This is a genomic window from uncultured Comamonas sp. (assembly GCF_964277875.1).
Lineage (GTDB): Bacteria > Pseudomonadota > Gammaproteobacteria > Burkholderiales > Burkholderiaceae_C > Comamonas > Comamonas sediminis.
The window spans coordinates 1-56,205 of the sequence record NZ_CAXYJV010000010.1 but is presented as its reverse complement, the minus strand read 5'-3'; the positions used below and the strand labels follow the sequence as shown (position 1 = coordinate 56,205).

Sequence of the window (56,205 nt, the reverse complement as noted above, 5' to 3'; positions counted from 1 at the left end):
CAACCTGCCTGGAGACTCCCGACATGACCACCGCTTTCAATGGCGCCGACGCCATGGTCCGCATGCTGCAGCTCAATGGCGTCAAGCACATCTTCGGCCTGTGCGGCGACACCAGCCTGCCCTTCTACGACGCCATGGCGCGGCTGGACCACGGCATGGATCACATCCTCACGCGGGACGAGCGCAGCGCCGGCTACATGGCCGACGCCTATGCGCGCGTCACCGGCAAGGTGGGCGTGTGCGAAGGCCCCAGCGGCGGCGGCGCCACCTACCTGCTGCCCGGCCTGGCCGAGGCCAATGAGTCCTCGGTGCCTGTGCTGGGCATCACCTCGGACGTTTCCGTGGGCGCGCGAGGCAAGTTCCCGCTGACCGAACTGGACCAGCAGGCGCTGTACAGGCCCCTGACCAAGTGGAATACCACCATCGACCGCGTGGACCAGATTCCGCACGCCGTGCGCAGCGCCTTTCGCGCCATGACCACGGGCCGGCCCGGCGCCACCCATATCTGCCTGCCCTATGACGTGCAAAAGCACACGCTGGATCCGGCCGATGTCTGGGCCCAGCCAGGGCATGACCACTATCCGGCCTACCGGTCCGTGCCCGATCCGGCGGCCGTGGCCGAGGCTGCCGACCGCCTGGTGGCGGCACGCTGCCCCGTGCTGATCTGCGGCGGCGGCGTGCTGATCGCAGGCGCCAGCGGCGCACTGGATGCGCTGGCCACCCTGCTCAACGCGCCCGTGTGCTCCAGCGTCAGCGGCCAGGGCAGCCTGGCGGGCAGCCATCCGCTCAATGCCAGCGTGGTGGGCACCAATGGCGGCGTGGAGGCCACGCGCGCCGTGGTGGCGCAGGCGGACCTGGTGATGTTCATCGGCGCCCGGGCCGGCTCCACCACCACCGAGCACTGGCAGATGCCCTCGCGCAAGGTGACCATCGTCCATCTGGACGTGGACGCCATGACCATAGGCACCAACTACCGCACCGACGTGGCCCTGGTGGGCGACGCCCTGCTGGGCCTGCAGGCGCTGCACGCGGCCGTGCAGCAGCGCATCGCCCGCCGCCCCGCCGATGCCGCAGACGGCGCCGCGCTGGCGGCCACCGCGCGCGCCACCAAGCAGGCCTTCTTCGCACCACTGGCGGCCTCGCTGGAGCGCCCCATCAAGCCCGAGCGCGTGGTGGACACGCTCAACCGCCTGCTGCCCCCGCGCGCCATCGTGGTGGCCGACCCCGGCACGCCCTGCCCCTACTTCACGGCCTATTTCGACGCGCCCCAGGCCGGCCGGCACTTCATCACCAACCGCGCGCACGGGGCGCTGGGCTTTGCCATGTCCGCCGGCTTTGGCGCCGCCATCGGCCAGCCCGATTCCGTGGTGGTCGCGGTCATGGGCGACGGCAGCTTCGGCTTCACCTGCGGCGAGCTGGAAACCATCGTGCGCCGCAACGTGCCGCTGAAGATGATCGTGTTCTCCAACAGCGTGTTCGGCTGGATCAAGGCCAGCCAGAAGTCCGGCTACGATGAACGCTACTTTTCAGTCGACTTCAACCGCACCCACCATGCCCGCGTGGCCGAGGCCTTCGGCGTCAAGGCATGGCAGGTGCATGACCCGGCAGATCTCGAAGCCGCGCTCAAGGCCGCGCTGATGCACGACGGCCCGGCGCTGGTGGATGTGATCTCGCAAGAGCTCCAGGACACGGCCGTGCCGGTGAGCCAGTGGATGGGTTGACGCCAGGCCCCACGCACAGATTCCCGATTTCCTGCCCGCAAATGCGCTTGAAAAGGAGCCTTCCCATGCCCCATCCACCCTCACGCCGCCAGCTGCTGCTGGCCACGGCCGCCGCATGCCTGCTGGGGCCGGCCGGCACGGCATCCGCGCAGGGCGCCGCCCCGCTCAAGCTGGTCATCACCTTCCCGCCGGGGGGCAGCACCGACATCGCCGCGCGCATACTGCAGCCGCGCCTGGGCGAGGTGGCCGGGCGCCCGGTGATCGTGGAGAACCGCCCCGGCGCCGCCAGCCAGATCGCCACCCAGTACGTGGCCAAGTCCGCCCCGGACGGCAACACCCTGCTGTTCAGCTTCGACACCCATGCCATCAATCCCATCGCCAAGTCCCGGCTGCCCTACGACACCTTCAAGGACTTCACGGGCGTGTCGCTGGCGCTGCGCTTCCCGCTGGTGATCGGCGCCTCGGCCTCGGTGCCCGCCAGGGACCTGGCCGGCTTCCTGGAACTGGCGCGCCGCAACCCGGGCAAATACAGCTACGCATCGACCGGCCTGGGGTCCATGAACCACTTGGTGATGGAGGACATCAAGCGCCGCTCGGGCACCTACGTGCTGCACGTGCCCTACGGCGGCGGCGGCCCGGCCGTGCAGGCCGTGCTCGGCAATGTGTCCGACCTCACCCTGCTCAGCTACGCGGCGCTGCGCGGCCAGATTTCGGCAGGCAAGATCAAGCCGCTGGCGGTGACCGGCCTCAAGCGCCTGCCCGAGCTGCCCGACGTGCCCACCGTGGCCGAGTCAGGCTTCCCGGGCTTCGAGGCCTACTCGTGGATCGGCGTGTTCGCACCTTCCGCCACGCCGGCAGCCACGGTGCACAAGCTCACCGAAGACTTCCAGGCCACGCTGAACACGCCCGACATCCGCAGCAAGCTCATGCAGTCGGGCTTTGAAGTCATGGCCACGGACGGACCCGCCCTCGACCGCTGGGTGCGCCAGGAATATGAGCGCTGGGGCCGCTTCGTGCGCGACAACAAGGTCCAGCTCGAAGACTGAGAATCCGGACGGCACCCCCTACACCACACAGGAGCATTCATGGCACTTCCGCTGGACCACATCGTCATCGCCGTGCAGGACCTCGAGGCCGCCGTGGCGGACTACCGCGCGCTGGGCTTCCAGGTCGCCATCGGCGGCCGCCATCCGGGCCGCACCTCGCACAACGCACTGGTCGTGTTTGCCGACGGCGCCTACCTGGAGATCATTGCCTGGACCGCCCCGGCGCCCGAAGAGCGCTGGTACCGCACGCTGCGCGACCATGGCGAAGGGCTGGTGGACTTCGCCCTGCTGCCCCAAAGCACCGCCCAGGCCCTGGCCGAGGCGCGCGGGCGGGGGCTGGATACCCTGATCGGCCCCGTGGACGGAGGCCGCGTGCGCCCCGATGGCGCGCAACTGCTGTGGCAGACGGCGCGCCACGCCACGCCCGACCTGCCCTTCCTGTGCGGCGACGTCACGCCGCGCGCGCTGCGCGTGCCCGAGGGCAGCGTGCGCGAGCATCCCAACGGCGCACTGGGCGTGGCCTCGCTGACCGTCGCCGTGCACGACCTGGACGCCAGCCTGGACCGCTACCGGGCGCTGCTGGGCCCGGGCCTGCCGCTGCAGAGGCTGGACGACCAGGGCGCGCGGCTGGCATTGCCGGGGTTCGACCTGCTGCTGCAAGGCGCGCAGGCACTGGCGGCCTCCGACGCACTGCGCCAGCGCCTTGCCACGCGCGGAGAGGGCCCTTGCGCACTCACCCTGCGCCAGCGGCCCGGCGCCCCGGCACAGCCTCTGGACCTGGCCGCCAGCCATGGCGTGGACATGCGCTGGCACGGTGGGAACACGCTCTAAACTCTTCGTTTTCCTTCTCCACCGCCACCAGCATGAACACCGTTTCCACAGCCTCCCCTGTCATCGCCTTCATCGGTGGCGGCAACATGGCCAGCGCCATCATCGGCGGACTGATCGGCCAGGGCCAATCCGCAGACCGCATCGTCGTCGTCGAACCCTTCGAGGCTGCGCGCGACGCGCTGCGCACGAACTTCGGCATCACGGCGCATGCCGATGCCGCGGCCGCCGCCAGCGCGCTGGACGGTGCCAGCATCGTGGTCTGGGCCGTCAAGCCCCAGACCTTCAAGGAAGCCGCCCAGGCCGTGGCGCCGCACACCGCCCAGGCCCTGCACCTGAGCGTGGCCGCCGGCATTCCCACGGACTCCATCGCCCAGTGGCTGGGCACGGGCCGCATCGTGCGCGCCATGCCCAATACGCCGGCCCTGGTGGGCAAGGGCATGACGGGCCTGTTCGCCCGCGCCCAGGTCGATGCCGCAGGCAAGAGCGCCATCGAGCAGGTCGTTGCCACCACGGGCCAGTTCGTCTGGGTCGACCAGGAAGCGCACCTGGACGCCGTGACCGCACTGTCGGGCTCGGGCCCGGCCTATGTCTTCCTGTTCCTCGAAGCCATGACACAGGCCGGCGTTGACATGGGCCTCACGGCCGAGCAGTCCTACCGCCTGGGCGTGGCCACCTTCCAGGGCGCATCGGAACTGGCCGCCCGCTCCACCGAAAGCGCCGACGTGCTGCGCCAGCGCGTGACCAGCAAGGGCGGCACCACCCACGCCGCCATCACCCACATGCAGGCGCAACAGGTGCCCGAGCATTTCGTGGCCGCCATGCGGGCAGCGGAAACACGGGCCAAGGAGCTGGCCGCCGAATTCGGCCGCTGAGCCCGGCGCAGCGCGCCCCAGGCTCCATGCAAAAGGGAGGCACCGGCCTCCCTTGTTTTTTCAGCGCTGAACCCTCAGCGCAGCGCAAACCCCAGTGCCACGCCCGCGAACAGGCTGGCACCGATCCAGTGGCTCTTGCTGAAGGCGACGAAGCAGCCCTCGCGCGTGCGGTGGCGGATCAGGGTGAAGTGCCAGATCACCTGGGCCGCGGCCACGGCCAGGCCCAGCCAGAAAGGCCAGGCCAGGCCATAGGGCGCCAGCGCCCAGATAGTGAGCAGGCCGCAGAGCACGAAAAAGCCCATGACGGCCACCACGTCGAAGCGGCCCAGGGTGATGGCCGAAGTCTTCATGCCGATCCTGAGGTCGTCGTCGCGGTCCACCATGGCGTATTCGGTGTCATAGGCCAGCACCAGAAACATGTTGGCGAGCCACAGAATCCAGGCCGTGGCCGGCACCTGGCCCTGCACGGCGGCGAAGGCGATGACGATGCCGAAGTTGAAGGCAATGCCCAGGAAAGCCTGGGGCATGGCGAAGAAGCGTTTGGTGAACGGGTAGAGGATGGTGAACAGCACGGCGGGCACGGACCAGGCCACGGCCTCCCAGCGCGTGGTCAGCACCAGGCCCAGCGAGACCAGGGCCAGGGCCGCGCCCAGCAGCGCGGCCTCCTTGACCGAGACCTGCCCCGAGGTGATGGGCCGCTGCGTGGTGCGCTTGACGTGGCGGTCGAAATCGCGGTCGGCGATGTCGTTGATGCAGCAGCCGGCGCTGCGCATCAGCACCGTGCCCAGCACGAAGACCACCAGCAGATGCCAGCCCGGAAACCCGCCCGCTGCCACCCACAGTGCGGCCAGCGTGGGCCAGACCAGGACCAGCCAGCCGGCCGGCCGGTTGAAGCGGACCAGGTCCAGATAGAGCGACAGTTTGCTGCGCCGGGGCGCAGGCATGGGCGTAGAGGAGGAGGTGGTGGGCATGGCGTCTGGGCGCCGATGGCGGCCGTGGGCCGGCCATCGCACGCATCACATTCGAAAATGCCCGCATTGTCGCCGCTGGGCGGGCGGGCTCGGCGGCGCGCCTCAGCAGCGCCTGCCGGCAACGCGGGTTTGCGCCCACTCCACGGCACAGATCACCAGCGCCATCCAGGCCAGGCCCAGCAGCCAGCCGGCCAGCACATCGCTGGCATAGTGCACGCGCAGCACCACGCGGCTGGCGCCCACGCCCAGGGCGACAGCCAGGGCCGCCAGGCCCACGGGCCAGCGCCAGGCCGGGCGCAGGTACGGCAGCAGCAGCCAGGCCAGCATCAGATAAAGCACGAAGGTGCCCGCGCTGTGGCCGCTGGGGAAACTGAAGCCACCCTCAGGCACCCAGCCACCCACGGGGCGCGGACGGCCCACGCTGGTCTTGATGGCGCGTATCCACAGGCCCACGCCAGCCGTGGCCACCACCCAGGCGGCCGCATGCAGCCAGTCGCGCCGCCACAGCAGCAGCGCCAGCACGGCGGCCGACAGCGACACCATCCAGGCCACATTGCCCAGTTGGGTGAAGGCGACCACGGGGCGCACCCAGGCATCGGTGGCATGGCCGGCCAGCCACAGGTGCAGGGCCTCGTCGAGCACCGGCCAGTCGGTGCAGGTGGCGCAGCCTACGGGCTGGGCCAGGCCCAGCATGTCGCGCACCATCACGGCCAGTGCCAGCAAGGCCAGCACGCCGGCGGCAGCCAGGCCCAGCCATGCGGCCCGCGGCATGGGCAGGCCTGCGTGGCGCAGCCGGGCCGTGGCAGGCAGGCGCAGATAGAAAAAAAGGCCGCCCAGGGCGGCCAGTACCAGGCACAGGCCGCCCGTGGCGGCGTGTGCGTCAATCCAGGTCCAGAGCATGCGTTGGCATCACTCCCGGGCCAGGGTGGGTACGCGGGAAGACTGGGGTTTGCGCAGCATCAATCTTCGAGCAGGGCGCGCAGCATCCAGGCGGTCTGCTCGTGCACGGTCAGGCGCTGGGTCAGCAGGTCGGCCGTGGGTTCGTCGCTGGCCTTGTCGGCCAGGGGGAACAGGCTGCGCGCCGTGCGGGCCACGGCCTCGTGGCCGGCGACCAGGATGCGCACCATCTCCAGGGCCTTGGGCGGGTCGTGGGGCACGTCGGCCAGGCTGGTGAGCTTGCCGAAGTCGGCATAGGAGCCCGGCGCGAAATGGCCCAGCGCACGGATGCGCTCGGCGATGGGGTCGACGGCGTTCCACAGCTCCGTGTACTGCCCCATGAACATGGTGTGCAGCGTGTTGAACATCGGGCCGGTGACGTTCCAGTGGAAATTGTGCGTGGTCAGATACAGCGTGTAGGTGTCGGCCAGCAGGGCCGACAGGCCCTTGGCGATGGCCGCGCGGTCCTTGTCGCTGATGCCGATATGGATGGCGGAGGAGCGCACGGACGCCGGTGCCACGTCGGCCAGTGCGGCCTTTGCAGGCTGCACTGCCTTGTCGGCCTGCACGGCCTCTGGCTTCTTTGCACCGGACTTGTCTTTGCTGGCATTTTTGGCCATGGGATCCCTTTCAGCTTCGTACAAACGGAAGATGCTCCCGGCAGGTCGCCCGGGAGCCAGTTGCAACGATAACGCAAGCGCAGCGGCCCCACAGGCCCGACTCGCGCGCCGGTGCGGTCATCAGGACAGGCGTTTGACGCCGGGCAAGGCGCAGGCGTAGACGGCGTTGCGCAGGGCGGCGATGGCCTCGTAGCGCGTGAAGCTGCGGCGCCAGGCCAGGACTACGCGGCGTGTCGGCGGGGCCGAGCCGTCGTCCTCGAGGATGGGCAGGTAGCGGATGTGCGGCTCGTCAGTCTTGCGGCGGCGCGCCGTGGTCTCCAGCGCATCGGCGGGCACGGACAGGCGCGGCACCAGGGTCACGCCCATGCCGGCGGCCACCATGTGCTTGATGGTCTCCAGCGACGAGCCTTCGAAGGTGCGGCGAATGCCTTCGGCATTGCTGGCATAGCGTGCGAACTCGGGACAGACCTGGAGCACATGGTCGCGGAAGCAGTGGCCCGAGCCCAGCAGCAGCATGGTCTCGTTCTTGAGATCGCTGGTGGAGACATGGTCCTTCTGGGCCAGCGCATGGGTGCTGGGAACGGCGGCCATGAAGGGCTCGTCGTACAGCGGCGCCAGCGCCAGGCCGGTGTCGGGGAAGGGCTCGGCGACGATGGCGCAGTCGATCTCGCCGGTGCGCAGCATCTCCAGCAGCTTGATGGTGTAGTTCTCCTGCAGCATCAGCGGCATCTGCGGCGTGCGCATGATGGAGTTGCGCACCAGGTCAGGCAGCAGGTAGGGGCCGATGGTGTAGATCACACCCAGGGTGAGCACGCCGGACAACGGGTCCTTGCCGCGCTTGGCGATTTCCTTGATCTCGGCGGCCTGCTCCAGCACGCTTTGCGCCTGACGGATGATCTCCTCGCCCAGCGACGTGACCGACACTTCGCCGGCACTGCGCTCGAAGAGCTTGACATCGAGCTCCTCCTCCAGCTTCTTGATCGCCACGGACAACGTGGGCTGGGACACATAACAGGCTTCGGCGGCGCGGCCAAAATGCTTTTCACGTGCCACGGCCACGATGTATTTGAGTTCGGTAAGTGTCATTGGCGAGCTGTGTCTGGGAGGGAGCCTCGGAAAATACGATGGTCTTACACCAAGAACCTGTGCCGGAACCTTTGTGCAATCAGGCCTTGCGGCCCGCTTGCCGGGGTGCTCCCCTCAAAAGTTCCTGCACAGGTTCTAGGATTTGTCCTAATTCGATTGTGCCAGTCCTCGTCCGCGCATGACCACTGCGCGCTCCCCGACCCGCCGGCTTTTTGTATTTATCCACCTAGTGCAACGGCCGGCGCATCCGGTCGCGTTGCTGCATGAGCTGGTCCATGCCTATCAATGCAGCCAGGCCTATGGCCACGATCACGGTAAAGACCGGAAGGTCCAGGGCGCTGATCACGGCAAAGCCTTGCGGCCTAGCATAACGCTGTGTCTCTGAAATGCATACGAAGTCCGCTGCGGCCATGCCGGTGTAGTGCATGGAACAGACCGCCGCGCCCATGACGGCGGCGGCCAGCGCACGCATGCCCGGCGAGCTGGTGCGAAACGACAGCCACAGCGCGGCGCTGGCCGCGGCCACGGCGATGCCCACGGACAGCAGCACGGTGGGAACGGACCAGACGATGAAGCCCGGAAAGCGCATGCCATACATGCCCAGGTAATGCATGAAGGCCACGCCCAGGCCCAGCAGGGTGCCCGCGCCCAGCACGCGCGCCCCGCTTTCGGGCCGCCGCGCGACAAAGGCCAGCGCCACCGAGGTGGCGGCAACGGCGGCGCACAGGGACAGCAGGGTTTCGACCATGGAGTAGCCCGAACCCATGCCCAGGTTCAGCGCCAGCATGCCCGTGAAATGCATGGACCACACGCCGATGCCGCCCAGCGCCGTGCCTGCCGCCAGCAGGTTCAGCCAGCTGATGCCCTCGCGTCCCCGGATGCGCTGCGCCGCAGTCAGGGCTACGAAGGAGCCCAATACGGCAATGCCATAGGACAGGACCACCAGGCCCATGCGCCAGGAGGTTTCGACGATCTCATTCGCTTGAACGGCTTCATTCATGTTGGCAGCTCCTCATTCGCAGAAAAATGGGACAACACAAGAGTGATCGCGGCCGTCCTCCCCGTGGGGGAGGCTTGGCAGGCCATCCCCTCCCGGATGGAGCTACCCTGTTTTTTGTGACTCAATGTACCAAAAGGTCACAAATATTCAATGCCGTAACGGGACGGTGCTGTCACCGCCAGGACGGCATGAAGCGCTCCATTTCGATGGCTACAACGCGTGTGGAAACCATATCTGGCGCGGGCTGCAGGCCTGCGGAAGATGACGTTGCCAGGCAGCGCCTGGACACGTAAAAATACGTAACACAGCCACCCAGCAAAAATGGAACGAACCGATCAGGCCTTGAGGAATTCGGCCTTGCCGCCCAGCCAGCGGCCCACATGGCGCTGGGCCAGTTGCGGGTGCTGCTCCAGCATGCGCGGCGCCAGTTCGCGGGCCCAGTCGAGCAGCATCAGGTCCTGCTCCAGGTCGGCGAAGCGCAGCATGGGCGCACCCGACTGGCGCGCGCCCAGGAATTCCCCGGGGCCGCGGATCTCCAGGTCGCGCCGCGCGATCTCGAAGCCGTCATTGGTCTCGGCCATGGCGCGCAGCCGGTCCTTGGCCGTCTCGCCCAGGCGCCCGCTGTCCCCCACCGAATACAGCAGCACGCAGGCCGAGGCCGCCGCACCCCGCCCCACGCGCCCGCGCAGCTGGTGCAGCTGCGACAGGCCGAAGCGCTCCGCATGCTCGATGACCATGAGCGAGGCGTTGGGCACGTCCACGCCCACTTCGATCACCGTGGTGGAGACCAGCACGCCCATGACCCCGGCGGAGAACAGCTCCATCACGGCCTTCTTCTCGGCCGTGGGCATGCGCGAGTGCAGCAGGCCGACCATGACGTCGGGCAGCATCTCGCTCAGGTAGGCATGGGTGGCCGTGGCGTTGGACAGGTCCAGCGCCTCGCTTTCCTCGATCAGCGGGCAGACCCAGTAGACCTGGCGTCCTTCCGCGACCTGGGCGCCTATGCGCTCGATGACCTCGTCCTTGCGGCTGTCGGCAATGAGCTTGGTGACGATGGGCGTGCGGCCCGGCGGCAGTTCGTCGATGGTGGACACATCCAGGTCGGCGTAGTAGCTCATGGCCAGGGTGCGCGGGATGGGCGTTGCGCTCATCATCAGCAGATGGGGCTCCATGCCCGAGGCCGCGAGCTTCTGGCGCAGCGCCAGCCGCTGGGCCACGCCGAAGCGGTGCTGCTCGTCAATGACGGCCAGCGCCAGGTTCTTGAACTGCACCTGGTCCTGGATGACGGCGTGCGTGCCCACGACCAGGGCCGCCTCGCCGCTGTGGACCAGCTCCAGCATGGCGGTGCGTTCCTTCTTCTTCTGCGCGCCGGCCAGCCAGGCCACGCGCTTGCCCAGCGGGGCCAGCAGCGGCTCCAGCCAGCCGACCAGCTTGCCGAAATGCTGCTCGGCCAGGATTTCGGTGGGCGCCATCAGCGCGCACTGCCAGCCGGCCTCGATGCAGGCCACGGCCGACAGCGCCGCCACCACGGTCTTGCCCGATCCCACATCGCCCTGCAGCAGCCGGTGCATGGGCATGCGGCGCTCCATGTCGGCAAGGATCTCGGCCACCACGCGCTGCTGGGCGCCGGTCAGGCCAAAGGGCAATTGGTCCAGGAACTGGCGCGCCAGGCCCTGGGCGCTGTCCATGGGCAGGGCGCGCAGCACGGGCGCCCTGAGCCGCGCGCGCTCGCGCTTGGCCTCGTATTGGGACAGTTGCTGGGCCAGCAGCTCCTCGGCCTTCAGGCGCTGCCAGGCCGGGTGCGAATGGTCTTCCAGCGTGGCCAGGGCCACATCGGGCGTGGGGTGGTGCAGGAACTGCAGCGCATCGCGCAGGCTGAACAGCGGCGGCAGCCCGCCGTTGCCATGGAACTGCGCCACGGGCGGATGCTCGCCCTGGGGCAGGGTATCGGAGAGATCGGCGCGCAGCATGGCCGTGACCGCCGCGCGGCGGATGTAGGCCTGGGGCAGGCCCGCCACCGTGGGATAGACGGGCGTGAGCGCCGTGGGCAGGTCGCCGCCCGCCGCGCGAAACGCCGGGTGCAGCATCTGCCGGCCCCAGAAGCCGCCCTTGACCTCGCCGCGGATGCGCAGCCGCGCGCCCACGGACAGGGTTTTCTGGTGCGAGGGGTAGAAGCTGAAGAAGGTCAGCACGCATTCGGCCGTGCCATCGTCCACCGTGACCTTGAGCATGCGGCGCGGGCGCAGTTGCACCTCGCTGTGGGTCACCGTGGCCTCGATCTGCACCGTATCGCCCTCGCGGGCATTGCGCAGCGCGGTGATGCGCGTCTCGTCCTCATAGCGCAGCGGCAGATGCAGGGCCAGATCGATGTCGCGCACCAGGCCCATCTTCTGCAGCGCCTTCTGCGCGGCGCTGGCTGCGGGCTTGGCGGGCGCTGCGGGCTTGTCTCCTGCCTTGTCCGCTGCCTTGCCGCCCTTGCCTGCGGCCTTTCCCTTGCCGGCACGCGCGGCCTTGCCGCCGGGGGCGTCGCGCCCCAGATCTGGGAAGGCAGAGGAGACGTTCAAGGGCATGGGCTATCCTGTTTCAGAGCATGCGCATGGACATGGGCGGGCATGCAGCATAGTGTATGAATATACAGGTGTAGGCAACACGCCACGTTCATGCCGGATGCCCTTGCCCAAAGCACCCTTGAGGCCCCGGGTCTCTGGGGAAGCCGCTACCATGCACGCTGACGTTACGTAGTGTTACCCCGCCACCGAATGCCATGTTGAAGCGTATCAATGTCCAGCATGTCACTCTGGGCATGTTCCTGCACGAGTTCTGCGGCTCCTGGATGGAGCATCCTTTTTGGCGAACCCGTTTCCTGCTCCGCTCCGAGGCCGACCTCCAGCGCCTGCGCTCCACCTCCATCCAGGAGGTCTGGATCGACGTGCGCAAGGGCCTGGACGTGGGTGTCCAGGTGCCTTGCCTGCGCTTTGACCCGCAGGACGAGCTTCGCCACCAGATCCCGGACAGCGCCCGCCCTGTCTCCGAGCAGAGCACGGCCCCCATTTCCACCGCCACCGAGCTGCGCCGCGCCGCCCAGACCTGCGTGCAGGCCAAGCAATTGCTCAGCCGCCTGTTCAGCGACGCGCGGCTGGGCCGGCCCGTGGACGCCACGGCCGCCGGGCAGCTGGTGGACGATGTGACGGCCTCCGTGGCGCGCAATCCCCACGCCCTGATCGGCCTGGCACGGCTGAAGACGGCCGACGACTACACCTACATGCACAGCCTGGCCGTGTGCGCGCTGATGGTGGCGCTGGCCAAGCGCATGGGCCTGGACGACCACAGCCTGCGCAAGGCCGGCATGGCCGGTCTCATGCACGACCTGGGCAAGACCGCGATCCCGGTCGCCGTGCTCAACAAGCCCGGGCCGCTGGACGATGCGGAATGGGCGCTGATGCGTGCTCACCCACGCCATGGCGAGCAGCTGCTGCGCCCGCTGGGCCTGGACGACGAGGTCATCGATGCCTGCCTGCACCACCACGAAAAGGTGGACGGCAGCGGCTACCCCGACGGACTGCAGCAGGGCGACATCGGCCTGCTGGCGCGCATGACGGCGATCTGCGATGTCTACGACGCCATCACCTCGGACCGGCCCTACAAGAAGGGCTGGCCGCCCTCGGAGGCGCTGCGGCGCATGGCCGAGTGGAGCCCCCGCCATTTCGACAAGCGGCTGTTCGAGCAGTTCGTGCAGACCGTGGGCATCTATCCGCTGGGCTCGCTGGTGCGCCTGCATTCGCAGCGCCTGGCGGTCGTGGTCGATGCCTCGCCGGGCAGCCTGCTGGCACCTCGCGTCAAGGTGTTCTATTCGCTGCGCCAGGCCTGCCGCATCACGCCCGAGATCGAGGACCTGTCCGAGAGCCAGGGCAACGACCGCATCATCGCGCGCGAAGACCCGGCGAACTGGGACTTCCCGGATCTGGAGACGCTGTGGCTGGAGTTCGAGCGCCAGCCCCAGACACAGGCCCAGATGGCCAAGTGACCGCCGCGAAATTCCGGGGATGACCCCAGGGTTTGCGACAATGGCGGACTTCCGTTCAACGAACTTGGAACGGGCCATGTCCGGCCCTCAAGCACTGCATGTCCTCCCTGTCCCGTGTGTTTTCGCTCAGCGATTTCGACTTCCAGCTTCCTGAGAACCTGATCGCCCAGCATCCTGCCGCCCAGCGCAGCGCCTCGCGCCTGCTCGACGGCCGCGACGATGCCACCCCGCCCACCGACCGCATCTTCCACGAGCTGCCCGACCTGCTGCAGCCCGGCGACCTGCTGGTGTTCAACGACACGCGCGTGCTCAAGGCGCGCATCTTCGGCGAGAAGGCCAGCGGCGGCCGGCTGGAGCTGCTGGTCGAGCGCGTGCTCGAAGGCAACGATGTCGTGGCCCACATGCGCGTCAGCAAGAAGCCCCTGCCCGGCTCGCGCATCCACCTGTGCGGCGGCAAGAACCGCGGCGGCTTCGACGCCGTGCTGCGCGGCCGCTGGCCCGACGAGAACGGCCCGCTGTTCCACCTGAGCTTCGAAGGCCCGCGCGGCGAGACGCCGCACGAGCTGATGGAGCGCTTCGGCCACCTGCCGCTGCCGCCCTATATCGAGCGCCACCAGGACACCGGCAACGACCCCGACGCCGCCGAAGACAGCGAGCGCTACCAGACCGTCTTCGCGGCCCGCCCCGGCGCCGTGGCCGCGCCCACGGCCGCCCTGCACTTTGACGACGCCGTGCTGGCCCGCCTGGCCGAGCGTGGCATCGAGCGCGCCAGCGTCACGCTGCACGTGGGCGCCGGCACCTTCCAGCCCGTGAAGACCGAGAACCTGGCCGACCACCAGATGCACAGCGAGTGGTACGAGATCCCGCTGGCCACGCTGGCTGCGCTGGAACGCTGCCGCCAGCGCGGTGGCCGCGTCGTCGCGGTGGGCACGACCACGGTGCGCACGCTGGAGTCCTGGGCCCAGACGGGCCAGTTCTCCGGCGACACGCGCATCTTCATCACGCCCGGCTTCGAGTACCAGGTGGTCGATCTGCTGATCACCAACTTCCACCTGCCCAAGAGCACGCTGATGATGCTGGTCAGCGCCTTCGCGGGCTACGAGCAGGTGATGGCGCTGTACCGCCATGCGATTGCGCAGGAGTACCGCTTCTTCAGCTACGGCGACTCCATGCTGTTGAAAAGAAGCACCCCCTGAGCGGCTTACGCCGCTTCCCCCCGTTGCACGGCGCCTCTCTACCCGCTTCGCGGGGGAGGGGGGCATACGGGCAGCCGGCGACACCCTCGCAGCGGGGCGGCGCGGCCGGCTTAGGCCCTTGCTTGGTGTCCCTCGCCTCAGGCCGCGCCAGGTTCAAGCGCCAAGCCCGAAACGCCGCATGTTCAACCAAAGTAATGGCAAAGCCTGCGGCCCTTGACCTCGTGCACGCTGACGGGGATGCCGTAGAGGGTGCTGAGGACCTCGTCCTGCACCACCTCGGCGGGCGTGCCCGCCACGGCCAGGCGGCCGTCCTTGAGCGCGATGATGTGGTCGGCGTAGCAGGAGGCGAAGTTGATGTCGTGCAGCACCATGACCACGGTCTTGCCGCGCTCGGTGACGGCGCGGCGCAGCAGGCCCATCATGCTGACGGCGTGGGCCATGTCCAGGTTGTTCAGCGGCTCGTCCAGCAGGATGAAGGGCGTGTCCTGGCACAGCACCATGGCGATGTAGGCGCGCTGGCGCTGGCCGCCTGACATTTCGTCGAGAAAGCGCTCGGCCAGCGGCGTGAGCTGCAGGTACTCCAGCGCCTCGTCCACATGGCGCAGGTCTTCGGGGCCCAGCCGGCCCTTGCTGTGCGGAAAGCGGCCAAAGCCCACCAGGTCGCGCACCGTCAGGCGCAGCGTGCTCTGGTTGTCCTGGCGCAGGATGGCCATGATGCGCGCCAGCGCCTCGGTGGGCGTGGTGGCCACGTCGAGGCCGGCCACCCGCACCTTGCCCGCCGTGATGGGCATGAGGCGGCTGACCAGGGACAGCAGCGTGGACTTGCCCGCACCGTTGGGCCCGATGATGGCCGTCAGCGCCCGCTCGGGCACATCGAAATTGAGTTCCTGCAGCACTGCCGTGCCGCCATGGCGCTTGAGCAGATCACGCACCTCGATCATTGGGTCCCCTTGCGCATGAGCAGCACGATGAAGACGATTCCACCCAGGAACTCCACCACGATGCTCAGCACGGTATTGAATTGAAAAAGCTGCTCCAGCAGCACCTGGCCGCCCATGAGCAGCACGCAGCCCCAGAGCACGGCCGCAGGCAGCACCCAGGCATGGCGGCGCGTGCCCATGGCGTGATAGGCCATGTTGCTGACCAGCAGGCCGAAGAAGATCACCGGGCCGACCAGGGCCGTGGACACGGCCACCATGCAGGCCACCACGGCGAGCAGCCGCAGCACGCGGCCCTCGTAGTCCAGGCCCAGGCTGACGGCGGCATCGCGCCCCAGCGAGATCACATCCAGCACGCGGCGCTGGCGCCAGATCCAGGCGCTGCCCAGGGCGATCAGCAGCAGCGACGGCAGCAGCAGCTGCAGGTTCACCGCGTTGAAATTGGCGAACATGCGGTCCTGCAGCGCCGTGAACTCATTGGGATCGAGCACGCGCATGGCCAGCCCGGCCAGGCTGCGAAAGAAGATGCCGCCCACCATGCCCACCAGCAGCATCAGGTGCAGGCTGCTGGCATGGCCCACGAACAGCCAGCGCATCAGCAGCACGCTGAAGCCCATCATCAGCACGATGTTGAGCGCATAGCGCCCGACCTCGCCCATGGCGGACACGCCCGCCGCGCCCAGCATCAGCACCATGGACGCCTGCACGAACAGGTACAGCGCATCCAGCCCCATGACGGAAGGCGTGAGGATGGTGTTGTGCGACACGGTCTGGAACACCACGGTGGACAGGCCGATGGCACAGGCCACCAGCGCCATGGTCAGCACCTTGGCGCCCCGGTGCTCCAGCACGAAGGCCCAGTCGGTCTTGACGCCCACGGTCATGAAGGCCAGCAGGCACAGCAGGGCCAGCGCGCCCAGCAGCGCCAGGCGCGCGCCATGGCCCCAGCTGCGCGCTGCAGGCTCATCGGAAGCAACGGATTGCGGCAGGCTGCTCATGCACGGTCCTTGCGGCGGCGCAGGATCAGCGCCAGGAACAGGGCACTGCCCAGCACGCCCAGCACGGTGCCCACGGGGATTTCATAGGGAGCGATCAGCAGCCGCCCGACCAGGTCGCACAGCACGGTCAGGCCCGCGCCGATCAGCGCCACCCACAGCACGCTGCGGCGCACGTTGTCGCCCAGGACCAGGCGCACCACGTTGGGCACGATCAAGCCCACAAAGGGCAGGCTGCCGGCCGTGACCACCACGGCCGAAGTAGCCACGGCCACCACCACCAGCCCCTGCCACACCAGGCGCCGGTAGTTCAGGCCCAGGTTGGTGGCAAAGCTCTCGCCCAGGCCCGCCACGGTGAAACGGTCGGCCGCCAGGCAGGCCAGGGCCGTGACGCCCAGCGACAGCCACAGCAACTCGTAGCGGCCTTGGACCACCAGCGAGAAATCGCCGTTGGACCAGGACTTGAGCGCCTGCATCATGTCGAACTGCAGCGCCAGAAAGCTGGCGGCTGCCTCCAGCACGCCGGCCAGCACCAGGCCGACCAGGGGCACCATCCACGACGAACGCAGCCGGATGCGCGAGAGCACGGCCAGGAACAGCGCCGTGCCCAGCAGCGCCGCCACGGCCGAGATGCCCATCTTGGCCATCACCGGCCAATGCGGCACCCAGAGGAACGCGGCCAGCATGCCCAGGCTGGCCGACTCCACCGTGCCCACGGTGGAAGGCTCCACGAAATGGTTGCGCGCCAGCATCTGCATGAGCAGTCCGCAGACCGCCATCGATGCGCCGGCCAGCACCAGGGCCAGCGTGCGCGGCACGCGGCTGTACACCAGCACCTGGCTGGCCAGGTCGTCCTCGCTGCGCGACCACAGCACGCTCCAGTGCATGTCGCCCGCGCCCACCATCAGGCTGGCCAGCGACAGCGCCAGCAACAGGCCCAGCGCGAAAAGCCAGGCAAGGGCCTGGCGAGAGGGGCGTGACATGCGCGCGGCGTGCACGGTGGCGACAGGCGGGCTCAACGCTTTGACGTCATGTGCGGGCAAAGGCATCCGACAGTTGCTGGATATTGGCCTTCAGCGCGCCCGGCCCGGCGTTGGACAGGGTGTACCAGTTGGCTGCGTTCAGATAGACCACCTGCTTGCCGCGCCAGGCCTTGGTGGCACGCACCAGCGGGTTGTCCAGCAGTTGCTGGGCGGTCTTGCCATCCTGGCCGATGGCCACGTCGCGGTCGATGACGAACAGCCAGTCGGGATTGGTCTTGAGCAGGAACTCGAAGGAGACCACCTGCCCATGGCGCGCCACCGTGAGGTTGTCGATGGCCGGCTTCACGCCGAACACATCGTGCAGCATGCCGAAGCGCGAACCCGGCCCATAGGCACTGAGCTTGCCGCCCGAGGTCAGCAGCACCAGCCCCTTGCCGGCGTCCTGCGCCTTCCCATGCAGTGCGGTAATGGCCTGCTCCACCGACCGGACCTCGGCCTCGGCCTTGTCCTGCAGGCCGTAGACAGCGCCCAGCGTGCGGATGTTGCGGTAGATGTCGGCCATCTGGCGCTGGTCGCTGACACTGAGGTCCAGCACGGGGGCGAAGCGCGACAGCTCCTTGTACTTGGCCTCGGAGCGGCCGCCCACGATGATGAGGTCGGGCGACAGCGCCTTGATGGATTCGTAGTCGGGCTCGAACAGGCTGCCGATGCGTGCGTATTTCGCGTCGGCATAGCGGGCCAGCAGCGGCGGCATCTTGAACTCGGGCACACCCCGCACCTCGCCGCCCAGCGCCTGCAGCGTGTCCAGCGCCGCCAGCTCGAACACCAGCACGCGCACGGGCTTGAAGGGCACCTGGACCTCGCCCTTGGCATGCGGCACGGTCACGGTCTTGCCAGCCGCTGCCGTCTGGGCATGAGACATCTGCGCCGCCAGCGGCAGCGTGACCAACACGCCCAGGCCCTGGCCCATCTTCGCCAGGATCTGGCGACGGGAATGATTTGCATTCATGGTGTTCATCTTTACAGTGATTGCTGTATTGCCAGGAAGTTCAAACATTGGCCTATGCGGCATCAGGGAAGTGCAGGCGTGTTGTCCGGCATGCGCTCGCAGGCCGGCAGGCCCTGGGCGAAGCGCACGGGGTTGAGCAGGGCCACCAGGCCGCAGGCCAGCGAGCCCTGCCACTGCAGGTAGTCATGGCTGGTCTCGTGCTCGGCCTGGGTGACTTCGTAGCCCTTGGCGCGCAGCACATCGGCCAGGTGGCGGTTGGTTTCCAGGATGCCGTCCTGCCCGCCGCGTGCGCGCTCGTAGCGGCCCGCATCCAGATAAAAGCGCACGGGCTGGCGTGGCTCCTGGGCATAGCGGCGCTGCACCCAGCCCGGCACCTCCCCGGCCGGCGACCACCAGAACGATCCCGACATGCTCAGCACGTTGCCGAACCAGCGCGCATTGACCAGACCCGCATAGGCCGAGGCCAGGCCGCCAAAGCTGGAGCCACCGATCACCGTGCGCGCCGCCGGCTGGCCCAGGCCCTGTTCACCCACCCAGGGCATCAGTTCCTCATCCAGAAAGCGTGCGAAAGCAGTGTTGGGCGGCAACTCCCTGCCGCGCGCCTGCGGGCTGGCGTTGTCCACCAGCACCACGGCCGTGGGCGGGATCAGGCCGTCGGCCATGAGGTTGTCTATAAGGGTGGGCGTGGACACCTGCTTCGCATAGGCGTTGCCGTCGAACAGCACCAGCAGCGCCTCGGGCGCCTGGCCGCCCGCCGGGCGGTAGGTCCAGACATCGCGACTGTTGCCCAGAACGCGGCTGGACAGGCGGTGCTGCACCAGAGCCCCCTGGGCCACGCCCGCGCGCGGCGCCACCCAGGGCTGGGGCGGCGCCTTGGGCAGCTCCAGCACGGAGGCGCCCTGGAAGGCGTCGATGAAGCCGCCCTGAGGCGACTTTGGCGGCTGCGGAAACACCTTGGGATTGAGCGGATCGCGCTGCGCCGTGGCCAGCAGGGCGCGGCGCTGCTCCATGGCCGAGCCTGCGATCAGCGGCACATCGGGCGCCAGGCGGTAACTGAGCCGCGCGTTGTCCGCCATGCGGAAGCTGGCCCACCAGACATCGCTGCCGTCGAGGTGCTGCAGCGGATCATGGTTGCCGGCCGGGCTGCCGAACAGGCGCACGCCCTGCATGCCGGCGCGCGGCTGGCCACGCCACAGGAAGGTGACCAGGGACTGGCCGCCGGGCAGCGGCTCCACCATCGGCGCGCCCTCCTCCTGCACGCGCCGCCAGAAGGCGTCTGCCGCCACGCCCGAACCCGCGCCGCGCTGGATGGCCTGCGCCAGGGCCTGCAGGCGTGGGCTTTCCAGCGCAGGCCGCTCCAGGGCCTGCACAGCCTTGGCGCCCAACGGCGCAAGACTGGAGGTCAACCGCAGCGCAAAGCGGCCGGTTGCGGATTTCACCTCGCCGGCCATCAGCGCGTCCGTTGCGATGTAGCGCGCCACCAGCCTTTGCCTGCCGGCCCCCTCCGTGACCCACATCAGCGACTGCGCACCGCCATCGGGCCGCGCCAGGCGGCGCAGGTGCCGGCCCTGGGCATCCTCCAGGTCCAGGGCCACGCCCTGCCCTTCGAATTCACCCTGGACCACGTGGCCGGCGGGCAGATCGACGCGCCAGGACTCGCGCCCACCGGCAGCCAGGACCCCTGTGGCCGCCTGGCCCGGCGCCAGCGTGCCCGGCCGTGCGGCCAGGGCCTGCCGCGATGCGGCTGCCGTCATGTCTTCACCGGCATGGACGGCTGCGCCCAGCAGGCACAGCAGCGAGGTGGCCAGGCACAGGCCTTGTCGTGCAGCTTGCGCCATGGCGTCAGAAGTCCACCGTGGCCGAGACACGCACCGTGCGCGGGCCGCCCGTGGTGGCGAAGTTGTCGTTGAAGCTGCCGGCCCAGTAGGACTTGTCGAACAGGTTCTCCACCGTGGCGCGGAAGGTGACGGGTTTGGCCGCGATGCTGGTGGCATAGCGCGCGCCCACGTCCACGCGGGTCCAGCTGGGCATCTTCAGCGTGTTGGCCGAATTCACCCATTGCGCGCCCGTGTAGATCAGGCGGCCGGTGAGCGTGGCGCCCGGCAGCGCGGGCACATCCCACTCGCCGCCCAGGTTGGCCGTCCAGCGCGGCACGCCGTAGACGCCGAAGCCATCGCGCGCGCCGCCCTGGGTCTTGCTCTGGATGGCCTGCGTATAGGCCAGGCCGCCCAGCAGGCGCGTGCCGCGCAGCGGCTCGCCGAACACATTCCACTCCAGGCCCCGGTTGCGCTGCTCGCCATCCATCAGCAGGCGGTTGGTCGCGGTCTCCACCACGGACGAGGGCCGCTCGATCTGGAACAGCGAGACCGTCTGCGTGAAATCACCCGTGCGCCACTTGGCGCCGATCTCGAACTGTTTGGTCTTGTAGGGCGCGAACACTTCGCCGGCATTGGCATAGGTGGCGCCGACGATGGAGCCCGCGCTCAGGCCCTGCACATGGTTGGCATACAGCGAGACCGCATCGCCCCAGGGCTTGACCACCAGGCCCAGCGCGGGCGAGACGGCCTGCTCGTTGTAGCCCGCCATCTTCTGGTTCACGCGCTGCAGGCGTGCGCCCACGGTCAGTTGCACGGCATCGCCACCCCAGCTCAGCGTGTCGGCCAGGGCCAGGCTGCTGAGCACGTCGTCGCGCTCCTGCTTGATGGCGCCGTAGGGGCCGGCCAGCGTGATGGGCGCGGGGTTGTAGATGTTGGTGATGTAGCTGGCGCTGGTGGCAACGGCCGCGCGCCCGCCCTTCTGGTTCATCCAGTTCAGGGAAGCCACCAGCAGGTGGTTCACGCCGCCCGTGCGCAGGCGCCCGCGCACGCCGAACTCGGCCGCGGTGCTGTCGGTATAGCCGTACTGGTTGTAGGTCTGGCCCACGGCCGAGCCGTCGCCCTGGGCGCGCAGCACCACGCGCGTGCCGTTGAGCATGCCGTCGTAGGCATGCTGCGCCGTGCCTGCGGAGCCGAACAGCGTCCAGTCCGCGCCCAGGTCCACCGAGCCGCGCAGCATCAGCGCATCGCTTTGCTGCTTGGCGTGTATGCCGGGGAACAGGTTGGTCGTGGCGTCGGGCGCCGCGATGACCTGCTTGAGGTTCTGCATGCTGACCATCATCGGGCTGCCATCGCGGATGGTGGAGCGGTAGCTGTAGGCATCCAGCCCCAGCGTGAATCCGTCGCCCTGGTAGTCCAGCGCCAGCGCGCCCAGGCCATGGCGGCGGTTCTGGCCGTCGATCTCGGTGTCGCCGCTCGAGGTGCTGCCGTTGACGCGTATGCCCAGGCGGCGCTCGGGGCCGAAGCGGCGCGAGACATCGGCCTGCAGGCCCAGCTGCGAGCCGCTGCTGAACATGGTGGTCACGCGCGTGAGATCCTGGGCCAGCGGGCGCTTGGTCACCAGGTTGATGGTGCCGCCCACGGCGCCGCCGGGCGTCATGCCGCTCATCAGCGCACCGGGGCCCTTGAGCACCTCCACGCGCTCGATCATCTCGACGGGCACGTGGCCGTCGGGCGCCAGTCCATACAGGCCGTTGAAGCCCAGTTCCGAGGCATTCACCCCCAGGCCGCGGATGGTGAAGTTCTCGTAGGCGTGGCCGGTGTTGGTGGTGAAGCGCACCGAAGGATCGTTTTCCAGCACCGACATCAGCGTGGCCGCGTTCTGGTTGGCAATGCCTTCGGCCGTGTAGGAGGTGATGTTGAACGGCGTGTCCATCACATCGCGCTGGCCCAGCACGCCCAGGCCCGCACCCTTGGCCACTTGGCCGCCAGGGGCCACCGTGGGAAGGGTCTGGGGATCGGTGGTGCCGCGCACCGTGACCTCGCCCAGCTCGGCGTCAGCGGCCCAGGCGCCCGCAGGCAGCGCCGCGGCAGTCACCATGGCGCAGACACGGGCGATGGTGCCCAGGCGGTGGAGCGTGCAAACAGGGATGCAAACAGGGGTGAAGGGGCTGACGGCGCCTGTGCGCGGCAGGCCGATGCGGGTACGGGAAGACATCCGGGAGGGCTTTCGAGACGGAAGGAAATGCGCCGCATCCAGCCCGGAGCCACTCGGACACAGGCCGGATACGGCATCTGCCCGAATTATAGAAAATGAGAATTATTCTTATTAAGAAAGCAGCAACAACGCACCGCGCGCAAACATGGGCGCACGGCCAGCAAACAATCGCGTTGAAAACAGTGGGGGCCAGGCAACAGGCGGCCCGGCCTCGGCGACGCCAGCGGCCGCTAGAAGGTGTCGCCGCGCTCCATGGCGCGGCGGTGGCGCTGCACGAATTCCTGGTAGGTGTCGATGCCGCGCAGCTGCAAGATGGCATTGCGCACGGCGGCCTCGACCAGCACGGCGATGTTGCGGCCCGCCACCACCTGGATCACCACCTTGCGCACGGGCACGCCGAGCACATCCTGCGTCAGCGGCTCGGCCGGCAGGCGCTCGTACTCGCGCTCCATGGTTTCCTTGCGCACCAGGTGCACGATGAGCTTGAGGCGCATCTTGCGGCGCACGGCCGTCTCGCCAAAGATGGCGCGGATGTCCAGCAGGCCGATGCCGCGCACCTCCAGCAGGTTCTGCAGCAGCTCGGGGCACTTGCCCTCGATCGTGGTCTGGTTGATGCGGTACAGGTCCACCGCGTCATCGGCCACCAGGCCGTTGCCGCGCGTCACCAGTTCCAGCCCCAGCTCGCTCTTGCCCAGGCCCGACTCGCCCGTGATCAGCACACCCATGCCCAGGATGTCCATGAACACGCCATGCATGGTCGTGCGGTCGGCGAAATGCTTGGCCAGGTAGGCACGCAGCACATCGATCACGAAGGCCGACTGCTCGCGCGTGGAGAACATGGGAATGTGGGCGCGCTCGCACATGGACAGCAGCGCCTCGGGCGCCGTCTGCCCGTCGGCCAGCACCAGCACGGGCGGCTCCAGCGTGACGATGCGTGCCACGCGGCGCTGGCAGTCCTGCGGCGTGGCATTGCTCAGATAGGCGATCTCGCGCTCGCCCAGCACCTGCAGCCGGTAGGGATGGATGTAGTTCAGGTAGCCGACGAGGTCCGCGCCGGAGCGCGCCGAGCGCACGGCCATCTCGTCGAAACGGCGCTCCGAAGCTCCCAGGCCCGCCACCCACTCCCAGCGCAGGCTGGAGCGGAACTCCTCGAACAGGACATCGGCGCTGATGGCACTGGGTCTCATGGCAAGGCCCGTGAAAAGGGGAAGGAAAAAGTCTGGAAGACTAGACCAGGGGCGCAGCGGAGGACTGCCAGCCGGCAATCATTCCATGCAGCCGGGCTGCATCGGCGCAGGACTTCAGGCGCTCGCGCAGCTGGCTGTCGCTGAGAAGCTCGGCGATTTCGGACAGGATTTCCAGATGCTTCTGGGTGGCCGCTTCGGGCACCAGCAGAAAGATCAGCAGGCCCACGGGCTGCTCATCGGGAGCATCGAAACCAATGGGATTGTCCAGCTGGAACACGGCCGCCATGGGAGCGGTCAGGCCCTTGATGCGCCCATGGGGAATGGCCACGCCGTGGCCGAGCCCCGTCGAGCCCAGGCGTTCGCGTGCAAACAGGCTGTCGGTGATGAGTGCGCGGGACAGGCCATGCAGGCTCTCGAAGAGCAGACCTGCTTCTTCGAAAGCGCGCTTTTTGCTGGTGACGTCGACGCTCACGAGCACTTGAGCGGCGGGCAGGATGGAGGCAAGACGGTTCATGGTTCGGGAAACAATTATGCACCGCAGTGCCGGAAACCGTGGGGAAACCCTGACCCCCATCAAAAACCGCCCCGAAGGGCGGTGGTCGTGCGTGGCTCATCAGCCACATAAGCGCAGGTATTGTAAGCGCCCGCACAGGGCTGGCGCCTTACCTGTCACCCGACTGACGCCAAGGTCAGCCCAGCATCATCGAGTCGCTTGGCCGAACCATAGCGGCTGCCCTGCTGGCGGGTCTTGTAGCGCACCACCACGCGGTCCAGCTTGTCAGCCAGCGCATCGACGGCGGCGTAGAGATCGAAGTGAGAGGTCTCGACAAAAAGATCCTGGCCCTTGACGCGCAGCGTGCAACCGGCACGTTGGCGCTTTTCCTTCTCCTTTTGGTTATGAACGGTCAGCAAGACCTTTACATCCACCACCTGGTCAAAGTGTCGAAGAATGCGTTCGAGCTTGGCCATGACGTAACTGCGCAGCGAGGGAGTGACCTCCAGGTGATGCCCACTAATCGTCAGATTCATATCTAAACACTCCTTGCTCTGGATGAAAACAGCCCGGTCCACCGGGAGACGATCCGCAGGGACAGGTGCTTGCAGGCCGGAATGCGCATTCGTTTGCTTGCGAATCCACTATGCGCCGGGGTCTGCCCAAAAGCAACGCCGCAAGCCGATAGCGCAGGACGGTGCAGGGCCTTGGAGGCGGGTTTTGCGCGCCATGCAATTGGGCGCACAATCGGCGGGTTTGCCAGGCTGCGCCCCTGGGGTGGGGCTTGCCAACGGCCGCCCGTCACCGTGAGGCGCCGTTGGTTAGAATCGCGCTCCTGCGCGTGCCGCTTGCAGCCATCCGGCCGCTGCAGCCTCTTTGCCAGATTGCCCCTTGCCTCACATGACCACCCAGTCCCGCCCCTCCGCCCTGCACACTTCCAACATTGCCTCGCTGCCGCTGCTCGCGCGCGGCAAGGTGCGCGACAACTATGCCGTGGGCGATGACCGCATCCTGATGGTGGCTTCGGACCGCCTGTCGGCCTTCGACGTGATCATGGGCGAGCCCATCCCCGGCAAGGGCGAGCTGCTGACGCAAATGGCGCTGTTCTGGTTCGACAAGCTCGGCCACATCTGCCCCAACCACCTGACCGGCGAAGCGCCCGAGTCCGTGGTCACGCCCGCCGAAGTGCCCCAGGTCACGGGCCGCTCCATGCTGGTCAAGCGCCTCAAGCCCGTGCTGATCGAGGCCGTGGTGCGCGGCTACCTGGCCGGCAGCGGCTGGAAGGAATACCAGGAATCGCGCTCGGTCTGCGGCGTGCCCCTACCCGAAGGCCTGACCAACGCCGCCAAGCTGCCCGAGCCCATCTACACGCCGGCCGCCAAGGCCGAGATGGGCGACCATGACGAGAACATCACCTACGAGCGCACGGTGGAGATGGTCGGCGAGAAGCTGGCCTCCCAGATCCGCGATACGGCCATCCGCATCTACAAGGAAGCTGCGGCCATCGCCCTCGAAAAGGGCATGATCATTGCCGACACCAAGTTCGAATTCGGCCTGGACGAGAACGGCGAACTGGTGCTGATGGACGAAGTCCTCACGCCCGACAGCTCGCGCTACTGGCCCGTGGAGGGCTATGCCCAGGCCCTGGCCAATGGCGAGAACCCGCCCAGCTACGACAAGCAGTTCGTGCGCGACTGGCTGGAGCAGGCCCAGGTCAACGGCAAGCCCTGGGACAAGAAGGCTCCGGCCCCGCGCCTGCCCCAGGAAGTGACCGAGAAGACGGCCGCCAAGTACCGCGAAGCCCTGCAGCGCCTGACGGCCTGACGGCCCGCCGTAGCCCGGCCCCGCGCGCCTTTCCCCGCAAAAGAGAGCTTCGGCTCTCTTTTTCGTTGCGGGCCTGCGTTTTTGCAGCCGGTCATGCCTGCGTCACCGACGCTGCCACAATGTTCGCTTCCTCTGACTTTTTCTGAAGGAGCAAGCACATGGCTGGCAAGAAGATTCTGATGATCTGTGGCGACTACTGCGAGGACTACGAAACCATGGTCCCCTTCCAGGCCCTGCAGGCCGTGGGACACACGGTGCATGCGGTCTGCCCCGACAAGAAGGCCGGGGAACACATCAAGACGGCCATCCATGATTTCGAGGGCGCGCAGACCTACAGCGAAAAGCCCGGCCACAACTTCACGCTCAACGCCAGCTTCGCCGACATCAAGCCCGAGCAGTACGACGCCCTGGTGATCCCCGGTGGACGCGGCCCCGAGTACCTTCGCAACTACGACGCCGTGCGCGCCGCCGTGCGCCACTTCTTCGACAACAACAAGCCCGTGGCCGCCGTCTGCCATGGCGCCCAGCTGCTGGCCGGCGCCGGCGTGCTCAGGGGCCGCACCTGCTCGGCCTACCCGGCCTGCCGTGCCGAGGTCGAACTGGCCGGCGGCACCTATGCCGACATCGGCGTGGACCAGGCGCATACCGAAGGCAACCTGGTCAGCGCCCCCGCCTGGCCCGCACACCCGGCCTGGATCGCCCAGTTCCTGACGCTCCTGGGCACGCGCATCAGCCACGGCTGAGCACGCAGCGGACGTTGGCGCCGGGCGACTCAACCGCCCCAGCGCACCAGCACGATGCCGCCGAAGACCAGGGCCGAGGCCAGCATGCGCACGCGGCCCAGGCGCTCGCGCATCAGCCAGGCGGCAATCCAGCCCGCAAACAGCACGCTGCTTTCACGCAGTGCAGACACCAGCCCCATGGGCGCCTGCGACAGCGCCCAGGTCGCCATCCAGCTGGCACTCAGCTGCATGGCGGCGGCCAGGGCGCACAGGCGCCAGGTGCGTGCATCGGCACGCAGCACGGCGGGGCCGCGCCGCCAGGCGACGATCAGCACCGTGGCCAGGCCATCGCCCAGCGTGAGCAGGGCCGCATAGAGCAGCGCGGAGCCGGATGCGCGCGCACCCAGCCCGTCGATGACCGTATAGCAGGCAATCATGGCTCCCGTGGCCAGCGCATAGCCGCTGCCGCCATAACCTCTGGCCGCGCCGCTGCGCACCGACAACGCCAACACGCCCAGCGACAGGCACAGCACGCCGGCCAGCCCGGTCGCGCCCGGCCACTCACCGGCCAGCAGCGCCGCGCCCAGCGTCACGAACAGCGGCGCACTGCCGCGTGCCACCGGATAGACCACGCCGAACTCGCCATGCTGGTAGGCGCGCGGCAGCACGAAGTGGTAGACGGTGTGCACAGCCACCGAGGCCGCCAGCCACCACCACACCGATGCGCCCCACAACCCCGCCGCGCGCCAGTCCAGCCAGGGCAGCACCAGCAGCGACCACAGGCTGGCCAGCCCCGTGGTCAGCGCCATGGCGACCATCTTGTCGCCGCCCAGCTTGATGGCGCTGTTCCATCCCGCATTCATCAGCGCGGCCCCCAGGGCCGCGGCCAGCACCGCATTGCTCAATTCCATTCCATGGCCTCGTTCTTGATACGGGACGGGATGATGGATTCGCACCCAGATTAGATAAAGTCGAATCTTCGGAACATCATCTTCAGGAAACCTGATGCGACGCCTGAATCTTGACCAGCTCCAGACCCTGGTGGCCGTGGCCGACCTGGGCACGCTGGCTGCCGCCGCGCAGGCCCTTCACCTGTCGCCGCCCGCCGTCAGCCTGCACATCCAGGAGCTGGAAGCGCGCCTGGACACACCGCTGCTGGTGCGCGGCAAGCGCCAGGCGCAGCTGACGCCCGCAGGCGCTTTGCTGGCCGAAGGCGGACGCCGCCTGCTGGCCGACAGCGAATCCCTGCTGCGCCAGGTGCGCAAGCGTGCCGAGGGCTTTGGCGCCAGCGTGCGCATAGGCGCCTCGGCCGGCGTCAGCCCCTTGCTTTTGCCCGAACTGCTGCAATGGCTGGCCGAGCACGCGCCCGGTGTGGAACTGCGCCTGGAAGTCGTGAGCTCCGCCCAGGCCATGCAGCGCCTGGCGACTGGCCACCTGGACCTGGCCCTGGTCGGGCTGCCCCAGCCCGTGCCTTCCGGCCTGGAAATGCGCGTCTGGCGCAACGACCCCATGGAGCTTTTCGCCCCGCCACAGATGCCGCTGCCCGACCAGATCACGCCCGAATGGCTCAACGCCCAGCCCTGGATAGGCTTTGCCGCCGGCACCCAGATGCACCGCCTGCTGTCCCAATGGTTCGCCCAGGCGGGCCTGCTGCCCCAGCCGCGCATGGAAATGAGCTTTCCCGAAGGCATACGCGCCCTGGTCGCCGCAGGCCACGGCCCCACGGTCCTGCCGCGCGAGGAGCCCATGGACGCCGTCAGCCGCACGCTGCAGCAGCGCGGACTCAGCCCCGCACTGACACGCCCGCTGGGACTGGCCTGCCGCAGCGCCGCGCAACAAGACCCGGCCGTGCAGGCCGTGGTGCGCGGGTTGATGCGATTTGCCGATCCCGTACGGCAGTAGGCGCTACAGCCCGGCCTCCTGCAGCACCCACGCACGCAGCGCCTCGATGGCCGGCTGGCCCTGGCTGCGCCGGGGGTAGAGCAGGTGGTAGGCGTAGGCCGGGCCCAGGCCCACGGCGATGTCGAACAGGCGCACCAGGCGGCCACGGGCCAGGTCTTCGGCCACCAGGTCCTGCTCGACCAGGCCCACGGCACCGCCGTCCATCACGGCCTGCACGACGTGGCTGGAGTCGGTGAAGGCGATGCAGCGGCCTGCGTCCAGGCCCTCCACGCCGGCCACCGCCATCCACATGGGCCAGTTCGGCCAGACCTGGCCGTCCACCCTGCAATCGACATGGCACAGCGTGTGCGCCAGCAGGTCAACGGGCCGGGCCAGCGGCGGGCCGGACTGCAGCAGGGCCGGGCTGCAGACGGGGATCACCCTGGCATCGAACAGGCGCACCGCCAGGGTGTGCGGATCACGGCCGGTGCCGAAGCGGATGGCGGCGTCGATGTCATCGGCGTCGAAGTCGCGCACCTCGTCGCAGATGTCGAAGCTCAGTTCGATCTGCGGATGCGCGGCGCGAAAGCGCGGCAGCCGGGGCAGCAGCCACTGCGTGGCAAAGCGCGCGCCCAGCGACAGGCGCAGCCGCGTCTCGCCCCGGGCCAGCTGGCGCGCCCGGCCGGTGGCGCGCCGCAGCAGGCCCAGCGCCTCGGCCGTGGCCTCCAGCAGCACGCTGCCTGCGGGCGTGAGCTGCATGCTGCGGCTGTTGCGCGTGAAGAGGACGAGGCCCAGCTGTTCCTCCATCTCCTTGATCTGGTGGCTGACCGCCGCCGGGGTCAGCCCCAGTTCGTCGGCCGCGCGCGTGAAGTTCAGATGGCGCCCTGCAGCCTCGAAGCTGCGCAGGGCGCGCGTGCCGGGTGGAAGCTGGCGCATGGATCTTCAAATTTTTCTTGATGAAGCACCGAATACTACTTGCTTCCTCTTTTGGGACCGCCATCGAACAATCAAGAAAACTTGATGGATGAACCTATGGAAACCGCCTCTTTCTTCACCAGCCTTATCGATGGGCAGCCCGCTACGGCGGCCGAACTCGCCGCCCTGGCCTTTGCCGGCCATGCCCATTTCACGGCCATGCAGGTGCGCGGCGGCAGGCTGCGCGGGCTGGACCTGCATCTGCAGCGCCTGCGCCAGGCCTCGCTGGAGCTGTACGGCCAGGCCTTGTCCGATGACCATGTCCAGGCACAGCTGCGGGCGGCGCTTGCCGGTGGTCCGCAGGATGTGTCGCTGACCGCCACGGTGTACTCGCCTGCCGGGGAATTCACGGCCGCCGATGCGCGGCCGCGCATGCTGGTGCGCACCTCGGCACCCGCCTCGGGCCCCGCCGGGCCCTTGAGCCTGGCGCTGTTCGAGCATGAGCGCATGCTGCCCCACCTCAAGCATGTGGGCGAGGTGGCCAAGACGCATCTGCTGCGCCGCGCCGTGGCCCAGGGCTTTGACGACGCCGCCTTTGCCGACCGCCACGGCCGCATTGGCGAGGCCACCATCTGGAACCTGGCCTTCTGGGATGGAGATGCCGTGGTCTGGCCGCGCGCCCAGGTGCTGCCGGGCACGACCGAGTCCATGCTGCGGCGCCAGTTGCAGCGCCTGGGCGTGACACAGCGCCAGGCCGTGCTGACCCGGGCCGACCTGCCATCCCTGGCCGGCGCCGTGGTGATGAATTCGTGGTCCCCGGGCATTCCGGTCAGGCGCCTGGCCGATGTGCATCTGCCCGATGCGCCCGGCTTCGTGCAGTTGCTGCACCGCGCGCATGCGGCCGAGGAACCGGTTGCACCCTGAGTCCTCGCCATGAAAAAAGGGAGCCGCAAGGCTCCCCGTCTCTTCACCCGTGCAGCGTCGGTCTCAGTTCAGCGCCATGCTGAGCTTGCGGCGGTAGCTGTTGACCAGTTGCGTGGCTTCGTCCTGCTCGGCGCCAGCCTTGCCCAGCAGCTCGATGCCGCCGCTGCTCTTGCCGGGGATGGCGTCCTGCTTCTTGGGCTTCGGGGGCGTGAGCAGCTCCAGGATGCCCACGTAGAGCTTGCGCGCGGCCTGGCCGTTCCAATCCTTGTCGCGCATGATGATTTCCAGCAGTTCGTCCATGCTGGCTGCCCATTGGCCTTCGGCGGCCAGGGCCCGGGCCTTGCCGAAGCGGGTGTCGAAGTCGCGCTTGTTCTGCGCAATGACGGCATCGAACTGCGCAAACTCCCAGTTGCCACGCTCGTCGTTGTGCACGAACAGCATGCATTGCAGCCACTGGTTGAGCGCCTCGAAGCGCGTGGCCTGGGGAATGCGCTTGAGCGGCTCGGCCAGCAGGGCGCCGGCCTCTTCGTAGCCGCCCGTGGCGATCAGCAGGCGCACGTAGTCAAAGCGCGCATCGTCGTTGGCCGGGTCGGCGGCCAGCGCGTCGGCCAGCTTTTGCAGGGCGGCCTGGGTGTCGCCGGCTTCCAGCAACTGGTGGGCCTCGTCGGCTTCGGCCTCGGCGGCCAGCTCGCCTTCGGAGGGCAGGTGCTTGTCAAGGAACTCGCGCAGCTTGCCTTCGGGCTGGGCGCCCATGAAGCCGTCCACGGGGCGGCCGCCCATCATCAGAATGCAGGTCGGGATGGAGCGGATGCCGAACATGCCGGCCAGTTGCTGCTCCTGGTCGGAGTCGATCTTGACCAGCTTGAAGCGGCCTTCGTAGGCCACTTCGAGCTTTTCCAGGATGGGGCCCAGCGTCTTGCACGGGCCGCACCAGGGCGCCCAGAAGTCGACGAGCACCGGCACCTGCATGGAGGCGGCGACGACTTCGGCTTCGAAATTCTCAATGGTGACATCAATCATGTGATCAGACCCTGTGGCAAGGCGCGCGGCCAGGGCGCGCGGACTGTGGCGGTTCGGAGTTCGGCGGCCGAATGCCTCCGATGCGGACCGTGTGATTCTCCAGCAATTCCAAGGCCCAGGGCGTGAACGCCATGGGCGGCAGCCACCCCAGATGGGAGCAGGCTGCGCGCATTTCAAGCCGCCCGGCCGAGGGCGCGGCGCGGCAGCGCTGGGCTATATTGGCGCGCTGTGCCGCCATTGCGGCCTGCCATCAACGCAATGAGGGAGGGCTCGCCTTGATCAAGGTTTCGCAGCTGGTGTTCGAGTACCCCGGCCACCGCGCGCTCGATGGCGTCAGCGTCCATATCGCCGCAGGCACCGTCACGGCCCTGGTGGGGCCCAACGGCGCCGGCAAATCCACGCTGATGCGCTGCATCGCCGGGCTGGACCAGCCGCTGTCGGGCCAGGTCGAGGTGCATGGCATTGCCGTGCAGGAGCAGCCCCGCGAAGTGCACCGGCACCTGGGCTATCTGTCGGATTTCTTCGGCCTCTATGACCGCCTGAGCGTGCGGCGCTGCCTGCAGTACGCGGCCCTGTCCATGGGCGTGCCCCCGTCCGAGGCGCCCCAGCGCGTGGCGCACGTGGCCGGGCAGCTGGGCCTGGCCGATCTGCTGGAGCGCCTGCCCACCGAGCTGTCTCGCGGCCAGCGCCAGCGCGTGGCCATCGGCCAGGCCATCGTCCACCAGCCGCGCGTGCTGCTGCTGGACGAGCCGGCCAGCGGCCTGGACCCCGAGGCCCGCGCCAGCCTGTCCCAGCTGATGCGGGCGCTGCAGGCACAGGGCATGACCCTGATCGTCTCCAGCCACATCCTCAGCGAACTCGACGAGTACTGCACCCACATCCTGAGCCTGCGCGGCGGCCGCGTGGAAAGCTACGAGGCCCTGCACGGCGGCATCAAGGCACCTGCCGCCGGCGGCGATGTGCCGCTGGCGCTGTACGCGCTGGAGCTGGCACCGCCCCCGGGTGCCTCGGCCGGGTCGCTGGCACGGCAACTGCATCTAGTCCTTCCCGACACCCCTGTGCCGCCGCCCGATGACCAGGGCCTGGTGCATCTGCAGCTGTGGCTGCCCGCCCTGCCGCGCGAACGCGCCGACCTGCTGGCACGCCTGGTTGGCGCCGGCCTGCCCGTGGCCAGCCTGGCGCCTGTGCGCGAGCGCCTGCAGGACCGCTACGCACGCGGCCTGCAGGCCGCAGCCCCCCTCACCCCTGCGGAGCAGCCATGACGCACAACCCCGAATTCCAGCGCCAGCTCTGGCTCAACTGGCGGCCCGCCCAACTGGGCTGGAGCCTGCTGCTCACCGCCTTGCTGCTGGCCACGCCAATGGTCCTGGTCCAGCCCGAAGACCGCCTGCATGCCCTGCTGGTCGCCGCCCTGATCGGCATGTGGATCGCCGCGGCCGGCCTGGGCAGCGTACTGGCCGGGCGCGGCCTCAACGAAGAGGCGCACCAGCACACCTGGGACTGGCAGCGCCTGTCGGCCCTCACGCCCTGGCAGATGGCCTGGGGCAAGCTGCTGGGCGCCCCGCTGGCGGCCTGGCTGTACATGCTGTGGTGCGCGCTGGCCGTGCTGGTCACCTCGGCGGGCCAGCCGGGCGGGCTGGCCTGGGGCGTGCACGCCGTGCTGCAGGCCGTGCTGTGGGGCCTGGCCCTGCAGGCCTGGAGCATGCACTCCGTGCTCATGGGCTGGGGACCGAAGGAGCAGCCCGCGCGCCGCATCCGCTTCGTGCTGGTGCCGCTGCTGTTCGTGATGGTGCTGCCCGGACCCATCCTGGGCCGGTTGACCGAGCAGCTGGGCCGCGAAGAAGGCCGCCCTGTGCTGTGGTGGTCCGTGCCGCTGCACGGGCGCGGCGCCATCTACCTGTTCGGCGCCATCGCGCTGGGGCTGGGCCTGCTGGCCCTGTGGCGGCTGCTGTGCACGCGGCTGGATGTGCGCACCCTGCCCTGGGCCTGGCCGCTGGGCCTGTGCGTGGCGGGCCTGGCCTTCGGAGGCATGCACCTCGATGCAATGCAGTTGCAGGGCCCCGACCCGGCCTCCTTCTTCGCTTGGACCACCGGGCTGGCGCTGGCGGGCACGGCCTATGTCTGCCTGCACGGCATGGACGAGGGCCTGCGCAGCTGGCGCCAGGTGCAGTGGTGCGTGCTGCAGGGGCGCTGGCGTGGCGCGCTCGAAGCGCTGCCGCTGTGGCCCGTGAGCTGGCTGCTGGCCGTGCTGGCCTGCGCGCTGTGGCTGCTGTGGCCCGCGGGCGGCCAGCCCCTCGTGCCGGGCGCGGCCCAACTGGCGGCGCTGGCCACGGCGCAGTTGCTGCGCGATGCCGCGCTGGCCACGGGCTTTTCCCTGCTGGCCGGGCGCATCAAGTCGCCGCTGGCCGCGTTTGCCGTCACCTGGCTGCTGGTCAACATCGTGCTGCCGCTGCTGGCCTTTGGCCTGGCCGGGGCCGATGCCGCCGTGCTGGCCCAGCCGCTGGCAGCCGGCCTGACAAAGCCCGTCACCAGTGGAATGTGGCTGTCGCTGGCCGTGCAGGTGGGGCTGGCCCTGGCCTGGCTGGCCCATGTGTTTCGCCAGCGCGTGCTGGGTTTTGCGCGCGAGCAGCACACGGCTGTGCGGTGATTTGGCGCATGGATTACGCGAATTAGGACTAAAAAAGTAAAATCGCGGGTTCCACTAGGCCGGGCCGCAGGCGCCCTCACGACATGAACTCCATCCAGATCGGTGTGGTCATGGGCTCCAGCAGCGACTGGGAGACCATGCAGCACGCAGTTGCCATTCTTCAGCAATTTGGCATCGCCCATGAAGCCCAGGTCGTCTCGGCCCACCGCATGCCCGACGACATGTTCGCCTACGCCGAGGCTGCTGCCGGCCGTGGCCTGAAGGCCATCATCGCGGGTGCGGGGGGCGCTGCCCACCTGCCCGGCATGATTGCCGCCAAGACCGTGGTGCCCGTGCTCGGCGTGCCCGTGGCCAGCCGCCACCTGCAGGGAGTGGACTCGCTGCACTCCATCGTGCAGATGCCCAAGGGCGTGCCTGTGGCCACCTTCGCCATCGGTGCGGCCGGCGCGGCCAATGCGGCCCTCTTCGCCGTGGCCCTGCTGGCCAATGAGGACCCGGCCCTGCGTACCAGGCTCGAAGCCTTCCGCGCCGAGCAGACCGCCGCAGCGCGCGCGATGACGCTTCCCCCGGTGGCCGTATGAGCGCAGATGTGATCCTGCCGGGCGCCACGCTGGGCGTGCTGGGTGGCGGCCAGCTGGGCCGCATGTTCGTGCAATCGGCCCAGGCCATGGGCTATTTCACGGCCGTGCTCGACGCCGACCCGACCAGCCCTGCCGGCCTGGTCAGCCACCATCACATCCGTACCGGCTACGAAGACCCGCAGGGCCTGGCCGAACTGGCGCGCCTGTCGGCCGCCGTCACCACAGAATTCGAGAACGTGCCCGCCGCGGCGCTGAACCTGCTGGCCGCCCAGCGGCCGGTCTCGCCGGCCGGCTCGTCCGTAGCCATTGCCCAGGACCGCGCCCAGGAGAAGGCCCACTTCGTGCGCTGCGGCGTGCCCTGCGCGCCCTATGCGGTGATCGAGACGCCGGCCCAGCTGGCGGCCGTGCACGCCAGCCTGCTGCCCGGCATCCTCAAGACCGCCCGCATGGGCTACGACGGCAAGGGCCAGGTGCGCGTGAAGAACGCCGCCGAGCTGGCCACCGCCTGGGAGCAACTGGGCCGCGTGGCCTGCGTGCTGGAAAAAATGCTGCCGCTGGCCCATGAATGCTCGGTCATCGTGGCGCGCGGCCGTGACGGCTCCATGGTCAACCTGCCCGTGCAGCGCAACCTGCATCGCGAAGGCATCCTCTCCGTCACCGAAGTCTACGAAGGCAACCTGCCGCAGGCCCAGGTCGAGCAGGCGCTGGCCGCCGCGCGTTCCGTGGCCGACGGCCTGGACTACGTGGGCGTGCTCTGCGTCGAATTCTTCGTGCTGCAGGACGGCATGCTCGTGGTCAACGAGATCGCGCCGCGCCCGCACAACAGCGGCCACTACAGCCAGAACGCCTGCGATGTCTCGCAGTTCGAGCTGCAGGTGCGCTGCATGACCGGCCTGCCGCTGACGCAGCCGCGCCAGCACAGCCCGTCCATCATGCTGAACCTGCTGGGCGACCTGTGGTTCAAGGACGGCGAACAGGCCAAGGCGCCGGCCTGGGACCAGGTCCTGGCCCTGCCCGGCTGCCACCTGCACCTGTACGGCAAGCACGACGCCAAGCGCGGCCGCAAGATGGGCCACCTGAACGTCACCGGCCCCTCGCCCGAGGCCGTGCGCTCCACCGCCCTGCAGGCCGCTGCCATCCTGGGTATAGAGCCGTTCTGAAGGCCCGCGCGATGATTCTTGATGGAACGCTGGCGGCCTCTGTCCAGGCCGCCGCACAGGCGCTGCAGCGCGGCGAACTGCTGGGCCTGCCCACGGAAACCGTCTACGGCCTCGCGGCCGACGCCGACAACGACGCGGCCGTCGCGCAGATCTTCACCGCCAAGGGCAGGCCGCCCAACCATCCGCTCATCGTGCATGTGGCCGACAGCGGCGCCATCACGCGCTATGCGCGTGAAGTGCCGCTGTTCGCGCAGCAACTGATCGACGCCTTCTGGCCCGGCCCGCTGACCCTCATCCTGCCGCGCATGCCCCAGGCCGCCCGGGCCTCGACCGGCGGCCAGGACAGCGTGGGCCTGCGCTGCCCCTCCCACCCCGTCGCCCATGCCGTGCTGGCCGCCTGCCAGCGACTGCAGCCGCCCGTCTGGGGCGTTTCGGCGCCCAGCGCCAACAAGTTTGGCCGCGTCAGCCCCACCACGGCGGCCCATGTGGCCGGCGAGTTCGGCGACGCGCTGCTGGTGCTGGACGGCGGCGCCTGCGAAGTGGGGATTGAATCGACCATCGTGGACTGCACGCGCGGCGTGCCCGTGCTGCTGCGCCCCGGCGCCATCACGCGCGACGACATCGAGCGCGCCTGCGGCCAGCGCCCCCTGTCCAAGGAAGAGCTGCAGGAGAACACGCCACGCGCCTCCGGCACCCTGCTGGCCCACTACGCGCCCAACGCCCAGGTGCGCCTCATGGACGCAAAGCAGCTGCAGGCCGGGCTGGACGTGCTGGGCGCCGACGCCAGGAACCTGGCCGTCTACCACCGCACACCGCTGCGCACCGCATCGCGCGCCGTCACGCTGCGCGCCATGCCCGCCGACGCCGCCGCCACCGCGCGCGAGCTGTTCGGCGCCCTGCGCGACTTCGATGAAGTCGGCGCCAGGCTGATCTGGATCGAGACCCCGCCCGACACGCCGGACTGGGAAGGCGTGCGCGACCGGCTGCTGCGCGCGGCGGCTGCGGGATAGAAGAGGCCCCCCCGGGACTGCAGTGCCGCATCGGGCATCAACCCGCGCGCCTGTCCAACGGCGTGCGGCGCAGGAACAGGCGCCGTTCCAGGCCTTTGAATGGCAGGAGTTGGTAGAATCGCGCTACACAATCCCTTCGCGGTGTCATTCAGTTGGCTCAGGCTTAGGGCGAAAAGGCCACCGCAAGGTGGTCTTTTCATTGGTGGCTTGGACATTGACCAGAACAACCATCTACATCGACGGCTACAACCTCTACTACTCGCGGCTCAAGGGCACGCCGTACAAGTGGCTGGACATTGCTGCGCTGTTTCGTGATCGCATCCTGCTGCCGCAAGACCCTGGCGCAGAGGTTGTCGCCATCAAGTACTTCACGGCCCCCGTCAAAGCCTCGTACGCCCGGCATGGCGAGGCATCGGTCCAGGCACAGACCCAGTACCTTCGCGCCCTTCAGGCACGAGACCCTGGCCTGATCCAGATCGTCAACGGCTTCCACGTCTTCGAACCCACATCCCTGCCGAGCTATAAAGCGGGCGCCAACCCGAGCAAGAACAACGTGTCGCGCGTCTGGATGATCGAAGAAAAGCAGACCGACGTGAACCTTGCGCTGCACGCCTACCGTGATGCTGTACGTGGCGAATGCAACCAGTTGGTGATCTGCTCCAACGACAGTGACGTGGAACCCGCACTGCGCATGCTGCGCGAGGACGTGCCCGCCGCCAGGCTGGGGCTGGTCATGCCATTGCGCGACAGGACCGCAGCAGACGGCAAAGTGCCCAACAAGCGCTTGACGGCGTTGGCGCACTGGGTTCGCCATCACATCAGGGACGACGAGCTGGCGCAGTCGCAGTTGCCGCTGAACGTGCAGACGCGGAAAAAACCAGCCAGCAAGCCTGTGCACTGGTGAAACCCCACAAAGCGGCCCTGGGCGGAACGCTGCCGCCTAGGACCTCTTCACCGAAGGCTCGTACGCCAGCTCCATCCGGTAGGCCAGCGCCAGGAACAGCGACTGCGCCAGGGTCAGCGTGCTGGTCAGGGAGCGAAAGCCGAAGGTGGCTGCGTCCTGGGCCAGCAGGGTGACGGTGGCGCGGGATGCCAGGGGGCTGAGCTGGCTGTCGGTCAGCGCCAGCAGGCGCGCGCCGCGCGCCAGGGCCGCGTCCACCATTTCCAGAGTTTCGGGCGCATAGGGCTCGAAGGAGACGGCCAGCATCACGTCGCCGGGCGCCAGCGCGCGCAGCTCGCCCTTTTGCATGGCGCCCAGGCCGTGCAGCCAGTGCACGGGCTTTTCGGTGTGCTGCAGCGCATAGGCCAGGTAGGCGCCCACGGGGAAGGCACGGCGCGAGGCGGCCAGCCACAGCGAGGGGGCATCCAGCATGAGGTCCACCGCCGCCTCGAACTGCTCGGGCGGCAGGCCGCGCTGCAGGGCCTGCAGGCTTTCGATGCTGCCTTCGATGACCTCGTGCGCCAGGCGCGCACTGCTGCGTGGCTCGTTGCCCGAGGCGATCAGGCCCCGGATGCGGTCCTGGTAGTCATGCTGGGCCGAGAGCTGGCGCGCCGCATCGGCGCGGAACAGCGCCTGCAGTTCCGAGTACCCCGAGAACCCGAAATGCTTGGCAAAGCGCACCACGGCCGAAGGCTGCACGCCACATTGCTCGGCCGTGGCCTGGATGCCGTCGAAGGCCAGGCGATCGCCCTGCATTTCCACATGGCGGCCGATGGCCTTGAGCTGGCGGCTCAGGGCCTCGAAGCCTTCGCGCAGCACGGTGAGGAAGGCGGCGCGGTCGGCGTAGGGGCCGGCCAGCGAGGGGGCGCCTGCATCTCCAAGGGTTTTTCTATTTTTCATATATATGGAAAACTTTTTCTATTTCGATCTATGATCGCATGCACGCAACGATTATGGACAGGCCCGCACGCGGGTGTCCGCAACGCACAGGCCTATGACGATGAGCATGCTGAACTTTCCCTCCGACCGGCCGCTGGACGTGGCCTGCCTGGGCCGACTGGCCGTGGACCTTTACGCGCAGCAGATCGGCTGCAGCCTGGAGGAGGCCAGCAGCTTTGCCAAGTACCTGGGCGGCTCCTCCGGCAACATGGCTTTCGGCACGGCGCGCCTGGGGCTGCGCTCGGCCATGATTTCGCGCGTGGGCGATGAACAAAATGGCCGCTTCCTGGTCGAGACGCTGCGCCGCGAGGGCTGCGACACCAGCCAGGTGCAGGTCGATGCCCAGCGCCTGACCGGCATGGTGCTGCTGGGCATCAAGGACCAGGAGACCTTCCCCCTGCTCTTCGCCCGCGAGAACTGCGCCGACATGGCCCTGGACGCCGAGGCCATCAGCGAGGCGTTCCTGGCCCGCTGCCGCTGCCTGGCCATCACGGGCACCCACCTGAGCGCACCCGGCGTGCTGGCCGCCAGCCGCAAGGCACTGGAGATGGCAGGCCGCCACGGCCTGGTGCGCGTGCTGGACATCGACTACCGGCCCGTGCTGTGGGGCCTGGCCGGACGGGGCGACGGCGAGACGCGCTATGTGGCCAGCGCCGAGGTCAGCCGCAGGCTGCAGGCCGAGCTGGGCCAGTTCGAACTCATCATCGGCACCGAAGAGGAATGGCTGATCGCCGGCGGCGTGGAGGGCGACCTGATCGCCAGCCTGCGCCGCGTGCGCGAATGCAGCCGCGCCGTTTTCGTGGTCAAGCGCGGGCCGCTGGGCTGCTCGCTGATCGAGGGCGAGGTGCCCGATGCGATCGCCGATGCGCCCACGGTGCTGGGCGAGCGCGTGGAAGTGCTCAATGTGCTGGGCGCGGGCGATGCCTTTGCCTCGGGCCTGCTGTCCGGGCTGCTGCGCGGCAAGAGCCTGGAGGAATCTGCGGCGATTGCCAACGCCTGTGGCGCCATCGTGGTCTCGCGCCATGGCTGCGCGCCGGCCATGCCCACGCAGGCCGAGCTGGCGCACTGGTTCTCGGGCCACCGCCATCCGCGTCCCGACCAGGACCCCGAGCTGTCCCACCTGCACCGCGTCAGCCGGGCGCGGCCGCAGTGGCCCGCGCTGTGCGTGCTGGCCTATGACCACCGCAGCCAGTTCGACGATCTGGCGCGCGAGGCCGGCGCAGCGCCCGCGCGGCTGCGCCCGCTCAAGCGGCTGATCAACGAGGTGGTCGCCCAGGTCGAGCGCGACCCGGGCAATGCGGGCCGCATGGGCGTGCTGATCGACGGCCGCCATCACCTGGGCGAGGCCGCGCTGCACGACGCCACGGGACGCGGCTGGTGGATAGGCCGGCCCATCGAGCTGCCGGGCTCGCGCCCGCTGCGCTTTGACGGCACGGACTCGCTGGCTTCCGAGCTGCTGCACTGGCCGCAAAGCCATACCGTCAAATGCCTGGTCTTCTACCACCCCGACGACACGCCCGCACTGCGCGCCGAGCAGGATGCCTGGCTGCAGCAGGTCTGGACCGCCACGCGCGCCAGCGGCCATGAGCTGCTGCTGGAAGTGATCCCGCCAAAGGACACGCTGGCGCCCGACGACCGGGGCGAGGCCGTGCTGCGCGCCATACGCCATTTCTACGACCTGGGCCTCAAGCCCGAATGGTGGAAGGTCGGCACCATGGCGCGCGAGAACTGGGAGGCGCTGGACACCCTGGTGAACGAACGCGACCCCTGGTGCCGGGGCGCCGTGATCCTGGGGCTGTCCCAGCCCGTGGAGCAACTGGTGCAGGGCTTTGCCCAGGCGCGGGCGCCCGTGGTCAAGGGTTTCATGATCGGCCGCAGCGTCTGGGCCGGACCCGCGCTGCAGTGGCTGCGCAACGAGCTGGACGACGCCGCGCTGCGCGATGCCGTCGCCGCCAACTTCCGCGCGCTGATCGCGGGCTGGGATGCCAGCCGCGTGGAAACGCCCCAGGACATCACCGAAGGAGCCGCGGCATGAGCCTTCTCGTCAAGGCCGCGCCCGGCCGCGTCGTCACCGACATCACGCCGGCCAGTGCGGGCTGGAAGCATATCCACTTCAAGGCCCTGAGGCTGCAGGCGGGCGAGCAGGAGGAGCTGTCCACCGGCCCGCTCGAATACTGCATCACCGTGCTCACCGGCCAGGTGGATGTGCAGGTCGGCAGCCAGGCGTTCAGCGCCCTGGGCAGCCGCGCCAGCGTGTTCGAGGAGAGTGCGCCCACGGCCGTCTACGTGCCGCCCGGCCAAAGCCTGCGCATCACGGCGCGCGGCCCGGCCGACGTTGCCTTGAGCGCCGCACCCGCCACGGGCCGCCATGCCACGCGCGTGATCGCGCCCGAAAGCATGCGCCGCAGCGTGCGCGGCCAGGGCAGCAACACGCGCCATGTCTGCGACATCCTGCCCGAGACCGAGGCGGCCGAGTCCCTGCTGGTGGTCGAGGTCATCACGCCCGCGGGCAACTCGTCCAGCTATCCGCCGCACAAGCACGACAGCGCCGACCCCGCCGCGCCGGACGCCGAGACCGTGCTGGAGGAGACCTACTTCCACCTGCTCAACCCCAGCCAGGGCTTTGCCTTCCAGCGCGTCTACACCGATGACCGCAGCATCGACGAAGCCATGGCGGTGGAGCACCGCGACACCGTGATGGTGCCGCGCGGCTACCACCCCTGCGTGGCCCCGCACGGCTACGACCTCTACTACCTCAACACCATGGCCGGGCCCGAGCGGCGCTGGGCCTTCCGCAACGACCCCGCGCACGAATGGATGCTGCGGCCGCGCTGACGCACGGCGCAACAGACACCCATAAAAACCACCGGAGACAAAAATGCTGTTCAACCCAATGGCCCTGCACCGCCAGGCCTGGCTTTCCTGCGCCCTGCTGACGCTGGGCATGGGCACCGCCCAGGCGCAATCCGCCCCAGCCCCGTCCTCCCAGAGTGCGCCAGCCTGGCCCACCCAGCCCGTCAAATGGGTGGTGCCCTACGCACCGGGCGGCACCACCGACGTGATCGCGCGCCAGCTGGCCGTGCAGATGAGCAAGGACCTGGGCCAGCCCGTGGTGGTGGACAACCGTCCCGGCGCGGCCAGCATCATCGGCGCCACGCTGATCGCACGCGCCCCGGCCGATGGCTACACGCTGGGCACGGCCGACTCGGGCACGCTGGCCTTCAACCCCGCCATGTATGCGCGCCTGAGCTATGACGCGGGCAAGGACTTCAGCTACATCGGCGGCCTGGGCCGCATGCCGCTGGTGCTGGCCGTGCATCCGTCCTTCCCGGCAAAGAACGTGCAGGAATTCCTGGCGATGGCGCGCAAGGAGCCGGGCGGCATCTCCTCGGCCTCGTCGGGCCCGGGCTCGCCGCTGCACGTGGCGCTGGAGCTGTTCAAGCAGCGCACGGGCACCCAGATCCTGCACGTGGCCTACAAGGGCTCGGCCCCGGCGCTGCAGGACCTCATGGCCGGCCAGATCCAGTCCATGTTCGTGGACCTGCCGCCCAGCATCTCGGCCATCCGCGCGGGCAAGCTGCGCGTGCTGGCCGTGGCCACGCCCCAGCGCCTGCCCATCCTGCCCGACGTGCCCACCATGGCCGAGGCCGGCGTGCCCGGTTTCGAAGCCTATGCCTGGCAGGGCTTCGTCGGCCCCGCCCACCTGAGCCCTGCGCTCACCGAGCGCCTGAACAAAAGCCTGGCCACCGCCCTGCGCCACCCCGAAACGCGCGCCAAGCTCGAAGAGATCGGCATACAGCCCATGGAGATGACGCCGCAGCAGTTCGCAGGCTTCGTGCGCTCGGAACAGGCGCTGTGGAGCGGCGTGATCAAGGCCGCCAACATCAAAATGGATTGAGAAGAAGCACGTCCTGAGCGGCCGCGCGTACCGGGGGAGCGAGGCGGCCGGCACCGCGCAACCGGCCAGGAGCCTGGACGGCAGAGGCCGCCCAGGCTCCTGTTCGTTGGTGAACCGTCAGGGGCTGGAAATCAGACCTTCGGCGGCCGATGCAACAGGCACAGCTTGTTGCCATCCAGATCCCGCACATAGGCCAGGTACAGCCGGCCACCGGGCGAAGCCTCGCGCCAGCCGGGCGGATCCTCGCAGGTCACGCCCCCGGCTGCCACGGCAGCGGCATGGGCCGCGTCGGCCTGCTCGGGCGACTGCGTCGCAAAGCCGATGGTCGCGCCATTGCCGTGGCAGGCAGCCTCGCCGTTGATCGGTGTGGAAATGGCAAACGTGCCGCCCGCGCTGCGGTAGAAATAGCGGTTCTTGTTGGCCATGCCCGGCGCAATGCCGAGCGCGCCCAGGAATGCGTCGTAGAACTGCTTGGATTTTTCGAGGTCGTTGACCCCGACCATGACGTGGCTGAACATGCCTGTGTCTCCTTGGTTGATGCGAGCCGGGATGTTAGCTGCGGCACGCCGTCCTGCTGTCACCCATGCGCGCCAGCGACCATACTGTCGCCCCCGCCACAGCCGGCGGACATTGCACCGATACCGCGATACCGAAACCATGCGCCTTCTTCACACTTCCGACTGGCACCTGGGCCAGCACTTCATGGGCAAGAGCCGCCAGGCCGAGCACGCTGCGCTCATCGACTGGCTGCTGGAGCAGGTCGATGCCCAGGCGGTCGATGCCGTGCTCATCGCGGGCGATATCTTCGACACCGGCGCGCCGCCCAGCTATGCGCGCGAGCTGTACAGCCAGCTGGTGGTGCGCCTGCATGCGGCGGGCGTGGCCCTGTTGCTGCTGGGCGGCAACCACGACTCCGTGGCCACGCTGGCAGAGAACCGCGAGCTGCTGGCCTGCCTGGACACCACCGTGGTTGCCGCCGTGGGCGAGACGGCCAGCCACGTGGTCGAGCTGCCGCTGCGGCGCCGGCCGGGGCAGCCGGCCGCGCCCGGCTGCATCGTCTGCGCCCTGCCCTTCATGCGCCCGCGCGACCTGGTGCTGAGCCAGCCCGGCCAAAGCGCCGAGCAAAAGCAGCAGGCGCTGCAGGCCGCCATCGAGTCGTGCTACCGCAGCGTGCACGACGCCGCCATGGCACGCCGTGACGCGCTGGCCGCCGCATCCGGCCAGCGCCTGCCCATCATCGCCACGGGCCATCTCACCACCGTGGGCGCCAGCAGCAGCGAGTCCGTGCGCGAAATCTACGTGGGATCGCTGGATGCCTTCCCCACCTCGGCCTTTCCGCCCGCCGACTACGTGGCCCTGGGCCACATCCACCAGCCGCAGAAAGTGGGCGGCCTGGAGCACATCCGCTACAGCGGCTCGCCCATTGCGCTGAGCTTTGACGAGGCCCGCCAGTCCAAGCAGATGCTGCTGGTGGACCTGGGCCCCGAAGGGCTGCAGGCTGTCACGCCGCTACCCGTGCCCTGCTTTCAGCCCATGGCCTCGGTGGCAGGCAGCCTGACCGCCTTGCCGGATCTGATGCGCGCCACCGCCCAGGCCGGCAGCCCTGCACGGCCCGTGTGGTTGGAGGTGGTGGTGGAGCAGGACGACTACCTGCCCCAGCTCACTGACCGCGTGCAGGCCCTGGCCGATGAGCTACCGGTGGAACTGCTGCGCGTGCGGCGCCAGCGCGGCCGGGCGGTGGCCGGCATGGCCGCCGCCGCCGGCGAGTCGCTGCACGAGATCAGCCCCGCCGACGTCTTCGAGCGCCGCCTGGCGCTGGAAACACTGGAGCCCGGCCTGGCCCAGGCCCTCACCCGGCGCTACCAGGAAGTGGTGGCCGGGCTTGATGCGCCCCAGCCAGGCGCCGGCGAACACGGCGAGGAGGCCCGCGCATGAAGATCCTTACGCTGCGGCTCAAGAACCTCAACTCGCTCAAGGGCGAATGGCGCATCGACTTCACGCAGGCACCGTTCGCGGGCAACGGCCTGTTCGCCATCACCGGGGCCACGGGCGCGGGCAAGTCCACCCTGCTCGATGCCATCTGCCTGGCGCTGTACCACCAGACACCCAGGCTGAACAACATCTCGGCATCGGCCAACGACCTCATGACGCGCCACACGGCCGACTGCCTGGCCGAGGTCGAATTCGAGGTCAAGGGGCAGGTCTACCGCGCCTTCTGGAGCCAGCGCCGCGCACGCGACAGGCTCGATGGCGCGCTGCAGGCGCCCAAGGTGGAACTGGCCCGTGGCGACGGCAGCATCCTCAGCAGCCAGACGCGCGACAAGCTGGAGCAGACCGCCGCCATCACCGGCCTGGACTTCGAGCGCTTCACCAAGTCCATGCTGCTGGCCCAGGGCGGCTTTGCCGCTTTTCTGCAAGCCAATGCCAATGAGCGCGCCGGCCTGCTGGAAGAGCTGACAGGCACCGAGATCTACGGCCTCATCTCGCAGAAAGTCTTCGAACGCGCCCGCGACGCCCGCCAGCGCCTGGACCAGCTCAAGGCCCAGGCCGATGGCGTGGAGTTGCTGACGCCCGAGGCGCGCGATGCCCTGCAGGCCCAGGCCGACAGCCTGGTGACGGAGCAGGCCACGCTGCAGGCCGACTACCTGCGCACCCAGGCCCAGCACCAATGGCAGCAGCAACTGGCCCAGGCCACCCAGACACTGCAGGCCGCCCGCACCGGCTGCGCAGACGCCGCCCAGGCACTGGAGCAGGCCGGGCCCGAACTGGAAAGACTGGCCCATGACGAGCCTGCGCAGGCGCTGCAGCCGCTGCACCAGGCCTGGCAACGCAGCACCGCCGCCTGCGATGACAGCCGCCAGCAACTGCAGCAACTGCGCGAGCACGAACAGCAAACCCAGGCCCGGCTGCTGCTGCAGCACCGCCATGCCCAGGCCCTGTCCGCCCGCCTGGCCCAGGCTGCGCAAGACACCCTGGCCCGCCAGCAGGCCGAGCACCAAACGCTGGAACAGTTCTGCACCCACCATGCCGCCCATGCCCTGCTGGGCGAGCGCCTGGGCAGCTGGCGCCAGCAGTTCAAGCTGCGCGCCAGCCAGCAACAGCAAGCGGCCAACCAGCAGCAGGCCCTGCGCAAGCTGGATGCCGAACAGGCCCGCATGGCGCAAAGCGCCGAAGCCGGCGCGGCCCAGGTCCAGGCCGCCACCGACGCCCAGGCCCGCACCAGCGCCACACTCCAGCACGCACAGGACGAACAGGCGCAGCGCCTTCAAGGCAGCGGCGGCATGACCGAGCTGCGCGCGCGCGAGCAGGCGGAGCAGGACCGCCTGCACCTGTGGCGCCAGGCAGAAACCCAGGCCGCGCAGCGCCGCGAACTTGCGCGCCAGCAAGCTGCGCTGGAGCAGGAATTGCGCGATGGAGAGGCACAGGCGCGGGCGCAGGACACATCGCTGCAAGCCCTGCGGCAGCAGTACAAGAGCGTCAAGGAACAGGTCGCGGACAAGCAGACCCTGCTCCTGCAGGAGCAGCGCATCCAAAGCCTGTCCGAGCACCGCCACGCCCTGCAGCCCGGCCAGCCCTGCCCGCTGTGCGGCGCGCACGAGCACCCGGCCGTGGCCGCCTATGAAGCGCTGGACGCCTCGGCCACCGAAGCCGCGCTGCGCCGCAAGCAGGATGAACTCGACGCCCTGCAAACCCAGGGCGAAACCGCCCGCGCCACGCTGGCCGCCACCACGGCCGCGCAGGCTGCGCGCCAGCGCCAGGCCGACGAACTGGAACAGGACATCGCACGCTGGCACGGCACATGGAACGACACATGGCAGGGCCTCACGCAACCCCTGCAACTCGCGCCAGACAGTTGGCAACAGGCCGACACCCTCGCCGCATCGGCCCAGGCCTGCGCCCGCCAGCTGGACACGCTCAAGCACGCCGTGCAGGCCGCCGAGCAAGGCGAGCAGGCCGTGCAACAGGCCAAGGACGCTGCCCAGCACAGCCGCCAGTCACTGCAGACCGCGCAAGGCCAGCTTGCGCTGCAGCAGCAGGCCCTGGCCGACCACAGCGCACGCCGCGACGAACTGCAGCAATCCATCGCCGGCCTGCAGGCCGAAGCCCAGGCGCTGAACGCGCAGTTGCAGGCTTCACTCGGCGAGGCCGGCCACACCCTGCCCGACGACGCCCAGCCCTGGCTTGAAGCGCGCGAAGCCGAATGGCAGCACTGGCAACAGGCCCGGCACGACCTGCAGCAACTGGCCCAATCCATGGCCTTGCAGCGCAAGGAATGCGAGGCTGCCGAGGCCGATGCGCAGCGCTGGAAAAAACAGTCGGAAACAAAGTGGGAGGCACAGTGGGAGGAGCAGAGAACGGCGAAGCCCCATCCCGCCGATACGGCTGTGGCAGAGCCGCCTTCACCCCCCTTGCCGCCCGTGGAACAGCTGCCGCAGGCCCTGGCCGAATGCGCCAGCGACATCGCCGCTCTCACGCGGCAGCAGGATGCCCTGCAAGGCCAGCAGCAACAGGCCCAGGCCACGCTGGCCCGCCAGCGCGAGGAAGCGGCCCAGGCCGAATCCGCATGGCAGGCCGCCCTGGGCACCAGCCCCTTTGCTGACGAGCCCACCTACCTGCAGGCCCTGCTGCCCGCACCCGAACGCCAGCGCCTGGCCACGCTGCGCCAGCAACTGCAGGCGGCACAACAGCGCGCGGCCACCCTGCTGGAAGCCGCGCAGCGCGAGCACGCGCAACTGCAGGCCCAGGCCCTGACCGACCTGACACCCGAAGCCATCCAGGCGCTGCTGCAAACACTGCAGGAGCGCCATACGGCACTCAGCGAACAACTGGGCGGCGCCCGCGCCCAGCTGGCCGATGACCAGCGCCGCCGCCAGGGCCAGCAGGCCCTGTTCGAGCACATCGCCGCACAGGCCAGCGACAGCGACCTGTGGCAGCACCTGGACGGCCTCATCGGCTCGGCCAAGGGCGACAAATACCGGCGCTTCGCCCAGGGCCTCACCCTGGACCACCTGCTGCACCTGGCCAACCTCCACCTGGCACGCCTGCACGGCCGCTACCTGCTGCGCCGCAAGCCCGAAGGCGAGCTGGAACTGGACATCGTCGACAGCTGGCAGGGCGACACCCCGCGCGACACGCGCACGCTATCGGGCGGCGAGGCCTTCCTCGTCAGCCTGGCCCTGGCACTGGCGCTGTCCGACCTGGTCAGCCACAAGACCTCCATCGACTCCCTATTCCTCGACGAAGGCTTCGGCACGCTCGATGCCGACACGCTGGAGATCGCCCTCGACGCACTCGACCGGCTCAACGACAGCGGCAAGATGATCGGCATCATCAGCCACGTGGAGGCGCTCAAGGAGCGCATCGCCGTGCAGGTGCGTGTGGAGAAAGGCGGTGGCGTGGGGCATTCGAGGCTGGTGGTTTCTTCGTGATCCGAAGCGTTTCAAAATCTCTTAGGCTGTTGTTTTTAAAAGCATTTCGGTATAAAAGAGAAATTCTCGGAAAAATACCGAAATGCAAGACCTCCAGCCATCAGCGGCCCGCCAGTACATAGACGCCGTATCCACCTTCGAAGCCCTGGAAGAAGCCCGGGATGAAGGGGCTCAAGTACGCGGTGGCATGTATTGGCATGCGGGTCCGGCGTCGTCTCCTCAATCCAGCTACCTGATCCGCACCACGCCTGCGGGCGCCGAAACCAGCCTCGGTCTTCGCACGCCGGAAACCGAAGCCATCTATGAACGCTTCATGCAGCGCAAGCAGGAAAGCGCCGAGCGTTTGGCCGGGCTCAAGGCCGCATTGGCCCAGCACCAGCGACTGAATCGCGCGCTGCGCGTAGGCAGGGTGGACCCGCTGGTGGTGGAGCTGCTCAACCGTCTGTCGATCACCGGGCTGAGTCCGCACTTTCGCGTGGTAGGAACGCATGCGCTTTACGCCTACGAGGCGGCAGCCGGCTTGCGGCTACAGGCAGATGCCCTGGCCACGCGCGACATGGACCTGTTGTGGGATACCCGCAAGCGGCTGCAATTTGCCACGCAACTCGCCCGCGTAGACAGCTCCATGCTCGGCGTACTGAAGAAGGTGGACAGCACGTTCCGCCTGCGCAAAAGCCAGCTCTACACGGCCGTCAACAAAGACGGTTTTGAAGTGGACATCATCCGTCGCGAACGTGTGGCAGACGATCCCCACCCCATCAAACTCAGCGACGCCGAGGAAGACTTCTGGGTGGCCCAGGCCAGGCGTGCCAACGTGCTGCTGGATGCGCCACCGTTTTCAGCCGTCATCGTCGCCAGCAATGGAGCCATGGCGCGCATGCATACCGTCCACCCGGCAACCTTCGTCGCGTTCAAGCGATGGATGGCCGGCCTGCGCGAGCGAGAGGCCATCAAGCGCAGGCGAGATGTACTGCAAGCGGACGTGGTGCAAGCGCTGGTGGACGGGTACTTGCCTCCATGAGTTCTTTCGGATACGTCTGAGACCTGTGCAATCTGTGAGCAGGCAGGTCTGGGCTCAACGCGCATACGGGAAGTCATTGCGCGCCACTGCTCTGCTCGCAGGCTGCAGCTCAATACGGAACTGTCACCAAACTGCCTCCCAACGCCTGCACCATCCTGCGGGCACGGCCTGCGTGGCCGCCGTTCACTCCTTTTCAAGGACCGTTCCATGCAAGTGCGCTTTCCCAATCCCTTCGGCCTGGCCCTGCCCGACGCCCAGGCGGTGCGCGAATACCAGGCCGCGCAAGGCTTCTCCGACGCCTACGCGCAGTTCCTGATCACGCAGAACGGCCTGGACTTCGACCGGCTCGAAGCGGCGCCCGACCGCGAGGACTACCTGCAGGCCGACGACGAGACCGGCGACAACCACGCCTGGCTGCGCACCCTGCACCACTTCCGCGCAGGCTCGGAGCACTACGACGTGGAGGACCACCAGCGCGAGAACCTGTTTGCCGCGCACTTCATGGTCATTGGCCATGACCCCGGCGGCAACCCCTTCGTGGAAGTGCTGCACGGCGCCTTCAAGGGCCGCATCGGCAGCCTGGACCATGAGCTGTTTGCAGGCTGCGAGGACCTGGAGCAGTTCCTCGAAGAAATGGAACTGAGCGGCTTTGCCGCCGCCAGCGTGGACGACCAGACCGACATGCTTTGCGACGAAGACCAGGGCCTGATCTGGTTCCACGCCAGCAGCATGGACAGCTTCGTGCAGCAATGCGTGTTCTGCGACGAGGACGGCTCGGGCTTCGTGGTGGACGAGCCGGGGTTGGAAGAGGATTGAGCCACGGGGCGGGGAGGCCGGTGCTCGTGCGCAAGGGAAACCACTGCGCATTGGCATGACCGGTGGCTTGGCGTTCGCTTGCGGTTGCTCGCAACCGGCCAATCAGGCATGCCAGAATGCCCGGCGCCTTTGCGGCCATCGTCTTTGCATCGGGATCAGGCAGCCCGGCCTCTTCGGATTCAGGACCTCCACATGCGAGCAATAAAGCTGACAACCCTGGCACTGGCAGCCTGCATTCCTCTGTGGAGCCTCGCCACGGAAATCATTTCTCAACCCGATGAACGCGCCTTGCGCGAGGAGTGCAGTGCCCACTCCCAGGCCGGAATGCGAGACTGCCTGGCGCGCAGGCTCGCAGACAGCCACAAGGCCTTGAAGCAGGCCGAGGAACAGGCAGCCAGCGCACTGGGGCAATGGGATGAGGATGCCAAATATGCCGCACAGGCCAAGGCCAGGCTGTCCGCCTCCGGCAAGGAATTCACGCAGTACCGCGATGCCCAATGCAGCTGGCTTGCTTCTCTGGCTGGCGGCGCAGCCGGCAACGCGACGGAGATCAGGCGCCTGTCCTGTGCTGCAGCACTGAATTTCGGGCGGGCCGCGCAGCTGCGCGATGCCACATCCGAGCTGCCGTTGAAATAGCACGGAGCGCCCGCTGCGGGCGCGCCTGAGGTGCGTGTCAGCGGAACTTCACCGGCTGCACCCCCCGGTGCTTGGGCCTGACCACCACGGTGCCCGCAATCTTGTCGTGCCAGCCTTGTTTGCGCGGGTCAAAGGCCACCCAGATCAGCCCCAGGCACAGCGGGATGATGGACACGAAATAGGCCAGGTAGCGAATGATGGCCTGCCGTGTGCTCATGTCCGCGCCGGTCTGCGCGTCCACGATCCTGGCGGCGATGAGCATCTTGCCCGGCGTGGCCTGTTTCTTGATCCAGAAGATGACGACGGCAATGGCAGGCAGCACCCAGGAGATGACGAAATCGGCCGGGCCGTACAGCAGTTTTTCGGACTCCAGGTATTCCCAGCCATAAATGGAGATCAGGGCCGGAAGCATGAGCACGAGCAGGATCACGGTGTCGATCAGCGCGGCGCCGGTGCGGGCCCAGAAGCCTACGTATTCGAGATCGTCATCCTGCATGGTGCGCCCTGGTTGGCATATGAGGCTGCCAGTGTGCCACCTCGGTGCCCCGTCAGAAATGCCGCGCAAGGCCAGGGCCTGCGCGGCAGGGTTGCGGCGGCCTGTCGGTCGAACTATCGATCGAATACCGCCTGCAGGTCCTTCTGCCCCGTCACGCCGGACTGCAGCGCCAGCATCAGCAGGATCCGCGCCTTGGGCGCGCGCAGATCGTCGGCCATGACGGCGCCGGCCTCGAACGAGGTCTTGCCGCCGCCCTCGAAGCCGTAGCTGGGCATGACGCGCCCGTTGTGCACGCGCGTGCTGATGACCACGGGCACGTTCTTGCCGATGGCGTACTTGGCGGCATCGAGCATGGCGACATTCATGTTGCCCATGCCCAAGGCGTCGATGACGATGCCCTTGACGCCACGGTCCACCGCCTGGCGCACGGCCTGGCCGTTGGCGCCGCCGTACATGGGGAAGATCTCCACCTCGGGCATGGTCTGCGCCTGGATGGGCAGGTGCTGGCGGCGCGCGGGGGCGGAGGCGAAGTTCACGCGGTCCGGGTAGACCTCGCCCAGAAAGCCGAATTCACCCGAGCGGAAGGTCTCCACGTTGGCCGTGTGTGTCTTGGTGACGTAGCGCGCGGCGTTGATCTGGTTGTTCATGGCCAGCATGGCGCCCTTGTCGCGCGCCTTGGGGTCCACGGCGATGCGCACGGCGTTGAGCAGGTTGCGCGGCCCGTCGAAGTCGGACACCGAGGCATTGCGCTGCGCGCCTATGAGCACGACGGGCTTGGACGACTGCACGGTCAGGTCCAGCCAGAAGGCGGTTTCCTCCAGCGTGTCCGTGCCGTGCGAGACGATGGCGCCGGCCACCTCAGGGCGGGCCAGCGCGGCCTGTACGGCCTGGGTGAGCTGCACCCAGCGGGCCGGGTCCATGTAGTCGGAGGGCACGTTGGACAGGTTGTTGACCTGGATGCGCGCGTACTTGCCCACGTCGGGCACGGTGGCCAGCAGGTCGTCGCCCGAGATCGCGGGCACGGGCGCGTTCTTGACCGGGTCGATCTTCATGGCGATGGTGCCGCCCGTGGCGATGAACTGGACCACGGGCTTGTCCTGGGCGGCGGCGCTGGTAGCAATCATGGGCAAGGTGCAGGCAGTGAGCAGGGCGAGGGCGGTGCGGCGGAAGGCTTTCACGGGTGTTGTCTCCTTGTTGTGATGTCAAGGAGCATGCTAACCATGGCGTGCGGCCGGCCCGCGCTGCCGGCCCTGCGTGAAACCCTGATGGACAGGCGCAATTAGCGCGCATCAACGCGTCAAGGCGCCAGCGCGGCCTCGATGTCCGTGGACAGCTTGGCCGGCGCATCCTGCGGCGCATAGCGGCGGATGACCTGGCCGTCGCGGCCAACGAGGAATTTGGTGAAGTTCCACTTGATGGCCTTGGTGCCCAGCACGCCCGGCGCCTCGGCCGTGAGCCAGCGGTACAGCGGGTGGGCGTTGGCGCCGTTGACGTCGATCTTGCCCATGAGCGGAAAGCGCACGCCAAAGTTCAGGTCGCAGAAGCTGGCGATTTCCGATTCGCTGCCCTTTTCCTGGGAACCGAACTGGTTGCACGGAAAGCCCAGCACCACCAGGCCGCGCTCGCCGTACTGCTCATGCAACGCCTGCAGGCCGGCGTACTGCGGCGTGAAGCCGCAGGCGCTGGCGGTGTTGACGATGAGCAGCACCTTGCCGCGGTAGTCCGACAGGGGGACGGCCTGGCCCGTGATGGAGGTGGCCTCGAAGTCGTAGGCCGAGCGGGGCGCGGCGGCGGTGTCATTCATGCGGGTGCTCCTGGAGTGGAACGCCCATGGTAGCGCCGGGATACCCAGGGACACCCAGGGGCGCGCTGGCCGGGCATGGGGATGCGGACTTGTCTCACAGACAGCAGGCGGCCAAAAACTTACCTTGGAAGGCAACAGGCGGGCACATCGGCCCGCCTGGTCCCGTTTCGCTGGCAGGTGTTTACAAGCCGCATAGGCGCATGCCTGCCGTAGTTTCCGTCCCACGATGAAGAGACCACGTATGAACCCCAACAGCACCCCCACGAAGCAAGCCAAATCCAACGCCGGCAACGGCCACCTGGCGCTGGACCCCAAGGCCCTGGAGGCCGCCAAGCACAGCCTGGACGATGGCGCCGTGACCCCGCACTTCGGGCCCTGGCGCGAGGACATCATCAAGCTGCTCAATGACTCGCTGGCCACCGAGCTGGTGTGCGTGATGCGCTACAAGCGCCACCACTTCACGGCCGTGGGCCTGGCTTCGCCCGCCATTGCCGACGAGTTCCTGGTCCATGCCAACGAGGAAATGGCCCATGCCGACAAGCTGGCCCAGCGCATCGTGCAGCTGGGCGGCGAGCCCGACTTCAATCCCCAGACGCTGACCCAGCGCAGCCATGCCGACTACAACGGCGAGACGGACCTGAAGGCCATGATCCGCACCAACCTGATCGCCGAGCGCGTGGCCATCGAGGCCTACAGCCAGATGATCGACCTGATCGGCGACAAGGACCCGACCACGCGCCGGCTGATCGAATCCATCCTGGAGCAGGAGCAGGAGCATGCGGACGAGCTGTCCGACTGGCTGGAGAAATAAGCAGTTCCCGCCAGTACCCGCCAGCCCGACAATACCGGGGCTTGGCCCATAGGCAAGGCACCCCGCGCGAGCGGGGTGCCGTTTTTTTGGGCATTCTCTCGGCTTCGCGGAATGGTCCCGCCCTATCGGCCCTGATGTCCTGTCATCAGGGCCGTCTTGCAATATGCGCTTTTCTTTCAATGACTTGAAGCTGCCCGACGCTGTGCTCACAGCCTGGCAAAGGCTGCTGGCCAGCCGCATCGGCCAGCGCGTGGCGGCCCTGCCCTGGTGGCACCGCTGGCCCACGCGGCGCGAATGGCTGCTGTTCGCCGCCGCGCTGCCGCTGCTGTTCGCGCTGTATGTGCTGGCCCTGATCCCGTTCACGCCCGGCATCCGCGACATACGCAAGGCCAAGCTGGAGCAGCCCGCCCAGATCATGAGCGCGGATGGCAAGCAGCTCGCGCAGTTCAAGCGCAGCAACCGGCAGTGGGTGAAGCTCGACGAGATGTCGCCCTCGGTGATCAAGGCGCTGATCGCCACGGAGGACCACCGCTTCTACGAGCACCACGGCATGGACTGGCGGCGCACGCTGGGCTCGGTGGTGCACACGCTGCGTGGCGATCCGCAGGGCGGCTCCACCCTCACCCAGCAGCTCGCACGCAACCTGTACCCGACCGAGATCGGCCGCGCGCCCACGCTCAACCGCAAGCTCAAGGAGGCGATCACGGCCTTCAAGATCGAGGCGCTCTACACCAAGGATGAGATCCTCGAAACCTATCTGAACACCGTGCCCTTCCTCTACAACGCCTTCGGCATAGAGATGGCGGCGCGCACCTATTTCGACAAACCGGCCGCGCGGCTGACGGTGCTGGAAAGCGCCACGCTGGTGGGCATGCTCAAGGGCACGAGCTACTACAACCCCGTGCTCAACCCCGACCGCGCGCTGTACCGCCGCAACACGGTGCTGTCGCAAATGGTCAAGCGCGGCGTGCTGCAGGAGGCCGAGTTCGCCCAGCTCAAGAAGCGCCCCATGCGCATCAACTTCGAGCGCCAGGAAGAGCCCCTGGGCATGGCCCCCCACTTCGCGCAGCAGCTGCGCAAATGGCTGATCGACTGGGCCGACCGCAACGACTACAACATCTACACCGACGGCCTGGTGGTGCACACCACCATCGACTCGCGCCTGCAGAACTGGGCCAACCAGGCCGTGGCGCGCCAGACGCGCACGCTGCAGGGCGTGGCCAACGGCGCCTGGAGCCAGCGCGACGGCTGGAATGCCGCCAACCCGCTGGTGCAACAGCTGGTGCGGGAGACCCCCGCCTGGCGCGCGGCGCGCAAACGCGCGGACGGCCAAGGCAAGGACAAGGCAACGGACAAGGACAGCGAGGAAGACACCCTCAAGGCCCTGCTGGCCGACAAGGCCTTCATGAAGCAGCTGCGCGAGGACAAGACCCGCGTGCAGGCAGGCTTTGTGGCGCTGAACCCGGCCACCTCCGAAGTGCTGGCATGGGTGGGCAGCCGCGACTTCACGCAGGATGCCTACGACCATGTGCAGCAGGCACGGCGACAGCCCGGATCGACCTTCAAGCCCTTTGTCTATGGCGCCGCGCTGCAGCAGGGCGCCACCCCCGACGACAAGCGCGTGGACGGCCCCGTGGAAATCAAGCTGCCCGGCGGCGAAGTCTGGCGCCCCACCGACGCCACGCCACCCACGGGCCGCGAGATGACGCTGCGCGACGCCCTGGCCTATTCCAAGAACACCATCACCGCCGAAGTCATGCAATCCGTGGGCCCCGCCCGCGTGGCACGCCTGGCGCGCGCCCTGGGCGTTCGCCAGAGCCCGCTGGACGAAGTACCCGCCCTGGCCCTGGGCAGCAGCCCCGTGTCACTGCTGGAAATGGTCAACGCCTATGCCAGCCTGGCCCACGGTGGCCGCTGGCTGCCGCCCATGATGGTCACGCGCATCGAGGACGCCGACGGCAAGGTCATTGCCGAATTCAGTCCGCCCAAGCCCGAGCGCGCGCTGGACGAAGACCACGCCTACGCCCTGGTGGACATGCTGCGCGCCGTGGTGGACAAAGGCACTGCCGTGGCCGTGCGCCAGCGCTACGGCATCCACGCAGACGTGGCCGGCAAGACCGGCACCACCCAGGGCAATGCCGACGGCTGGTTCATCCTCATGCACCCGGAAATCGTCACCGGCGCCTGGGCCGGCTTCAACGACCCGCGCATCACCCTGCGCAGCGACCGCTGGGGCCAGGGCTCGCGCAGCGCCCTGCCCATGGTGGGAGACTTCATGTCCCGCGCCCTGCGCAGCCCCGTCATCGACGCCAAGGCCCGCTTCGAGCCGCCCGAACAAAGCCACTGGTGGTCCGACATGGTCGTCCGCCTGCGCGAACGCATGCAGGGCTGGTGGCCCGACCAGCAGCCGCCCGCCCAGCCCGGCCAACCCACCACCCCGGAGCCAGCACCGGCCCCTGAACCCGCACCCGAGCCCACGGACCCACCCGGCCCGGGCCTGTCGCCCGGCGAGGAAATCATAGAAAGCACCCCCGCCCTGCCCGCTCCCAGCATCCCCCTCACCCAGGGCACGCTGGGCCCCACGGACCAGCGCGCAGTGCAGGAAGCCACCCCCACCACACCCGCCCTGCCCGGCGGCGAAGACGCCCCCGCAGGCACCGGCGTGGTGATCACACCGATCCAGCCCTGACCCGGCTGGCTGTTGGCTGTTGGCTGTTGGCTGTTCCCCAGCCTCCCCCCTTCTGCCCACGCCTGCGTTGGGCGGGATGCGGGGTGGCAGCCCTGCCGAAGG

At 68.4% G+C, this 56,205-nt stretch carries 49 protein-coding genes and 1 pseudogene; 27 read left to right on the top strand and 23 right to left on the bottom strand.

What is annotated here, in order from left to right:
• Positions 1-23: 23 nt before the first annotated feature.
• From ACHWUQ_RS05000 to proC, 4 genes are all read left to right on the top strand, one after another.
• Positions 24-1,721, top strand: coding sequence for a thiamine pyrophosphate-binding protein (locus tag ACHWUQ_RS05000; RefSeq protein WP_394680504.1), 1,698 nt, complete (start codon positions 24-26; stop codon positions 1,719-1,721).
• A 65-nt stretch (positions 1,722-1,786) separates the two neighbouring features.
• Positions 1,787-2,767: a tripartite tricarboxylate transporter substrate binding protein gene (locus ACHWUQ_RS04995; protein WP_034389944.1), complete on the top strand. Its 981-nt coding sequence runs from the start codon at positions 1,787-1,789 to the stop codon at positions 2,765-2,767.
• 39 nt (positions 2,768-2,806) lie between these two features.
• The gene (locus ACHWUQ_RS04990; protein ID WP_394680503.1) at positions 2,807-3,598 is read left to right on the top strand and encodes a VOC family protein; all 792 of its coding nucleotides are present in this window, start codon (positions 2,807-2,809) and stop codon (positions 3,596-3,598) included.
• Between the two features lie 32 nt (positions 3,599-3,630).
• Positions 3,631-4,470: a pyrroline-5-carboxylate reductase gene (gene proC, locus ACHWUQ_RS04985; RefSeq protein ID WP_013804459.1), complete on the top strand. Its 840-nt coding sequence runs from the start codon at positions 3,631-3,633 to the stop codon at positions 4,468-4,470.
• Between the two features lie 74 nt (positions 4,471-4,544).
• On the opposite strand, the gene ubiA is transcribed toward proC, so the two are convergent.
• From ubiA to recG, 6 genes are all read right to left on the bottom strand, one after another.
• A complete protein-coding gene (ubiA, locus tag ACHWUQ_RS04980) occupies positions 4,545-5,414 on the bottom strand; it encodes a 4-hydroxybenzoate octaprenyltransferase (RefSeq protein ID WP_034398097.1) in 870 nt (289 codons plus the stop codon).
• A gap of 129 nt (positions 5,415-5,543) precedes the next feature.
• Entirely contained in the window at positions 5,544-6,341 is a 798-nt protein-coding gene (locus ACHWUQ_RS04975; protein WP_394680502.1) for a phosphatase PAP2 family protein, read from the bottom strand.
• A gap of 59 nt (positions 6,342-6,400) precedes the next feature.
• Positions 6,401-6,997 carry a Dps family protein gene (locus ACHWUQ_RS04970; protein WP_034389936.1) on the bottom strand — a complete coding sequence of 199 codons (597 nt, stop codon included), beginning with the start codon at positions 6,995-6,997 and terminating at the stop codon, positions 6,401-6,403.
• Between the two features lie 120 nt (positions 6,998-7,117).
• Entirely contained in the window at positions 7,118-8,083 is a 966-nt protein-coding gene (locus ACHWUQ_RS04965; RefSeq protein ID WP_013804463.1) for a LysR substrate-binding domain-containing protein, read from the bottom strand.
• A gap of 226 nt (positions 8,084-8,309) precedes the next feature.
• On the bottom strand, positions 8,310-9,083 hold the full coding sequence (locus ACHWUQ_RS04960; RefSeq protein ID WP_013804464.1) for an MHYT domain-containing protein: 774 nt from the start codon (positions 9,081-9,083) through the stop codon (positions 8,310-8,312).
• Positions 9,084-9,418: 335 nt separating this feature from the next.
• Positions 9,419-11,653 carry an ATP-dependent DNA helicase RecG gene (recG, locus tag ACHWUQ_RS04955; protein WP_088165868.1) on the bottom strand — a complete coding sequence of 745 codons (2,235 nt, stop codon included), beginning with the start codon at positions 11,651-11,653 and terminating at the stop codon, positions 9,419-9,421.
• A gap of 194 nt (positions 11,654-11,847) precedes the next feature.
• Between recG and ACHWUQ_RS04950 the strand changes: the two genes are divergently transcribed.
• Together ACHWUQ_RS04950 and queA are read left to right on the top strand one after the other, a co-directional pair.
• Positions 11,848-13,107: an HD-GYP domain-containing protein gene (locus ACHWUQ_RS04950; RefSeq protein ID WP_198820109.1), complete on the top strand. Its 1,260-nt coding sequence runs from the start codon at positions 11,848-11,850 to the stop codon at positions 13,105-13,107.
• Between the two features lie 98 nt (positions 13,108-13,205).
• Positions 13,206-14,303, top strand: coding sequence for a tRNA preQ1(34) S-adenosylmethionine ribosyltransferase-isomerase QueA (queA, locus tag ACHWUQ_RS04945; RefSeq protein WP_394680501.1), 1,098 nt, complete (start codon positions 13,206-13,208; stop codon positions 14,301-14,303).
• Between the two features lie 182 nt (positions 14,304-14,485).
• Here the strand turns inward: queA and ACHWUQ_RS04940 are convergent, their stop codons facing one another.
• The 9 genes from ACHWUQ_RS04940 to hpf form a co-directional block, all read right to left on the bottom strand.
• Positions 14,486-15,244, bottom strand: coding sequence for an ABC transporter ATP-binding protein (locus ACHWUQ_RS04940; protein WP_394680500.1), 759 nt, complete (start codon positions 15,242-15,244; stop codon positions 14,486-14,488).
• Positions 15,241-16,239: an iron chelate uptake ABC transporter family permease subunit gene (locus tag ACHWUQ_RS04935; RefSeq protein WP_123694362.1), complete on the bottom strand. Its 999-nt coding sequence runs from the start codon at positions 16,237-16,239 to the stop codon at positions 15,241-15,243. Before ACHWUQ_RS04935 ends, ACHWUQ_RS04940 begins: the two co-directional genes overlap by 4 nt.
• On the bottom strand, positions 16,236-17,219 hold the full coding sequence (locus ACHWUQ_RS04930) for an ABC transporter permease (protein WP_043780677.1): 984 nt from the start codon (positions 17,217-17,219) through the stop codon (positions 16,236-16,238). The genes ACHWUQ_RS04935 and ACHWUQ_RS04930 overlap by 4 nt, the downstream gene beginning before the upstream one ends.
• Before the next feature lie 46 nt (positions 17,220-17,265).
• Positions 17,266-18,276, bottom strand: a complete 1,011-nt coding sequence (locus ACHWUQ_RS04925) for a siderophore ABC transporter substrate-binding protein (protein WP_394680499.1) — start codon at positions 18,274-18,276, stop codon at positions 17,266-17,268.
• 14 nt (positions 18,277-18,290) lie between these two features.
• On the bottom strand, positions 18,291-20,066 hold the full coding sequence (locus tag ACHWUQ_RS04920) for an enterochelin esterase domain-containing protein (RefSeq protein ID WP_394680498.1): 1,776 nt from the start codon (positions 20,064-20,066) through the stop codon (positions 18,291-18,293).
• A gap of 4 nt (positions 20,067-20,070) precedes the next feature.
• Positions 20,071-22,260 (bottom strand): TonB-dependent receptor, encoded by a 2,190-nt coding sequence (locus ACHWUQ_RS04915; protein ID WP_394680497.1) that lies wholly within the window; start codon positions 22,258-22,260, stop codon positions 20,071-20,073.
• A 230-nt stretch (positions 22,261-22,490) separates the two neighbouring features.
• Positions 22,491-23,447: an HPr(Ser) kinase/phosphatase gene (gene hprK / locus ACHWUQ_RS04910; protein ID WP_012202934.1), complete on the bottom strand. Its 957-nt coding sequence runs from the start codon at positions 23,445-23,447 to the stop codon at positions 22,491-22,493.
• Positions 23,448-23,487: 40 nt separating this feature from the next.
• Entirely contained in the window at positions 23,488-23,961 is a 474-nt protein-coding gene (locus ACHWUQ_RS04905) for a PTS sugar transporter subunit IIA (RefSeq protein WP_013804474.1), read from the bottom strand.
• Between the two features lie 155 nt (positions 23,962-24,116).
• Positions 24,117-24,476 carry a ribosome hibernation-promoting factor, HPF/YfiA family gene (hpf, locus tag ACHWUQ_RS04900; protein WP_012202932.1) on the bottom strand — a complete coding sequence of 120 codons (360 nt, stop codon included), beginning with the start codon at positions 24,474-24,476 and terminating at the stop codon, positions 24,117-24,119.
• A gap of 364 nt (positions 24,477-24,840) precedes the next feature.
• On the opposite strand from hpf, the gene ACHWUQ_RS04895 reads away from it, so the two are divergent.
• Together ACHWUQ_RS04895 and ACHWUQ_RS04890 are read left to right on the top strand one after the other, a co-directional pair.
• Positions 24,841-25,764, top strand: coding sequence for a phosphoribosylaminoimidazolesuccinocarboxamide synthase (locus tag ACHWUQ_RS04895; RefSeq protein ID WP_012202931.1), 924 nt, complete (start codon positions 24,841-24,843; stop codon positions 25,762-25,764).
• A gap of 158 nt (positions 25,765-25,922) precedes the next feature.
• A complete protein-coding gene (locus ACHWUQ_RS04890; RefSeq protein WP_394680496.1) occupies positions 25,923-26,507 on the top strand; it encodes a DJ-1/PfpI family protein in 585 nt (194 codons plus the stop codon).
• A gap of 29 nt (positions 26,508-26,536) precedes the next feature.
• Here the strand turns inward: ACHWUQ_RS04890 and ACHWUQ_RS04885 are convergent, their stop codons facing one another.
• A complete protein-coding gene (locus ACHWUQ_RS04885; protein WP_394680495.1) occupies positions 26,537-27,397 on the bottom strand; it encodes a transporter in 861 nt (286 codons plus the stop codon).
• Between the two features lie 94 nt (positions 27,398-27,491).
• Here ACHWUQ_RS04885 and ACHWUQ_RS04880 point away from each other — a divergent pair, with 94 nt between their 5' ends.
• Positions 27,492-28,388, top strand: coding sequence for a LysR family transcriptional regulator (locus ACHWUQ_RS04880; protein ID WP_394680494.1), 897 nt, complete (start codon positions 27,492-27,494; stop codon positions 28,386-28,388).
• 3 nt (positions 28,389-28,391) lie between these two features.
• On the opposite strand, the gene ACHWUQ_RS04875 is transcribed toward ACHWUQ_RS04880, so the two are convergent.
• The gene (locus ACHWUQ_RS04875) at positions 28,392-29,303 is read right to left on the bottom strand and encodes a LysR substrate-binding domain-containing protein (protein WP_394680493.1); all 912 of its coding nucleotides are present in this window, start codon (positions 29,301-29,303) and stop codon (positions 28,392-28,394) included.
• Positions 29,304-29,399: 96 nt separating this feature from the next.
• Here ACHWUQ_RS04875 and ACHWUQ_RS04870 point away from each other — a divergent pair, with 96 nt between their 5' ends.
• Positions 29,400-30,206 carry an aminotransferase class IV family protein gene (locus ACHWUQ_RS04870; RefSeq protein WP_394680492.1) on the top strand — a complete coding sequence of 269 codons (807 nt, stop codon included), beginning with the start codon at positions 29,400-29,402 and terminating at the stop codon, positions 30,204-30,206.
• A gap of 63 nt (positions 30,207-30,269) precedes the next feature.
• On the opposite strand, the gene trxA is transcribed toward ACHWUQ_RS04870, so the two are convergent.
• Positions 30,270-31,226: a thioredoxin gene (trxA, locus tag ACHWUQ_RS04865; protein ID WP_012202925.1), complete on the bottom strand. Its 957-nt coding sequence runs from the start codon at positions 31,224-31,226 to the stop codon at positions 30,270-30,272.
• Between the two features lie 341 nt (positions 31,227-31,567).
• On the opposite strand from trxA, the pseudogene ACHWUQ_RS04860 reads away from it, so the two are divergent.
• The 7 genes and pseudogenes from ACHWUQ_RS04860 to ACHWUQ_RS04830 form a co-directional block, all read left to right on the top strand.
• A pseudogene (locus tag ACHWUQ_RS04860) lies at positions 31,568-31,921 on the top strand (ATP-binding cassette domain-containing protein); the annotation flags it as partial.
• Positions 31,922-32,488 (top strand): AAA family ATPase, encoded by a 567-nt coding sequence (locus ACHWUQ_RS04855; protein WP_394680561.1) that lies wholly within the window; start codon positions 31,922-31,924, stop codon positions 32,486-32,488.
• Positions 32,485-33,873: a hypothetical protein gene (locus ACHWUQ_RS04850; protein ID WP_394680491.1), complete on the top strand. Its 1,389-nt coding sequence runs from the start codon at positions 32,485-32,487 to the stop codon at positions 33,871-33,873. Before ACHWUQ_RS04855 ends, ACHWUQ_RS04850 begins: the two co-directional genes overlap by 4 nt.
• An 83-nt stretch (positions 33,874-33,956) precedes the next feature.
• On the top strand, positions 33,957-34,454 hold the full coding sequence (gene purE, locus ACHWUQ_RS04845; protein ID WP_012202922.1) for a 5-(carboxyamino)imidazole ribonucleotide mutase: 498 nt from the start codon (positions 33,957-33,959) through the stop codon (positions 34,452-34,454).
• Positions 34,451-35,614 (top strand): 5-(carboxyamino)imidazole ribonucleotide synthase, encoded by a 1,164-nt coding sequence (locus tag ACHWUQ_RS04840; protein WP_013804484.1) that lies wholly within the window; start codon positions 34,451-34,453, stop codon positions 35,612-35,614. Before purE ends, ACHWUQ_RS04840 begins: the two co-directional genes overlap by 4 nt.
• An 11-nt stretch (positions 35,615-35,625) precedes the next feature.
• Positions 35,626-36,624: an L-threonylcarbamoyladenylate synthase gene (locus ACHWUQ_RS04835; protein WP_123694376.1), complete on the top strand. Its 999-nt coding sequence runs from the start codon at positions 35,626-35,628 to the stop codon at positions 36,622-36,624.
• 187 nt (positions 36,625-36,811) lie between these two features.
• On the top strand, positions 36,812-37,528 hold the full coding sequence (locus ACHWUQ_RS04830) for an NYN domain-containing protein (protein ID WP_394680490.1): 717 nt from the start codon (positions 36,812-36,814) through the stop codon (positions 37,526-37,528).
• Positions 37,529-37,564: 36 nt separating this feature from the next.
• On the opposite strand, the gene ACHWUQ_RS04825 is transcribed toward ACHWUQ_RS04830, so the two are convergent.
• Positions 37,565-38,464: a MurR/RpiR family transcriptional regulator gene (locus tag ACHWUQ_RS04825; protein ID WP_099734841.1), complete on the bottom strand. Its 900-nt coding sequence runs from the start codon at positions 38,462-38,464 to the stop codon at positions 37,565-37,567.
• 100 nt (positions 38,465-38,564) lie between these two features.
• Between ACHWUQ_RS04825 and iolC the strand changes: the two genes are divergently transcribed.
• The 3 genes from iolC to ACHWUQ_RS04810 are packed head-to-tail and all read left to right on the top strand — an operon-like array spanning position 38,565 to position 42,401.
• On the top strand, positions 38,565-40,538 hold the full coding sequence (gene iolC / locus ACHWUQ_RS04820; RefSeq protein ID WP_394680489.1) for a 5-dehydro-2-deoxygluconokinase: 1,974 nt from the start codon (positions 38,565-38,567) through the stop codon (positions 40,536-40,538).
• On the top strand, positions 40,535-41,338 hold the full coding sequence (gene iolB, locus ACHWUQ_RS04815; protein WP_310636422.1) for a 5-deoxy-glucuronate isomerase: 804 nt from the start codon (positions 40,535-40,537) through the stop codon (positions 41,336-41,338). Before iolC ends, iolB begins: the two co-directional genes overlap by 4 nt.
• Before the next feature lie 43 nt (positions 41,339-41,381).
• Positions 41,382-42,401: a Bug family tripartite tricarboxylate transporter substrate binding protein gene (locus tag ACHWUQ_RS04810; RefSeq protein ID WP_394680488.1), complete on the top strand. Its 1,020-nt coding sequence runs from the start codon at positions 41,382-41,384 to the stop codon at positions 42,399-42,401.
• A 131-nt stretch (positions 42,402-42,532) separates the two neighbouring features.
• Here the strand turns inward: ACHWUQ_RS04810 and ACHWUQ_RS04805 are convergent, their stop codons facing one another.
• Complete coding sequence (locus tag ACHWUQ_RS04805; protein ID WP_394680487.1) at positions 42,533-42,919, bottom strand: VOC family protein; 387 nt, start codon at positions 42,917-42,919, stop codon at positions 42,533-42,535.
• 139 nt (positions 42,920-43,058) lie between these two features.
• On the opposite strand from ACHWUQ_RS04805, the gene sbcD reads away from it, so the two are divergent.
• The 5 genes from sbcD (at position 43,059) to ACHWUQ_RS04780 (ending at position 50,303) form a co-directional block, all read left to right on the top strand.
• The gene (sbcD, locus tag ACHWUQ_RS04800; RefSeq protein ID WP_197944773.1) at positions 43,059-44,336 is read left to right on the top strand and encodes an exonuclease subunit SbcD; all 1,278 of its coding nucleotides are present in this window, start codon (positions 43,059-43,061) and stop codon (positions 44,334-44,336) included.
• Positions 44,333-47,830, top strand: coding sequence for an AAA family ATPase (locus ACHWUQ_RS04795; RefSeq protein WP_394680486.1), 3,498 nt, complete (start codon positions 44,333-44,335; stop codon positions 47,828-47,830). Before sbcD ends, ACHWUQ_RS04795 begins: the two co-directional genes overlap by 4 nt.
• An 82-nt stretch (positions 47,831-47,912) precedes the next feature.
• Positions 47,913-48,851: a GSU2403 family nucleotidyltransferase fold protein gene (locus tag ACHWUQ_RS04790; protein WP_034366888.1), complete on the top strand. Its 939-nt coding sequence runs from the start codon at positions 47,913-47,915 to the stop codon at positions 48,849-48,851.
• Between the two features lie 207 nt (positions 48,852-49,058).
• On the top strand, positions 49,059-49,667 hold the full coding sequence (locus tag ACHWUQ_RS04785) for a hypothetical protein (protein ID WP_394680485.1): 609 nt from the start codon (positions 49,059-49,061) through the stop codon (positions 49,665-49,667).
• 78 nt (positions 49,668-49,745) lie between these two features.
• Positions 49,746-50,303 carry a lysozyme inhibitor LprI family protein gene (locus tag ACHWUQ_RS04780; RefSeq protein ID WP_394680484.1) on the top strand — a complete coding sequence of 186 codons (558 nt, stop codon included), beginning with the start codon at positions 49,746-49,748 and terminating at the stop codon, positions 50,301-50,303.
• Positions 50,304-50,340: 37 nt separating this feature from the next.
• On the opposite strand, the gene ACHWUQ_RS04775 is transcribed toward ACHWUQ_RS04780, so the two are convergent.
• The 3 genes from ACHWUQ_RS04775 to ACHWUQ_RS04765 form a co-directional block, all read right to left on the bottom strand.
• Positions 50,341-50,799: an RDD family protein gene (locus ACHWUQ_RS04775; RefSeq protein ID WP_394680483.1), complete on the bottom strand. Its 459-nt coding sequence runs from the start codon at positions 50,797-50,799 to the stop codon at positions 50,341-50,343.
• Between the two features lie 113 nt (positions 50,800-50,912).
• A complete protein-coding gene (locus tag ACHWUQ_RS04770; RefSeq protein ID WP_097204123.1) occupies positions 50,913-51,977 on the bottom strand; it encodes an asparaginase in 1,065 nt (354 codons plus the stop codon).
• Positions 51,978-52,096: 119 nt separating this feature from the next.
• The gene (locus ACHWUQ_RS04765) at positions 52,097-52,603 is read right to left on the bottom strand and encodes a glutathione peroxidase (RefSeq protein WP_096914692.1); all 507 of its coding nucleotides are present in this window, start codon (positions 52,601-52,603) and stop codon (positions 52,097-52,099) included.
• 241 nt (positions 52,604-52,844) lie between these two features.
• On the opposite strand from ACHWUQ_RS04765, the gene ACHWUQ_RS04760 reads away from it, so the two are divergent.
• On the top strand, positions 52,845-53,414 hold the full coding sequence (locus ACHWUQ_RS04760; protein WP_034389809.1) for a bacterioferritin: 570 nt from the start codon (positions 52,845-52,847) through the stop codon (positions 53,412-53,414).
• A 163-nt stretch (positions 53,415-53,577) separates the two neighbouring features.
• Positions 53,578-56,103, top strand: coding sequence for a penicillin-binding protein 1A (locus ACHWUQ_RS04755; protein WP_394680482.1), 2,526 nt, complete (start codon positions 53,578-53,580; stop codon positions 56,101-56,103).
• The last annotated feature ends 102 nt before the right edge of the window (positions 56,104-56,205 follow it).

Excerpts from the sequence above, each read along its gene's own strand:
- ACHWUQ_RS04825 (WP_099734841.1), bottom strand. The coding sequence starts at position 38,464 with ATGAAAAATAGAAAAACCCTTGGAGATGCAGGCGCCCCCTCGCTGGCC.
- ACHWUQ_RS04790 (WP_034366888.1), top strand. The coding sequence starts at position 47,913 with ATGCAAGACCTCCAGCCATCAGCGGCCCGCCAGTACATAGACGCCGTA.
- ACHWUQ_RS04950 (WP_198820109.1), top strand. The coding sequence starts at position 11,848 with ATGTTGAAGCGTATCAATGTCCAGCATGTCACTCTGGGCATGTTCCTG.
- ACHWUQ_RS04930 (WP_043780677.1), bottom strand. The coding sequence starts at position 17,219 with ATGTCACGCCCCTCTCGCCAGGCCCTTGCCTGGCTTTTCGCGCTGGGC.
- proC (WP_013804459.1), top strand. The coding sequence starts at position 3,631 with ATGAACACCGTTTCCACAGCCTCCCCTGTCATCGCCTTCATCGGTGGC.
- ACHWUQ_RS04755 (WP_394680482.1), top strand. The coding sequence starts at position 53,578 with ATGCGCTTTTCTTTCAATGACTTGAAGCTGCCCGACGCTGTGCTCACA.
- ACHWUQ_RS05000 (WP_394680504.1), top strand. The coding sequence starts at position 24 with ATGACCACCGCTTTCAATGGCGCCGACGCCATGGTCCGCATGCTGCAG.
- ACHWUQ_RS04805 (WP_394680487.1), bottom strand. The coding sequence starts at position 42,919 with ATGTTCAGCCACGTCATGGTCGGGGTCAACGACCTCGAAAAATCCAAG.
- trxA (WP_012202925.1), bottom strand. The coding sequence starts at position 31,226 with ATGATTGATGTCACCATTGAGAATTTCGAAGCCGAAGTCGTCGCCGCC.
- queA (WP_394680501.1), top strand. The coding sequence starts at position 13,206 with ATGTCCTCCCTGTCCCGTGTGTTTTCGCTCAGCGATTTCGACTTCCAG.
- ACHWUQ_RS04905 (WP_013804474.1), bottom strand. The coding sequence starts at position 23,961 with ATGAACCGTCTTGCCTCCATCCTGCCCGCCGCTCAAGTGCTCGTGAGC.
- ACHWUQ_RS04785 (WP_394680485.1), top strand. The coding sequence starts at position 49,059 with ATGCAAGTGCGCTTTCCCAATCCCTTCGGCCTGGCCCTGCCCGACGCC.
- ACHWUQ_RS04895 (WP_012202931.1), top strand. The coding sequence starts at position 24,841 with ATGACCACCCAGTCCCGCCCCTCCGCCCTGCACACTTCCAACATTGCC.
- ACHWUQ_RS04995 (WP_034389944.1), top strand. The coding sequence starts at position 1,787 with ATGCCCCATCCACCCTCACGCCGCCAGCTGCTGCTGGCCACGGCCGCC.
- ACHWUQ_RS04975 (WP_394680502.1), bottom strand. The coding sequence starts at position 6,341 with ATGCTCTGGACCTGGATTGACGCACACGCCGCCACGGGCGGCCTGTGC.
- purE (WP_012202922.1), top strand. The coding sequence starts at position 33,957 with ATGAACTCCATCCAGATCGGTGTGGTCATGGGCTCCAGCAGCGACTGG.
- hpf (WP_012202932.1), bottom strand. The coding sequence starts at position 24,476 with ATGAATCTGACGATTAGTGGGCATCACCTGGAGGTCACTCCCTCGCTG.
- ACHWUQ_RS04890 (WP_394680496.1), top strand. The coding sequence starts at position 25,923 with ATGGCTGGCAAGAAGATTCTGATGATCTGTGGCGACTACTGCGAGGAC.
- ACHWUQ_RS04875 (WP_394680493.1), bottom strand. The coding sequence starts at position 29,303 with ATGCGCCAGCTTCCACCCGGCACGCGCGCCCTGCGCAGCTTCGAGGCT.
- ACHWUQ_RS04970 (WP_034389936.1), bottom strand. The coding sequence starts at position 6,997 with ATGGCCAAAAATGCCAGCAAAGACAAGTCCGGTGCAAAGAAGCCAGAG.
- sbcD (WP_197944773.1), top strand. The coding sequence starts at position 43,059 with ATGCGCCTTCTTCACACTTCCGACTGGCACCTGGGCCAGCACTTCATG.
- ACHWUQ_RS04885 (WP_394680495.1), bottom strand. The coding sequence starts at position 27,397 with ATGGAATTGAGCAATGCGGTGCTGGCCGCGGCCCTGGGGGCCGCGCTG.
- ACHWUQ_RS04840 (WP_013804484.1), top strand. The coding sequence starts at position 34,451 with ATGAGCGCAGATGTGATCCTGCCGGGCGCCACGCTGGGCGTGCTGGGT.
- ACHWUQ_RS04765 (WP_096914692.1), bottom strand. The coding sequence starts at position 52,603 with ATGAATGACACCGCCGCCGCGCCCCGCTCGGCCTACGACTTCGAGGCC.
- ACHWUQ_RS04960 (WP_013804464.1), bottom strand. The coding sequence starts at position 9,083 with ATGAATGAAGCCGTTCAAGCGAATGAGATCGTCGAAACCTCCTGGCGC.
- ACHWUQ_RS04835 (WP_123694376.1), top strand. The coding sequence starts at position 35,626 with ATGATTCTTGATGGAACGCTGGCGGCCTCTGTCCAGGCCGCCGCACAG.
- ACHWUQ_RS04870 (WP_394680492.1), top strand. The coding sequence starts at position 29,400 with ATGGAAACCGCCTCTTTCTTCACCAGCCTTATCGATGGGCAGCCCGCT.
- ACHWUQ_RS04850 (WP_394680491.1), top strand. The coding sequence starts at position 32,485 with ATGACGCACAACCCCGAATTCCAGCGCCAGCTCTGGCTCAACTGGCGG.
- ACHWUQ_RS04935 (WP_123694362.1), bottom strand. The coding sequence starts at position 16,239 with ATGAGCAGCCTGCCGCAATCCGTTGCTTCCGATGAGCCTGCAGCGCGC.
- ACHWUQ_RS04760 (WP_034389809.1), top strand. The coding sequence starts at position 52,845 with ATGAACCCCAACAGCACCCCCACGAAGCAAGCCAAATCCAACGCCGGC.
- ACHWUQ_RS04925 (WP_394680499.1), bottom strand. The coding sequence starts at position 18,276 with ATGTTTGAACTTCCTGGCAATACAGCAATCACTGTAAAGATGAACACC.
- ACHWUQ_RS04920 (WP_394680498.1), bottom strand. The coding sequence starts at position 20,066 with ATGGCGCAAGCTGCACGACAAGGCCTGTGCCTGGCCACCTCGCTGCTG.
- hprK (WP_012202934.1), bottom strand. The coding sequence starts at position 23,447 with ATGAGACCCAGTGCCATCAGCGCCGATGTCCTGTTCGAGGAGTTCCGC.
- ACHWUQ_RS04880 (WP_394680494.1), top strand. The coding sequence starts at position 27,492 with ATGCGACGCCTGAATCTTGACCAGCTCCAGACCCTGGTGGCCGTGGCC.
- ACHWUQ_RS04965 (WP_013804463.1), bottom strand. The coding sequence starts at position 8,083 with ATGACACTTACCGAACTCAAATACATCGTGGCCGTGGCACGTGAAAAG.
- ACHWUQ_RS04795 (WP_394680486.1), top strand. The coding sequence starts at position 44,333 with ATGAAGATCCTTACGCTGCGGCTCAAGAACCTCAACTCGCTCAAGGGC.
- ACHWUQ_RS04775 (WP_394680483.1), bottom strand. The coding sequence starts at position 50,799 with ATGCAGGATGACGATCTCGAATACGTAGGCTTCTGGGCCCGCACCGGC.
- ACHWUQ_RS04915 (WP_394680497.1), bottom strand. The coding sequence starts at position 22,260 with ATGTCTTCCCGTACCCGCATCGGCCTGCCGCGCACAGGCGCCGTCAGC.
- ACHWUQ_RS04990 (WP_394680503.1), top strand. The coding sequence starts at position 2,807 with ATGGCACTTCCGCTGGACCACATCGTCATCGCCGTGCAGGACCTCGAG.
- ACHWUQ_RS04810 (WP_394680488.1), top strand. The coding sequence starts at position 41,382 with ATGCTGTTCAACCCAATGGCCCTGCACCGCCAGGCCTGGCTTTCCTGC.
- iolB (WP_310636422.1), top strand. The coding sequence starts at position 40,535 with ATGAGCCTTCTCGTCAAGGCCGCGCCCGGCCGCGTCGTCACCGACATC.
- ACHWUQ_RS04940 (WP_394680500.1), bottom strand. The coding sequence starts at position 15,244 with ATGATCGAGGTGCGTGATCTGCTCAAGCGCCATGGCGGCACGGCAGTG.
- iolC (WP_394680489.1), top strand. The coding sequence starts at position 38,565 with ATGAGCATGCTGAACTTTCCCTCCGACCGGCCGCTGGACGTGGCCTGC.
- recG (WP_088165868.1), bottom strand. The coding sequence starts at position 11,653 with ATGCCCTTGAACGTCTCCTCTGCCTTCCCAGATCTGGGGCGCGACGCC.
- ubiA (WP_034398097.1), bottom strand. The coding sequence starts at position 5,414 with ATGCCTGCGCCCCGGCGCAGCAAACTGTCGCTCTATCTGGACCTGGTC.